Origin of the sequence: Chitiniphilus shinanonensis DSM 23277, assembly GCF_000374805.1 — a bacterium.
Taxonomy (GTDB): domain Bacteria; phylum Pseudomonadota; class Gammaproteobacteria; order Burkholderiales; family Chitinibacteraceae; genus Chitiniphilus; species Chitiniphilus shinanonensis.
This window is the reverse complement of record NZ_KB895346.1, coordinates 43,092-100,762: the sequence shown is the minus strand read 5'-3', so window position 1 is coordinate 100,762 and position 57,671 is coordinate 43,092. Positions and strand designations below refer to the sequence as shown.

The window sequence follows — 57,671 nt, the reverse complement described above, 5'->3', positions numbered from 1 at the left end:
CCATGGCTATACGGTCAGCCACACCACGGCGCTGTCGCCGACGGTGGAGTTGGTCCACCTGGAAAAACAGCGAGGGTGAAGGCGGCGCTCAGCGCTGGCGCGGTCGGCTGTTGAATTCGTCGTTCAGCTTCTGTTCCTGCTTGGCCTCGCGCGCCAGCTCGGCCGCGTGGTGGCGCGATTCCAGCGCCTCGTAGGCCTTCACCTTCTTCTCGCACTCGTGCCAGGCATCGCGACATTGCTGGTAGACCCGGTCCAGCCGCTCCACCTCGCCGCGCTGCGTGGTGGCGGCGTGGTCCAGCTTGGCGAGGAACTGCTGGAAATCGCGCCACTGCACCACGGTGATGCCGCCCTGCCCGCTGGCCATCAGGCGGCCGCGATACTCGGCGCGGAAGGTTTCCACCTGTTCCAGCTTCTGCTTGCCATTGAGCAGCGCCACCTGGGCGGCCTGCATGGTCCGCGCCGCCTCTTCGCGGTCGTCGCGGGCCATATCCAGCAGGAAGGCAAAGCGAAACTTGGCCAAATCGTGCTCCCTTGTCGAGCCGCCGCGTCGCCAGCCAGGCATCGCGACGCGTCCCCTCAGTCGGCGAACAGCTCCGCCAGCTTCATTCTAGCGCCCTGGTAGGTCTCGCGTTCGTGGATGCCCTGTTGCAGGAACCGTTCGAACGCCGGATGGCGCCGGATGGCATCGTCGAGCACCGGGTCGGAGCCGGGTGCGTAGGCGCCAACCGCGATCAGGTCGCGGCTGCGCTGGTAGCGCGACCACAGGTACTTGAACTTGCGCACCAGCTCCAGTTCCTCGTGGGTGATGATGTCGTGCATCACCCGCGAGATCGACGCTTCGATGTCGATGGCCGGGTAATGGCCGGATTCGCCCAGTTGCCGCGACAGCACGAAGTGGCCGTCGAGAATGGCGCGGGCGTTGTCGGCGATCGGGTCCTGTTGATCGTCGCCCTCGGACAGCACGGTGTAGAAGGCGGTGATCGAGCCGCCGCCCTCGCGCCCGTTGCCGGCGCGCTCCACCAGTTGCGGCAGCCGCGCGAACACCGACGGCGGATAGCCCTTGGTGGCCGGCGGCTCGCCCACCGCCAGCGCGATCTCGCGCTGCGCCATGGCGTAGCGGGTGAGCGAATCCATGATCAGCAGCACGTGCTTGCCTTCGTTGCGGAAGAACTCGGCGATGGCGGTGGCGTAGGCAGCGCCGTACAGCCGCTGCAACGGCGGCGTGTCGGCGGGGGCGGCGACCACCACCGAGCGCGCGCGGCCCTCGTCGCCCAGGATGTTCTCGATGAAGTCCTTCACCTCGCGCCCGCGTTCGCCGATCAGGCCCACCACCACCACGTCGGCGGTGGTGAAGCGCGCCATCATGCCCAGCAACACCGACTTGCCGACGCCGGAGCCGGCGAACAGCCCCAGCCGCTGTCCCCGGCCCACGGTCAGCATGGCGTTGATGGCGCGCACGCCGACGTCCATCACGTAGCGCACCGGCTCGCGTTCCATCGGGTTGAACGGGCGCGCGTACAGCGGCATGTAGCCTTCCTGGTCGAGCCGCCCCTTGCCGTCGAGCGGGCGTCCCAGGCCGTCGAGGATGCGGCCGAGCAGGCCCCAGCCGACCGGCACCTGGCGGCCGTGGTCCTCCAGCCGACGCTGCGGCGGGCGCGGCTTGCCGTATTCCGGCACCCAGGCGGCGACGTCCTCGTGCGGCATCACCTCGGCGCCCGGCTCGACGCCGTACAGCTCGGCGATCGGCATCAGGAACAGCTTGTCCTCCTGGAAACCCACCACCACCGCCTCGACCGGATGACCGCCGGGCGTCATCACGTCGCACGACGCGCCGATCGGCAGGCGCAGGCCCACGGCCTCCAGCACCAGCCCGGACACGCGCGTCAGCCGCCCGCGGGGCAACCAGGGGCGCACCCATTTCACGGCCTGGGCACATTCGTCGAGGAAATGGCTGTGGCGTTCGGCGCTATCGGTCATCGTCGGCCCTCGGTGGCGGCGCGGTCCCGGCGAGCGGGTCGATGGCGCCGGTATCGAACGGCGGCAGGAAGGAATCGGACTCCCCCGGGGAATCCACCGGGCCCGGCGGCGGCGCGCGCTCGTCGCGGGACGGTTCGGCCTCCCACCCCAGATCCTTGCGCTGCTGCCGCCCCAGCACCCGGACCAGGTTGGCCCAGCGCGCGGACAGCGTCAGGTCGGCGCTGGAAGTCGCGGATTCGATGCGGCAGCCGCCGGCTTCGACCTGCGGATCGGGCACCAGCCGCCAGATGTCGGCGGGCAGTTCTCCACCCAACAGGCCCTCGACGGCATCGTGATCGGCGGGATTGAGCGCGATGCGCGCCGGCACGCGCAACGGGGGCAGCGCGGCGACGGCTTCGCGCACCACCGGCAGCAGCCGCTCGCGATCGGCCTGGATTTCCTTGCGCGCCTGCTGGCGCGCGATCACCAGCGCCAGATCGAGCACCTTGTCGGCCAGCTCGGCATCGAGCTGCGTGGCCATGTGTTGCAGATCCTCCAGCACGGCCTTGAGCCGCGACACTTCGACTTCGGCGGCGAGGCGCCCGGCTTCCAGCCCGGCTTCGAACCCTTCGCGCTGCGCCTGCTGCTGGATGGCTTCGATTTCCTCGGCGGTGGGCCACTGCACTTCGGGCTCGGGCGGCGCGGGCGGTTCGGGTTCCGGCGCGGGTGGCGTCGGCTCGGGTTCGGGGGCCGGCGGGGCAACCGGTTCCGGTTCGGGCGAAGGGGCCGGCGGCACCTGGGCGGCGCGGGCGCGCTCCTCGGCCTCTTCGTTGAGTGCGCCGAGTTCCCAGCGTTCCCAGGCGGTCAGTTCTTCTCGGGGAATCACGCGGCGCGGCGGCGTCGGCATGGCGGAATCTCTTGGCTAGGAATGACGAATGCAACAGGGCCGCGGAACGCGGCCCTGTTGGAAGAATAAAGGCTGGGACGATGCTTGGCGAGCACCGGCGCGGGCTTGGAGCGGCTGATGAAAACCAGCGCCGCGGTTCTGGCAAGAAGCGCGATACGCAGACAGTACAGGGCGTGAACGCAATGCAGCCAGAGGGGCTCTTGCCGCTCTTATTCGACCAGGCCCTCCTCGCCCTTGCCGGACAGCACGATCTGCCCTTCGTCCGCCAGCCGGCGCACGATCTTGAGGATTTCCTTCTGCTCGGATTCCACCTCGGACAGCTTGACCGGGCCCTTGGCCTCCAGGTCGTCGCGCAGCATTTCGGCGGCACGCTGCGACATGTTCTTGAAGATCTTGTCCTTGAGCGCCTGGCTGGTGCCCTTGAGGGCGATGACCAGCGAATCGGACTGGATCTCGCGCAGCAGCAACTGGATGCCGCGGTCGTCCACGTCCATCAGGTTGTCGAAGGTGAACATCTTGTCCTGGATGCGCTGCGCCAGCTCGGGGTCGTATTCGCGCACGCTGGAGATCGCGCTGGCCTCGACCACGCCGCCCATGAAGTTGAGGATCTCGGCGGCCATCTGCACGCCGCCCATCGCACTCTTCTTGAGCTTGTCGGTGCCGGACAACAATTGGGTCAGCACGTCGTTCAGTTCCTTGAGCGCCGCCGGCTGCACGCCTTCCAGCGTGGCGATGCGCAGCAGCACGTCGTTGCGCAGGCGCTCGGTGAACTGGCTCATGATCTCGGCCGACTGGTCGGGCTCCAGGTGCACCAGGATGGTGGCGATGATCTGCGGGTGCTCGTTCTTGATCAGCTCGGCCACGGCGGCCGAATCCATCCACTTGAGCGATTCGATGCCGTTGTTGTCGTTGCCTTGCAGGATGCGGTCCAGCAGGTTGGCCGCCTTGTCGGAACCCAGCGCCTTGGTCAGCACCGACCGGATGTATTCGTCGGCCACGCCCAGGTTGGCGCGGTTCTGGGTGGAGGCGATGAAGTCGCCGAGCACCACGTCCACTTCCTCGCGCTTGACGTTGTTCATGTTGGCCATGGCGAAACCCAGCCGCTGTACCTCCTTGGGGCCGAGGTACTTGAACACGTCCACGGCGGCTTCCTCGCCCAGCGTCATCAGCAGGATGGCGCTCTTGCGCACCCCTTCCTCGTTCATGTTGGCAGCCATGCCGTGCCTCCTGCGCGACGCTCAACCCAGCTTGTTGGGATTGGCGTTTTCTTCCTCGTTCGACATCCATTCGCGCAGGATGGTGGCCACCATGCGCGGATCGTTCTTGGCGATTTCCTTGCTCTGCTGCAACAGGTCGGCGAAGGCGGCGGAACGCTGCACTTCCTCCTCGCTGCCGGCAACCGCGCCTTCGTCGTCCAGCTCCGCTTCGCCCAGGTCCAGGTCGTAGGTACCGGGCACGTCGCGCGGCCGCGCCAGATCCTTCATCAACGGGCGCACCACGAAGAACAGCAGGTACAGCACCACCAGACCGATCAGGCCCAGCTTGATCAGTTCGGCGTAGTTCTGCTTGACGTAGTCCATCGCCTTGTCCTGCAACGGACGGTCTTCCAGCGGCATGGAATCGGCAAAGGCCGCGTTCACCAGATTGACCGAGTCGCCACGCTGCTGGTTGTAGCCGATGGCCTCGCGCACCAGGTTGTTGAGCTGGGTGATCTCCTCGGGCGAATACGGCACGTAGCTGACCTTGCCCGCTTTGTCCGCGCCTGGCTTGTAGTTGACCACCACCGCGGCGGAAAGACGCTTGACCGAGCCGACCGGCTGCTTGACGTGCTGCACCGTCTTGTCGACTTCGTAGTTGGTGGTCGATTCCTTGCGCGAATTGACGCTGCCCGCGGCGGCCGCGGCGATGCCCGACGCCACCGGCGCGGTGATCGGCGCCGCCGCCGCGCCCGGCGGCTGGTTGGACAACGCGCCCGGCACGCCCGCCGGATTCTGCTCGGTGTTGCGCCCCTGGATGTCCATGGTCTGGCGGCTGCGGATCGCCGCCTCTGAGGCGTTGTTGGGGCGGAAGGTTTCGGAGGTCTGCTCGACCTCGGCGAAGTCGATCTGCGCCGTCACTTCGGCACGGGCATTGCCCTTGCCGACGATGGGTTCGAGGATGGCCTGCACCCGCTCGACGTAGTTCTTCTCGATCTGCTGCACATAAAGCAACTGCCGCGCGTCGAGGTTGGAGGGATTCATGTCCGGCGAACGCGACAGCAGGTTGCCGTCCTGGTCGACCACGGTGACGTTCTTGACCGGCAATGCCGGCACGCTGGACGACACCAGATGGACGATGCCGGCCACCTGGGCGTCGTCGAGCACCCGGCCGGGGCGCAGCGTCAGCATCACCGAGGCGGTGGGCTTCTGCTGGTCGCGCAGGAACACGGTCTGCTTGGGCATCGCCAGATGCACGCGGGCGCTATCGACGGCGGCGATGGTCTGGATGGAACGCGCCAGCTCGCCTTCGACCGCGCGCTGGTAGTTCACCTGCTCGGCAAACTGCGAGATGCCGAATTTCTGGTTGTCCATCAGTTCGAAGCCGACGTTGCCTGACTTCGGCAGGCCCTGCGCCGCCAGGCGCAGCCGCATGTCGTAGACCTGGGTGGCCGGCACGGAGATGGTGCCGCCCGCTTCGAGCTTGTAGGGGACGTTGGCCTGTTGCAGCGCCTGGACGATGGCGCCACCTTCGGTGTCGGGGATATTGGTGAAGAGGATGCGATACGGCGGTTCGCGGGACCACAGCGAGTAACCCACGATCAGGGCGATCACGGCGGCGATGCCGACCATGATCGCGATCCGGCGGGTGCCGGAAAGCGCAGCAAAGCGCTGCCGCAGCGCCTGCGGGCCACTTGCGGTTATGAGATTGCCGTCAGCCGCTACGCCCGCCTCTGCCATAAATTACCGTGATACGCCCCGAGCAGAACCCGCAGTCAGACCTGCATGTTCATGATTTCTTGATAGGCGGTGACGAGCTTGTTGCGCACCTGCACCATGGTCTGGAAGGAAAGACTGGCCTTTTGCAGCGACACCATCACGTCCTGCAGGTCGGCCTGTGGCTCGCCCGCCTGGAACGCGGCCTGCTGGGCCTGGGCGTCCTGCTGCATCTGGTTCACCTGATCGAGCGAACTCTTCAGCAGATCGGCGAAATCCGGGCCTTCATTCGCGGCGGGCGCCTGTGCCGGGGCCTGTCCCGCTGCCAGCGAGGACATGGCCTTCAATTCACCCAGCAGTTGGTCGATACCTTGCACGCTCATGACTCGCCTTCCTTGAAGCGAAATTGTAGGGGTCGTATCCGCACCGGAGCAAGCAAATCCTGCGCCAGCCCTGACCCTGCCACTTCCGCGCTACACCACGTCGGTGCCGCCTTCTTCACGGTATTGCTGCAGCTTATAGCGCAACGTGCGTTCGCTCATGCCCAACCGCTCGGCGGCCAGCTTGCGCACACCGCCGCAGGCCTTCAGGGTTTCCAGGATATGGTGCTTCTCCAGACCTTTGATATCGGTCGGCGCCGCGGTTTCCCCAGTCTCGACCGACGGTCGGACGGCCGGCGCGGCGGCAGCTTTTGCCGGCGCCGTCGGCAAATACAGGTGCTCCGGCAGGATATCGTCGCCGGGCGCCAGGATCAGCGCGCGCTGGATGACGTTGTCCAGTTCGCGGATATTGCCCTCCCAACCGTTGGCCTCCAGCAAGTGCTCAGCGCCCTGGCTCAGCACCGGGGGCCTGCGCCCGATCCGCGCCGCGTGGCGGGCCAACATGGCCCGCGCCAGTGGCAGGATGTCGGACGGACGCTCGCGCAGGGCGGGCAGGTGCAGCGGAAATACATTCAGACGGTAAAAAAGGTCTTCGCGGAACTGCCCGGCCGCCACGGCTTCGGCGATGTCGCGGTTACTGGTGGCGATCACGCGGACGTCCACCCGCAGCGGCCGCGCGCCGCCGACGCGCTCCACTTCGCGTTCCTGCAATACCCGCAGCAGCTTGGCCTGCAACGGCAATGGCATCTCGGTCACTTCGTCCAGCAACAGGGTGCCGCCATTGGCCTGCTCGAACTTGCCGATATGCTGCGCCGCCGCGCCGGTGAACGCGCCGCGCTCGTGGCCGAAAAAGGTGGATTCGAGCAATTGCTCCGGCACCGCGGCGCAGTTCACCGCCACGAACGGATGCTCGGCGCGGGTACTGGTGCGATGGATGAAACGGGCCAGCACTTCCTTGCCGGTGCCCGATTCGCCGGAAATCAGCACCGATGCGTCCGACGCGGCAACGCGACGCGCCATGTCGAGCAGGCCGCGCATCGCCGGGTCCTCGGCGATGACGGTGTCGTCCTCGCTGCCGGGCAACATGTACTTGGCCACCTCTTGCAAGAGGCGGTCCGGTTCGAACGGCTTGGGCAGGTAATGGCAGGCACCGGCATGCAGCGCGGCCACCGCTTTCTCGACCACGCCGTAGGCGGTCATCAGCATGACCGGCAGCCAGGGATAACGGTGCTTGACCTCGTAAAGCAGCGTCTCGCCATCCATCGGCTGCATCTGCACATCGGACAGCACCAGCGCCACGCGCTCATGCTCCAGTCGCTTGAGCGCGGCGGCGCCATCGCTGGCGCTCAGCACCGAGTACCCGCCCAGTTCGAGCGTATCGGTCAGCGCATCGCGCAGGTCATCGTCGTCCTCGACGATCAGGATCGGCAGCGGCATGAACGACTCTCCATCTTCATATCAGCCCGCGGGGAACGTGACACGGGCTAACCCCCGAACTTGGTGACCAGCACCATCAGGCGGGCGGCGATTTCCCGCAACGGCAGGATCTCGTCGACACCGCCCATGGCGATCGCTTCCTTCGGCATGCCGAAGACCACGCAACTGTCGGCGTCCTGGGCGATGTTGTAGGCGCCGGCATCGTGCATCTCGCGCATGCCCTGCGCGCCGTCTCGGCCCATGCCGGTGAGGATCACCCCGAATATGTTGCGCCCTCCGACGTTGGCCGCGGAGCGGAACAACACATCCACCGAAGGACGGTGCCGGTTCACCGGCGGCGCCTGGGATAACTCGCAGACATGGCTGCCGGGGGAACCGGACAGCAACAGGTGGGAATGGCCAGGCGCGATATAGGCGTGCCCGGGCCTGATGCGCTCGCCCTGCTCCGCTTCCTTCACCGTGATCCTGCATATGCTGTTCAGCCGTTCGGCAAAGGAACGGGTGAATAGCTCCGGCATATGCTGCGCGATAAGGATCGGCGGCGCATGCGCGGGAATCGGTGTCAGCAAATCCTTCAGCGCCTCGGTCCCCCCGGTGGAGGCCCCGACCACGATCACCCGCTCCAGGCGCGACGGCACTTTGGGATGCAACGGCAGCACGACATCCGCGCTATGGCTCGGCGGTACCGAGATATTGGGCAGCTCGAGGATGGACGGAGGAGTACCGCGCGGCCCGCGTTGCTGGTCTTTGTCTGCTGCCATGTGTAGTGCCGCCGCGACGGTTAAGGGGCGAAGTCGAAAGGCGACATGGTGAACACGCTCCTGTCGAGGTGCAAGTGTCGCAAATGATCGCGCACGCTAATCCGGCCGCGCGCCCTTGATCCGGTAGTAGGCATGGACCTCGTTGCCCGCGCCGCGATATTGCAACGATGCGCACAGGGCACGCACCAGGGCGATGCCCCGTCCGCTCAGCCCGCCGGCATAGGCCAGATCCTGGGCCAGCCAATGGCGCCAGTCGAAGCCGTCACCGCTGTCCTTCACGATGATGCGCAGGTAATCCTGGTGGTCGATGCGCAGGCCCGCCAGATCCAGCTCCAGCATGCCGTGCGCCAACGCGGCCAGCCGCTTGGCCCGTTCGTTCAAGTAGAACTCGATGCCCTCGGGCTCGCGCTTGAGCGCTGAATCCATGCCCAGCACCCCGTGATCCAGGGCGTTGACGAACAATTCGGTCAGGATCAGGAACACGTCCGACTGGCTTTCGTTCGGCGCCACCACCTTGTTGATGAAATTCATCATGAACGGCACGGTGTTGATGTGCCGCAGTTCGTGGGCACCGAGCGTCAGGCTGTAGCGCCAGCTGGGTTCGCCCGGCTCGAACAGCGCCGCGAAATCCGGTGTCCCGCCGGCGGGGAGCACATCGGGGAACACGCGTTGCGGCAGACCGCAATGCGCCATGATCAGCGAGATATCGTCGTGGTGCGGCGCGCCGTCGAGATGCAACGTCAACAGCCGCTTGACCTCGGCCATGCGCTCGGCGGGCGGAGCCTTGACCAGGGCATCCATCAGGCGCGCGGCTCCGAACGGCTCGCCCAGTGGATTGCGGGCTTCGATCAAGCCGTCCGAATAGGCCACCACACTGCCGGGCCCGTCGAAGTAATGCCGCTCTGGGATCACGTCCATGGCCTCGGTCGGCACGATGCCCAGCGGCAGATGCGACGATTTCCAGACATGCCGGCTGCCGCCGTCGAGCCCGATCAGTTGAACGCCCGGCATGCCGCCGTTCCAGACGTCGACCCAGCCATTGGCCTCGTCGATGGCGATCAGGACCACCGCGACGAACCGCCCCACCGGCAGCACCTGGCGGACCTTGTTGTTCATCTCGGTGAGGATGTCGGAGATCGAATAGCCCTTCTCCGTCATGCTGTAGAAGGGCTGCGTGAGCGGCAGCACGTTCAGCGCCGCGGTCAGGCCATGGCCGATGCCGTCGGCAAGCAATACGTACAACGATTGCCCCGGCGTGCGCGCCGCCGCGATCAAGTCGCCGGACAGGCTTTCGGCGGGGGTGAGCCAATATTCGAGCAGCGGGTCGTACAGGCGCTCGGCGTTGACCATCTGCTCCATCAGATGGCGCACCACGCGCTTTTCCTCTTCGGCACGGTCGTAGTAGTCGGCGAGCTTGGCGGATTGCTCGCGCACCTTGCGATTGAGTTCCAGCGTGCGGTCGAAGGCCTTGAGCTTGGCCTCCAGTACCCGGAAGTTGACCGGCTTGTTGATGTAGTCGTCGCCGCCGCGCTCGATGGCTTCCGCGAGGCGGTTCTCTTCGCCGATGCCGGTGACGAAGACCACCGGCACCCAGCTGGCACCGGCTTCCTGCTTGATGGCGATGGCGGCTTCCGGGCCGCTCATCACGGGCATCATCATGTCCATCAGGACCATGTCCGGCCGTTCGGCACGCCAGACCTCGACGGCCTGCCCGCCATCGCGGGCAACGATGGCCGTATGTCCCAGGGCCTCGACGAACCGGGAAATCAGCAGCAGGACTGCTTCGGTATCATCGACGACCAGAATCTTCATGCGCGAAAACGATCAGCGGATCGTGAAGATCTTGCCGAAGCAGGCGATCTCGAGCACTTGTTTGACGGTGTCCCGGCAGTTGACGAGGGCAAGGCTCTTGTTCGCCACGCCGATCTTTTCCTTCAGCAGCAACAGCATGCCCAGGGCGGAACTGTCGAGGTAGTTCACGTTCTGGAAATCGACCAGCACTTCCTTCACCGACGGGTCGGCGATCAGCGTTTCGCAGACCTGGCGAAATTCCCGGTGAGCACTGAAATCGAACTGCCCGGAGAGGATGACGCGGCCGACGTCCCCTTCGATCTCAACGGTTGGAGTCATACGAAATCAACCTCATAAGTACGGTTTCAAATCCAAGCTTTTAAACACGCTGACATTGAGCTTAAGCAACGTCGGCGCTCATCATACATTAGATGGCGGTACCCACAGAGGCAACCGTAGCACGAACTCGCTACCCTGCCCCGCCGATGACGAAACCGCAACACTACCACCAAACTGTGACATCAGATTTTGCACGATGGCCAGCCCCAGCCCGGTCCCTTCCTTCCGCGTGGTGAAGAAGGGTTCGAACAGGCGCTCCTGGACTTCCGGGCTCATGCCACGTCCGGTATCGCTCACGACGATCACCACCTCGCGCCCCTCGCGCGCCAGCTTGACCGAGATTGTGCCACCGGCAGCCGTCGCGTGCATGCCATTGTCAAGCAGATTGAGGATCACACCTTGCAATTCCTTGCGGTTGGCCACCACCTCGGCGGGGCCTTCCGGCAAGGCGGCGACCAGCGAAATGCCCGCCGCGTCGAGCTGTGGCTGCATGGTCTGCAACGCCTCGTGGACGCAGCCCACGATGTCGAAGCGCTCCAGCGTCAACGACTGCCCCCGGACAAAACGCAGCATGTTCTGGATCAGCGATTCCAGATGGCGCAGCCGGGCGAGGCTCTTCTCGGCAAACCGCACGCGTTCGTTCTCGGACAGCGCCGGCTTGGTGAGGTTGGCACTATAGAGCAGTGCGGTGGCCAGCGGCGTACGCAGCTGATGCGCGAGACCGGCGGCCATCTCCCCCATTGCCGCCAGGCGCTTGTGGCGCACCAGATCCTGCTGCAATGTCCAGCTTTCGGTGAGATCCTGCACCAGCACAATTCGGCTATCCTCTTCCGGCATCGCGCCTTGACTTAAATTCAATCGCAGTGTCACGTCAGGCTGGGAATAACTCCACAGATCGGTAGTGGAATCCATTTCCAAGTGCGATTCGAAGAATTCCTTCCAATCCATTCCTTCTTCGAGCGGATATAGAAGGCGATGCGCGGCCGGATTCATCGCGATCACTTTGCCGGTGCCATCCACCTCCAGCACGCCGGCAGGCAGATGCTCCAGCAGCAGGGAAAGGCGGCGGGAAAGCGCAGCCTTTTCCTCCAATTCACGCACGAGATTCCCATTGGCTATCTCTAATTGTCGAGTCAGCGATTCGACCTGTTGCTGTAGCTCCGAGTAAGCCTCGGTGAGCTGCGCCGATGCCACCGTGAATAATGAAAACGCGTTTTCAAGCTCTTTTGGATCAAGACCGGGCGGTTGTTCGGCCAATTGGTGGCTCCTTGTCCCTTAACTTCTTTTGCATTATAAAGAACTGAAATTGTGGGCAGGCATTAGATTATTAGGGGTTTCAGACAATTGACCCCGCTTGATGCTCGTCATACCCTGCCCTGTGCTTCGTGTTCAAATCAAGCAACAAACCCGACTGTAAGTTTTCCTATGACCGCCCATCGGCCCAAGCCCGGAGTCGCATCGTGTCCGATCTTCTGAAAACCATTGACGCCCGAACCAAGCTTGCAGGCACCAACAAACTGGAAATCCTGCTGTTCACGCTGGGCGTGGACCAGCGTTCCGGGCGCCGAGAGAACTTTGGCATCAACGTATTCAAGGTGCGCGAAGTCATGCGCACGCCGGAGATCACCCAGGCGCCGGAGATGTCCGCCGCCGTCGAAGGGATGGTCAGCCTGCGTGGCGTACTGGTTCCCGTGGTCGACCTCGCCAAATATGCCGGCATCGTGACCAACACCCGCCCGGAAATCATGATCGTGACCGAGTACAACGGCCACACCCAGGGTTTCCTGGTCGAGGCGGTGGACACCATCCTGCGCCTGGACTGGTCTTCGATGCGCGTGCCGCCCGACATGCTGATCACCCAGATGGGCGGCCTGGTGACGGCGGTGACCGAACTCGACAACGGCAAGCTCGTGATGATGCTGGACGTCGAGAAGGTTCTGGCCGAAACCACCCAGACCGACGAGAACATCGACACCAGCCTGGTGGTCAAGGACCACAAGTTCGCCGACAAGATGGTGTACTTCGCCGACGACTCCATCGTCGCCCGGCGCCAGATCGAAGTCACACTGAACGCCATGGGCGTCCGCCACCAGCATTCGATCAACGGCAAGCGCGCGTGGGACGAACTGCAACGCATCGCGCAAGCGGCAGCCATCCAGGACAAACCGGTGAAGGACATCCTTCATCTGGTGCTGACCGACGTCGAGATGCCGGAAATGGACGGCTACATGCTCACCCGCCTGATCAAGAGCGACCCCCGCTTCGCCGGCATCCCCGTCCTGATGCACTCCTCCCTGTCGGGCGCCTCCAACCAAAAGCTCGGCCACTCGGTCGGGGTGGACGGTTACGTGTCCAAGTTCGAGCCGCATAAATTGTCCGAAAGTATCGCAGCATTCTTATTGAAAAGCTGATCCCCCTTCGTAATCCTATTAGCGCCGAAGCATAGTCATCCGGGAGCCGACATGAGCCTGAGCACCGTCCAAGCCAATCTGCTTGAGAGTGTGGATGCCCGCACCAAGCTGGCGGGCTCCAACAAAATGGAAATCCTGCTGTTTTCGCTGGGTACCCGCGAAATCTTCGGGATCAACGTATTCAAGGTACGGGAAGTATCCCAGACACCGAAGATCACCAAGACTCCCAACATGCCGCTCGGTGTCGAGGGTGTGATCTCGTTGCGCGGGAACATCATTCCCGTCATCTCGCTGTCCAAGTTCGTGGCAACGCACGACAAGCCGCCGGCGGATGCGAACAGCACCATGATCGTCACCGAGTTCTCCAAGCACACCCAGGCATTCCTGGTGCATGACGTGGACCGCATCATCCGTGTCGACTGGGACAAGGTGCGGGCTCCCGAATCCATGCTGTCGGGCACCCAGCAATTGATCACCGCGTTGACCGAACTTCCCGACGGCAAGCTGGTGTCGATCCTGGACGTGGAACAGATTCTCGCCAGCGTGATCGGCGAACCGCTGATCCCAGATCTGCCGAAAGGCCAGGTCAACCCGGAGTCGTACATGTTCTTCGCGGACGACTCGATGGTGGCACGCAAGGAGATCGTCAGCGTGCTCGACAAGATCGGTATCAAGTACTACCAGGCGAACAACGGCAAGGAGGCCTGGGAAAAGCTGCAGAACCTCGCCAACCGTTCGGGGCACGACAACGAGCCGTTGCGGCAGAAGCTGAAAATGATCCTGGTGGACGCCGAAATGCCGGAAATGGACGGCTACGTGCTGACCAAGCACATCAAGTCCGATCACCGCTTCGCGGGGATTCCGGTGGTGATGCATTCGTCGCTTTCTTCCAACGCCAACCGCGCCATGGGCGCCAGCGTCGGCGTTGATGCGTATGTGGCAAAATTCGACCCTGTCGTGCTGGCCGATACCGTCACACCTTTCGTTGTCGGCTAAGCTTGAGTCCCGATTCAAATCACACGCGGTTAGACGTGTGAATGGAGCTAGATAAATGCCTGACAACAATATGCGCTTCCTCGTGGTGGATGACTTTTCCACCATGCGCCGCATCGTGCGGAACCTGCTCAAGGAACTGGGCTTCTCCAACGTGGAAGAAGCCGAGGATGGGCAGGTGGCCCTGCACAAGCTGAAAAACACGACCTACGACTTCGTGGTCACCGACTGGAACATGCCGGTGATGACCGGTATCGAGCTGCTCAAGGCCATTCGCGCCGATGCGCAACTCAAGCACCTGCCAGTATTGATGGTCACGGCGGAAGCCAAGAAGGAGAACATCATCGAGGCAGCGACAGCCGGGGCCTCGGGATACGTCGTCAAGCCGTTTACGGCAGCTACGCTCGACGAAAAGCTGAAGAAAATCTTCGCCACCATGAATAAGTAAGAAGGCTCAAGGAGGCCGATCGTGAGCGACCAAGCCCTCAACAGCGGAGATTCCGCGGAGTTGGAAGCCCTGTTCGACAGTATCGTGCAGGCACAGCAACAAGATGAAACGCCCGTGGCCGCGACACCCGCCGCCACCCCGGTGGCGCACGACACCCCCGCGGCGATTGCGAAGTCCATGGAGGAACTGAGCGAACCCGCGCGCTCGATGTTCTCGCACATCGGCCAGTTGACCCGGAAGCTGCACGACACCCTGCGCGAGCTGGGGCTGGACAAATCGCTGGAACGCGCCGCGTCGCAGATCCCGGATGCCCGCGATCGCCTGTCCTATGTCGCCACCATGACCGAGCAGGCGGCGGATCGCACGCTCAACGCGCTGGATGCCGCCCGCCCCTTGCAGGACGGGATCGCCAACAACGCCCGTTCTCTGGCTTCGGATTGGGACAAGCTGTTCGCCAGCCAGTTGTCGGTCGACGAGTTCAAGGCACTCGTCGAAAAGACCCGCACCCACCTGAACACCACGGCAGTGCATTCCGACCAGATCAATGCCCAGATGCTGGAAATCATGATGGCTCAGGATTTCCAGGATCTGACCGGTCAGGTCATCAAGAAAGTTTTGACCATGTCCAAGGAAATGGAGGCGCAGTTGCTGGAATTCCTGCTCGCCTTCTCGCCGCAGGGGCTCAAGCACGACGACAGCCTGCTGAACGGACCGGTCGTGAACACCGAAGGTCGCACCGACATTGTGACCAACCAGCAGCAGGTCGACGACCTGCTGGAAAGCCTGGGCTTCTAACCCCGCCCAGGGGCAACGAACAGCATCGCATCGGAGGCCGAGATGAGCGACTTTGCCGGCATGGAAGACTTACTGCAGGACTTTTTGACCGAATCCTCGGATTTGCTGTCGGAAGTCGATAACAAGCTCGTGGAGCTCGAGAAGCGGCCGGACGACAAGCACCTGTTGAACGACATCTTCCGCGGCTTCCATACCATCAAGGGCGGCGCTGGCTTCCTCAACGTCGACGTGATGGTCGGCCTGTGCCACCGTACCGAGAACCTGTTCGACAAACTGCGCAACGGCGAACTTGCACTGACGCCGGAGCTGATGGATACCATCCTGGCCGCCACCGGCGTGGTCCGCGACATGTTCACCTCGCTGACCCAGGGTCGCACACCGCAAGCCGCATCGCCCGAGCTGCTCGCCAACCTGGATGCGCACCTGCAAGGCAAGGCGCCGCAGCAAGCCGCCGCACCGCAGCCCGCAGCGGCTCCAGCCGCCGCCGCACCAGCGCCGCAAGCCGCAACGGGCAGCGGGCCGGACTGGAACGGCCTCTACAACGCCCTGCTGGACATCGAGGAAGAAGAGGACGAGCCGGAGGTGCATGCCACCGCCGTGGTCCAGAGTCATCCGGCCCAGCCGCCGGTCGCCATCGCCGAGCCGATGCAATCGCTGGCGCCCGCCCAGACAGCCAAGGCACCGCAGCCCGCCACGCAACAACTGGCTTCCTCCACGCAGGAAACCACCATCCGGATCGACACCAACCGTCTGGATCAGGTGCTGAACCTGTCCGGCGAGATCGGCCTGACCAAGAACCGGCTGACCACGCTGCGCGCCGACGTGATGTCCGGCAAGATGGACACCCCCACGCTCAAGGCGCTCGACGAAGCCATCAGCCAGCTCGACCTCCTGGTCAGCGATCTGCAGAACGCGGTGATGAAGACGCGCATGCAGCCCATCGGCCGGCTGTTCCAAAAGTATCCGCGCCTGGCGCGCGACCTGGCGCGACAACTGGGCAAGGATGTCGAACTCGTCATCACCGGCGAGGAAACCGAGCTCGACAAGACCATGATCGAGGATCTGAACGATCCGCTGGTCCACTTGGTGCGCAATGCCGTCGATCATGGCGTCGAAACCCCGGCCGAGCGGATCGCCGCCGGCAAGCCCGCCAAGGCGGTGGTCGAGCTGTCCGCCACCCAGGTGGGCGATCACATCCTGATCGAGATCACCGACGACGGTCGTGGCATGCGTCCCGATGTGTTGCGCAAGAAGGCCATCGAGAAGGGCGTGATCGATATCGAGACCGCCAACAGCATGGACGACAAGCAAAGCCTGCACCTCGTCTTCCTGCCCGGCTTCTCGACCAAGGACCAGATTTCCAACGTTTCCGGCCGCGGCGTCGGCATGGATGTGGTCAAGACCAACATCCAGAAGCTCAACGGCAGGATCGACATCCAATCGCAGGCCGGTGAAGGCTCCCGCTTCTCGATCTCGCTGCCGCTGACACTGGCCATCCTGCCGGTGCTGGTGGTCAAGACCTGCGACCAGCCGTTCGCCGTGCCGCTGGCGATGGTGCGCGAGATCATCCCCATCCGCACCGATCAGGTCCAGGAAGTCTCCGGCCGCGCCACCATCGTGGTGCGCGACGAGATCCTGCCGGTGAAATCGCTCGCTGCACTGATAGGCTGGGAAGAAACCCAGATCCCGCAGTTCGGCGTGCTGATGCAGTCGGCCGAGCATTCCTTCATCCTGGCCGTGGACAGCTTCGTCGGCCGCGACGACGTGGTGATCAAGCCGTTGCAGAACATCCGTCCGCGCGGCGTCGCCGGCGCCACGCTGTCCGGTGATGGCTCGGTGGTGCTGGTGCTGGACATGGAGGATCTGCTTTCGTCGTCCAATGCCGATACTTCGGCGGTGAAGACCTCGCGCCTTGTCGAAAATGCGGCTTGAATGGCGAACTAGCTAGGCTGACGCTAGAATCAGCCGATACTGTTTTCAGCCCATCGCGCCGCCGCTCAGGATTCGACAATGACGCAAGAACACGCATACATCGGCCGCCAACCCATCCTCAACCGGCAACAGCAGATCATCGGTTACGAACTGCTGTTCCGGTTGAACAAAGACGCCACGTCCGCCGAGTTTTCCAGTGACATGCAGGCCGGCACCAATGTGCTGGTCAACACCATTTCCAACATGGGTACCGACTGGCTGGTGGGCAGCAAGCTCGCCTTCATCAACGTCGCGGAATCCATGCTCGAAAGCAACTTCCTTGAGCTGCTGCATCCGCAGCGCGTCGTCCTGGAAGTGGTCGAGACCACCACCGCCACGCCCGAACTGATCGGCCGGATCAAGGAACTGCGCAACCAGGGCTTCGGCATCGCCCTCGACGACTTCGTGCTGACGCCGCAGACGCTGCCGTTCATGGAATACGCCAACTACATCAAGTTGGATATCCAGCAACTGGGCCTGCCGCAGATCCCCGCGCTGTCCAAGGAACTACGCAAGTACCCGGTACTCCAGGTTGCCGAGAAGGTCGAAACCAAGGACGAGTTCAAGCAGTGCATGGACATCGGCCTGGACTGCTTCCAGGGCTATTATTTCGCCCACCCGGAAACGCTGTCGGCCAAGGTGATCAACCCGAGCTACGCCAACATCCTCAACCTGCTGAACATGTTGCGTAACAACGCGGAAATCCGGGATATCGAAAACGCGCTCAAGCGCGACGTGGCGCTGTCGTTCAAGCTGCTGCGCTACATCAACTCGGTGGGCTTCGGCCTGTCGTGCGAGATCCAGTCGTTCCGCCACGCAGTCACCATCCTGGGCTACCAGAAACTGTACCGCTGGCTGACCCTGCTGCTGGTCACCGCCGGCGCGGAAACCGGCTCGGCCCCTGCCCTGCTCAAGACTGCCGTCACCCGCGGTCGCCTGGTCGAACTGCTGGGCAGCCATCTGCTCGACGGCCAGGATCGCGACAACCTCTTCATCGTCGGCATGTTCTCGCTGCTGGACGTGCTGCTCGACATGCCGATGGATCGCGTGCTGGAAACGCTGATCCTGCCGGAGTCGATCAGCGACGCGCTGCTGTCGCGCAGCAACATCTACGGCCCGTTCCTGGAACTGGCCGAGGCGTGCGAAGACCCGGACATGAGCGAGGTGCCGCGCCTGTGCGATCAGCTCCAGATCACCCCGGAGATGCTCAACCGCGCGCATGTCCAGGCGCTGGCATGGGTGGAGGAACTCGGCGTGTAACGCCGCTCCGCTTGGTTCAGCTCCAAACAACAAACCCCGCATCATGCGGGGTTTGTTGTTGGATGCGCCTGCTGCGGATCAGTTGGCGAACTCGGTCTGCTCGACCACGTTCCAGCCACGACCACGGCTTTCCACCTCGGTGGTCATCTTGGCAGTGCCCGCGCCATTCACCACTTCGGCGAACTTGGGGTATTGCGCCAGGATGTCGGCCTGGGTCTGCCAGGCGGCGGCATTGGCCACCTTGTAAGTGTACGTCAGCGCGTGACGGCGGTAATCGCCCTTCTCCTCGGCCACCTTGTCCTCGGCCACCTTGTCCACTTCCAGCGTGCCGCTGCAGAAGCCGGGGCCGGCCGGCTCGGTCAGGCCGGTATAGTAGTTGGTGCCTTCCTCGGTCACGGTGAACTGCACCTTGCCGGCTTCGCCTTCCACCGGGCCGACCTGGACCAGGCCCGCCTTGACCAGCGCCGACAATTGCGCGCCATTCGGCTCGGTCAGCGCTTCGTACTTCTCGTCGACCGGCTCACCGAACCGGACCGGAACCGGAATGCAGGTCTTTTCCGCGGTGCTGAGGTAGCTGTTCACGGAATTGATCAGTTCTTGCTGGTTCACTGGGGCCTTTTCGCCGTCGGTCGCCTTGCCACACCCTACCAGGCCAATCGCAGCGACGGCGGCCACCAGGGCCAGTTTGCTCATATTCTTCTGCATTGCACGTTTCCTCTCATCAAGAAGGCGCCTCATGGAAAACATGGGGCCTGGGCCAGCGTGCTGGCATCAGCACAAAGTTGAAAGTCGTAAGCTTACACCATGAAGCCGCTCAATCGATTGATTTAAAATCAATTGCTACCGAATTGATGCAATACCGCTCGCCGGTCGGCTCCGGTCCGTCAGGAAAAACGTGGCCCAGGTGCGCCTCGCAACGGGCGCAACGCACCTCCGTGCGCACCATGCCGTGGCTGTAGTCGGCAATACGGACGATCGCCCCCGGCACCGCCTCCTCCCAGAAGCTGGGCCAGCCGCAGCCGGCGTCGAACTTGGTGTCGGAATGGAACAACAAGGCACCGCAGCCGATGCAGGTGTAGTCGCCTTGTTCGGTACGCAGGTAATGGGCCCCGCTGAACGGCCGCTCTGTTCCGCCCTGCCGCGTCACCCGATACTGCTCCGGGGTCAGGCTGGTGCGCCATTCCGCATCGCTTTTCACGATCTTGTCGCTCATCGTCGGTGATCTCCAGGTCAGTCCGCCCGGCAGTCTAAGACAAATGCGCCAGCCGATACACGGTTCAGTGCGCCAGACGACGCAACGCGTCGGCGACGCCGTCGAGCGCGCCCTGCCAGTTGCCCGGCGACGGTTGCCGCCAGATGCGCATCGACGGATACCAGGGACTGTCCTCGCGCGCCAGCAACCAACGCCAGTCGGCATCGTAGCGGCTGACCAGCCATACCGGCACGCCCAGCCCCCCTGCAAGATGCGCGACCGAGGTACAGGCAGTGATCACCAAATCCAAATTGCCCAGATAGGCGGCCGTATCGGCGAAGTCGCGCCAATCGCCGCTGGCATCGCGTAACGCGAAGCCGGCGGCGCGCGCCTGCTCGCCCTTGCCCTGTTGCAGGTTGTGCCAGGTGATGCCGGGGATCTGCTGCAACGATCGCAACAATCCCAGCGGCACGCTGCGCCACAGGTTGTCGCGCTGCGCCGGGTTGCCGGTCCAGCACAAGCCCACGTTCAGCCCGGGACCACGCCCGCCGTCCGTCCAGGCTCCGCCATGTGCCGGCGCGCGCAGATAAGGCGCGGCAGTGTCGCGCAGCCTGGCTTCGTCGATACGCAGCACCCGCGCCAGCGACATCAGCGCCACGGCATGGGTGAAATCCGCCGGCGGCGGCAGGTGGTCGAGCACCGTCACGCCTTCCAGGCTGTGCGCCAACAGGCGGGACACCGCCGGTGGGCACGCCAGCGTCACCGCCGCGAATCGCGCACGCAACGGCGCCAGGAAGCGCGCGAATTGCAGCAGGTCGCCATAGCCTTGCTCCGCGTAGACCAGCAGGCGCGCACTGGCTGGAACCGCCTCGCCCTGCCACGCCGGCAGCGGCAGCGACGGCGGCGTCAGCCCGCAGGCGGCCCAGCGCGCCTCGTAACCTTCCCAACCATCGGCCCAGCGCCCCTGCAACAGGTCCAGCGTACCGAGCGCGTAGCGCGCCAGCACCGGCTCGCCCAGCGCCAACGCGCGCTGGTAGCCCGCGCGTGCGCCGTCCCAATCGCCGAGCGCGCGCCGGCATCCCGCCAGGTTGTGCCAGGCGTCGGCGTGGTCCGGCTGCAAGGCCAGGACTTCGTCGAAGCAGGTCATGGCGAAGGTGATTTCACCGCGCCGCCGGGCGATGCAGCCCAGGTTGTAGCGACTGCCGACATGCCGGGGCGCATTGACCAGGACTGCGCGATACGCCGCTTCGGCGCCAGCCTCGTCGCCTTCGTCCAGCAGCAGGTTGCCCAGGTTGTAGCGCGCGGCGACGTCGTCCGGCGCCAGACGTAGCGCCACGTCGAGTTCGGCGCGCGCCGCGGCGATGTCGCCCAGCTCGCGCAAAACGCTGGCGTGGTTCGCCCGCAGCGCCACCGAGTCGGGATCGAGCCGGATCGCATGGCGCAGCGCCTGATGCGCCGCCGCGGGGTCGCCGCTGCGCGCGCAGGCCTGCGCCAGCGCGGCCCACCCCGCCACCGCGCCCGGCTGCGCGCGCAAGGCGAGGTCCAGCGAGAGGCGGGCCGCGGCGAAATCGCCGGCCCGGCAGGCCGCCAGGCCGTGCGCCAGCCGTAGCGCCGGTGCCTGCGGCCAACGCGCCAGCGCTTCGGCATAGGCGGCCTGGGCCGCGGGCCAGGCATTGCGCGCCTCGGCCTGACGGCCGCGCACCACCGCCTGATCGGCCTGCCAGCTCATCGCGCGCCACCGAAGCCGACCGCCAGCCAGTTGGCCAGCCGTTGCGCCACCTGCTCCCAGCCGCTGTCGACCATCAGCGCGTGGCCGATGTCCACGAATTCGGCATCCACCCGCCACGCCCGTGCCGTCGCCAGCACGTCCGCGCGCGGGATGATGCGGTCGCGCTCGGCGCCCAGCACCAGGCACGGCACATCGTGCGGCATGCCCATCAGCAGCCACGGCTGGGGCATCAACAACTCGGTCAGCGCCAGCGTGGATTCGGGCTGCGCCCGCGCCGCGAACGCGCCCAGCCGCTCGCGCGTCATTGCCGGGGAAAACAGCAGCTCGCGCAACAGCGCGTAGTCCAGGCCATCCGGACCGAGGTGCCACTGAAAGCGGTTGAGCGCCCCCAGCAGGTGTGGCGCGCTCAGGCCCATGTAGGCGAGCGAGCCACCCAACCCGTAGGGCGGCACGCTGGCCAGCAGCGCCACCCCGGCCACCGGCTGCTTGCGCGCGTGGCGCTGCACCAGATAGCCGCCCAGCGAATGACCGATCACCACCGGCGGTGCGGCCAGCTTCTCGGCGACGTCGGCCAGATCGCGCAGGTAATCGCCGATCGAGCACAGGTCCAGCCGTTCGCGTCCCGCGCTGCCGGCGTGGCCGACCAGACTGAGCGCGTGGCAGTCGTAGCCCAGCCCGGCGAAATACGGCAGGAAGGTATCCTCCCAGCACCAGGCGCCGACGTAGGCGCCGTGCACGAACAGCAGCGGCGGCGCGTTGCGCGCCGCGCCGGGCGCCGGGGCGCGGTGCAGGATTTCGAGTTGGTGGTGTTTGCTCATCGCACGAATCCTATGCCGACGCGGATGCTGTTGGTGCGCTGGTCGTAGCTGCGCAGGCTTTCGCCATAGCCGTCCCAGTATTGCAGGTAGCCGTAGAAATCGATGCCCAGCCACTGCCGCAGCGGATAGGACAGGTCGAGCTGGAACGAGCCCTTGTCCTTGTTGCCGTAGCGGATCAGCGACGACATCGTCAGCCCCTGGCCGTTGCCGCCCTTGAAGCGCCAGTCGACGTAACCGCGATAGCCGGCGATGTCGGGGTTCTCCTCCATCTCGGTGAGGTAGGCGCCAAACAGCGGCGAGAACACGAAATGCCAGTGCTCGACATCGCCCCAGGTGAAGGTCGGATTGACGAAAAGCTGGTTGAGATCGCGCGACTCGTCGCCGCCCTTGCCGTTCGATTCATGGCGAAAACCGTAGGCCAGGTCGAAGCGCCCCACGTGGGGCAGTTGCGCCGCATTGGCATGCTCGTAGTACAGCGCCGGCTTGTAGCTGGTGTCGTAGAACGGCGTCGATTCCTCGCTCAGCTTCCACAACGAGGTCTGGGTGTAGGCGAAGCGCAGCCCGGCCAGCCACGGATAGCGCTTGGCCAGGTTGCTGTCGGGATCGAACAACTGGTAGCGGAAGCTGAACTGGAAGCGCGCGTCGTCGCCATCGGGCGCGACCACGAAATACATCGGATCCTGCGGGGCGAAGCGCGCCGCGCTGTAATTGAGCACCGAGGTGTTCTGGATCTGCGATTCCACCGGCGTGGCCACCTTGGCCTGCGGCAGGTCCGTCTGCGGCGGCACCGCCGGGGTCTCGGTCTTGACGTAGGCGTAGCGCAGCATGCGCGCGCTTTCCGGCGCCAGTTCGAACGGCTGCGCGCCGCCGACCAGTTCGCAGGCGCGCGACCCCGGGCAGGTCAGCGTCGCGGCCGGCGTCACCTGCTCGGCCGTGGCGGAACGGTTCACGTACAGCACGTCCACCGTCGCCGACGTGACGCCGCCGGGCAGGAAGACCGTTTCCGCCGACCAGGCCGTTCCCGCCTGGCCTACCAGCAATAAACCCGCCGCGATCCGGGCATAGCGCATGGGTTCCCCCCGTTTGCCGACGTCGGTGCGTCGGACGAAATCCAAAGGCAAGCCCGCGATTATCCGGACAAAGCCGTCCGCCCGCGATACGGCACATCCCGGCGCCGGCCTTCGGCTGATCGCCGTCAAGCCGACGCCAGCAACCACAGCATCTGCCTGGCGCGGCTCATCGCCACGTATTGTTCGCGCAGCGTCGGCAGATCGGCCTGCGCCAACTGTGCCGCCGACGGCGCGCCGGGCAGGATCACGTGCGGCCACTCGTTGCCCTTGCAATGCAGGATGGACGTCAGCACCACCTTGCTGGCGAAGCCGACGTTGCCGCGCTGGAACTGCGCCGCCAGCGCGTCCAGCAGCGCCAGGAACGCGGTCGGTCCTTCCTGCGCCAGCAAGGCCACCAGTTCGTCCAGCGCCTGGCTCGACGCCCTGGCCGCCACCACGGTCGGCGCCATGCTGGCCAGCCATTCGCGGATGCCGTGACGCGCCAGCCAGCCGTGCAGCGCGGCCACGCCGCAGCCGATGGGCGACTGGCGCTCGCCCAGCATGCGCAACGCCAGCGGCACCTGGCCCGGGATATAGCGCGGCAGCCGCTCGCCCGCCACCCGCTCGGCCAGCAGCGTGCTCAGCGCCTCGCGCTCGTCCTCGTCCAGCCCGGCGCGCGGGCCGGCCGCGAATTGCAGCAGCGCCTTGCAGTCGAGGGCGTTGTGCTCGACATCAACCCAGCCCTGGAGCAGCACGCAGGCGCGCAGCAATCGCGCCTCGCGCGACTCGTGCAGCGGCGCGATGCGATCGCAGCGATAGGCGATCCCCGCGCGGAACAGCGCCAGCATCACCGGGAACGCCTGCGGTCCCTGCGGCACGATCACCGCGAACGTCTCGCCCGCCGCGCCGGCCTGCATGCCATCGCCGATCAGGCGGGCAATCGCCGCCGGCTGGGCGTCGCCGGCCACGGTCAGCCGCTTGACTCCCGTATGCAGCCCGGCACGGCAGCGCAACGCCGCGCACGCCGGATTGACCCGCTGCAACAGGCCGGCAATGGCCTTGCCCAGCGGATTGCCGAAGCGGTGGGTCAGCGACAACGGCAGGCGCTGCGCGTCCGGCCAGTGGCGCAGGAATTCGTCGAACGCGGAAAACGGCGCGATGCCGCGCCACTGGAAGATGTCCTGCCCGCGATCGCCCACCGCGGCGACGGCGCAGCCGGCGGCGGCCAGCGCGCGCACGATCTCGAAATGCACCGCCTTGGTGTCGTGGAACTCGTCGAGCAGCACCACATCCACCCCGCGTGCGCGCAGGCCCTGCGCCACCGCCTCCGGCTCGTGCGCCAGATCGAAGGCGGCGTCGCCATGGCACAGGAAGTCTATCGACTCGCGGCATTTTTCGTATTCGTTGAACAGGCTGAACGCCCACGGCGGCAACCCCAGCCGCTCCAGCGCGAACTGGAGGTTCTCCAGGTCGTAGTCGTCCGCCAGATCGCTGTCGAAGCCGGCGAACGGCGGCTGGGCGAACACCAGCCCGGCCTTGAGGTGATCGACCAGTTCCAGCCATTGCAGCAGCGATTCCTCGTCGCCGCGCAACGGCTCCACCCCGCGTTCGGGCAGGTAGGCGTTCACCCGCGCCACCGCCTGCCGCATCGCCAGCAGCGGGCGGTCGTCGTCGACGATGGCCCGCCCCAGCGACCCGGCCTGCCAGCGCTTGTCGCGCGCGTGGTCGCGCAGGCAGCGCACGGCGAACTCGTCCAGCGTGTTGCACAGCTGCTGCGCGGCCTGTGGCGTCAGGTCGCGACACACCTCGCGGCGGTACAGCTCCAGCCAGCGCGCCTGGCCCTTCTGCGAATAGGTCAGCGTCAGCACCGTGCGGCCCCGGCGTTCCAGCGCCTGGTGCAGCAACACCAGCGCCGTGGTCTTGCCAGTGCCTGCCGAGGCTTCGATCAGCAGCGGCTGGCCGCGATCGGCGGATTGCGCCCACGCCAGGATGGCGGACAACTCGGGGTTCATCTCCAGCGGTTCGCCGTCTTGCATGCCCTTTCCCATTGATGCGGTTGCGAGGCCGGCGAAAACGAAAACCCGGAGCATCGCTCCGGGTTCGCGCATCGTTGGCCGGTATCGCCGGTGTATACCATCTACCGGCGGTACCGCGCCACGCCGGACCGGCTTCAGTCCTTGAGCGACGCCATGTCGATCACGAAGCGGTACTTCACATCGCTCTTGAGCATGCGCTCGTAGGCATCGTTGATCTCCTGCATGCGGATCAACTCGATATCCGAGGTGATGCCGTGCTGGCCGCAGAAATCCAGCATTTCCTGGGTTTCCGGAATGCCGCCGATCAGCGAGCCCGCCACCGCCTTGCGCCCCATGATCAGTGGCACGCTGTTGACCAGGGGATCGAGGTCGCCCAGGTAGCCGACCAGCACCAGGGTGCCGTCGATGGCCAGCGTGGGCAGGTACGGGTTGAGGTCGTGGGCATAGGGCACGGTGTCGATGATCAGATCGAAGCGTCCGCCCACCGCCGCCATCTGCACCGCATCGGTGGACAACACCACCTGGTGCGCGCCCAGACGCAGCGCATCGGCCTCCTTGCCCGGCGAACGGGTGAACAGCGTGACGTCGGCGCCCAGCGCGCGGGCGAGCTTCAGCGCCATGTGGCCCAGGCCGCCCAGCCCCACCACCGCCACCTTGCGCCCCGGCCCCGCGCCCCAGTGGCGCAACGGCGACCAGGTGGTGATGCCCGCGCACAGCAGCGGCGCCGCGCCGGCCAGATCCAGCCCGTCCGGCACCTTCAGCACGAAGCGGTCGGACACCACCACCCGTTGCGAATAGCCGCCCTGCGTCGGCGTGTGGTCATGGCGATCCACCGCGTTGTAAGTGAAGGTGGCGCCTTCCGCGCAGTATTGCTCCAGCCCGCGCTCGCACGGATTGCAATGCCGACAGGAATCGACCATGCAACCGACGCCGACGCGATCCCCCGCCTTGAAACGGGTGACGCCAGGGCCGACCTCGGTCACCCGGCCGATGATCTCGTGCCCCGGCACCACCGGATACTGTGTGCCGCCCCAATCGTTGCGCGCGGTATGCAGGTCGGAGTGACACACCCCGCAGTACAACACCTCGATCGCCACATCGTCCGACCGCAGCCCCCGCCGCTGGAAGCGGTACGGCGCCAGCGCTGAGGTGGGGGAACTCGCGGCATAACCCAGAACATTCGTCGTCATATTGGCCTCGCTTGGAAAAAACTGCCTTCAATGTAGGCGGCAAATGCCGCGGGCCAAAGTCGGGGCGACAATCCGCCAAGCCATGAAAAAAGCCCGCGGCATCGGCTGCGGGCTTGAGCAGGAAGCGTGCTGCCTCGGGTGCCTCAGAACGGAATATCATCCTCGAAATCATCAAAGTTCTTCGGCGCGGCAGGTCGCTGGGCCGGGGCGGATTGCTGGGGGCGGGCCTGTTGCGGGCGGGCCTGGGCCGCCGGGGCCGGGCTGTATTCCTGGTTGAAGTCGTCGCCGCCTTGCTGGAAGCCGCCGCCGGCGCCACCCCCACCGCCGCCACGGCCGGACAGCATCTGCATCTGGTCGGCGACGATTTCGGTGGTGTAGCGGTCGGCGCCGGTCTGCTTGTCCTGCCACTTGCGGGTCTGGATGCGGCCTTCCACGTAGACCGAGCTGCCCTTCTTCAGGTATTCGCCGGCGATTTCCGCCAGGCGGTTATACATCACGATGTTGTGCCACTCGGTCTTTTCCTGCTGCTGACCCTGTTTGTCCTTGAAGCGCTCGGTGGTGGCGATGCTGAAATTGCAGACCGCACCGCCGCTGGGCAGGTAGCGCACCTCGGGGTCGCGCCCCAGGTTGCCGATGAGTAGGACCTTGTTCAGCGATGCCATCTTTAATTCGTCTCCGCAATCAGTTGTTGCGCGGCGGCTTCGTCCCAGCCGGTTTGCAGGACCTTGAGCAATGCCACGCGTTCGTCCATCAAGACGACGGCCTCTTTCACGCCGTCGATCCGCCCGAGTTTAGCAGAGAGGTCGACCGCGTCGCCCCCCCAGTTTTCGCCGATCGGAAACATCCAGGTGCGTACCGGCAGCGGCGGGCGCATGCCGGCGGCCACCGCCAGCCAGATCGCCATCAGCAGCGCGCCGGCGACGAACACCGGCGTCGCGCCGGCGTGCTGGTACAGCCAGCCGGCCATCGCCGAGCCGATGAACATCGCCGCCGACTGGCAGGTGTTGTACACGCCCATGGCGGTGCCGCGCGCCTCGACCGGCGCCACCTTGGAGATCAGGCTGGGCTGGGTGGCCTCCAGGATGTTGAACGCCACGAAGTACACGCCCAGCCACAGCACGATAGCCGGCAGGCTGGGCAGCCACAGCGCCATGCCCAGCTGCGCGATGAACATCAGCGCGATGGCGAACAGGAACACCTGCTTCAGCTTGTGGCGCTTCTCGCCGATGATCACCGCCGGCACCATCAGCACGAAGCTGACCAGCACCACCGGCAGGTAGACCCACCAGTGATGCGCCACCGGCAGACCGCCCACCTGGGACAACAGCAGCGGCATCACCGTGAACATCGCCATCTGCCCGGCATGCAGCGCGAACACCCCGTAGTTCAGCCGCAGCAACTGGCCGTGCCGCAGCACCTGCGGCAGCCGGCCGGTATCGGCCTCGGCGTCCGAATGGTGGCGCGACAGCGCCGGGTTGGGAATCACCTTGGCCACGCCGACGATGGCGGCCAACGTCAACACGGCAGTCAGGATGAAGATGCCCTGCAAGCCCACCCATTCGGCCAGCTTGGGCGCCGCCACCAGCGAGACGGCGAAAGTGCCGGCGATGCTGGCGCCGATCATCGCCATCGCCTTGGTGCGGTGTTCCTCGCGCGTCAGGTCGGCCAGCAGCGCCGTCACCGCCGCCGAGATCGCTCCGGCGCCCTGCACCGCGCGGCCGACGATCATCCACGCGATATGGTCGGCGAAGGCGCAGATCAGGCTGCCCACCGCGAACAGCGCCAGGCCGATATAGATCACCCGCTTGCGTCCCACGCGGTCGCTCCACATGCCGAACGGCAGTTGCAACAACGCCTGGGTCAAGCCATAGGCGCCGAAGGCCAGCCCCACCAGCACGTGGTTGTCGCCGCCGGGCAGGCGGCCGGCGTAGACGGCGAACACGGGCAGGACCAGGAACATGCCGAGCATGCGCAGGGCGTACAGCCCCGCCAGGCTCAGCGAGGCGCGCATTTCGACCTCGCTCAGGCGGATGGTGGAGGACATCGGGGGACAGGATTTCGGGCGGAAAGACGAGATGGTAGGGCGAATCGCCCTGCGAGCGAAAGCCATTCGCTTTCGTCGACGGCGCGCGCAAGCCCCGCCCGCCCTCGCACACCGCCCAGCGACGTTGCCTTCGTTCAGCCGGCGCCCTGCCGGGCTTGCAGCGCGGTGTTCGCGTGCGCAAAGCGACCCGCGCCGGCCGGCGCCCCATGGCTTTGCCCGGCGTGCCGCCGATGTCAGGAGGGACGACGACGCCGGCCGCGTCCGGCAAGGGTTGCCGCCCCCCGTGGCCCGCCAGGGTGTCAGGAGGCATGCCCGCCTGCGTGTCGGGATGGCGAACTACGGTATATTCAGGGGTTTACTTTCGCCGGATCGGCACCATCTCGCCAGCCATGAGCTATCGCCCCGCCTTCTCCGACCAGCCGCTGATCCGCATCCGTGGCGCGCGTACCCACAACCTCAAGAACGTCAGCCTGGACCTGCCCCGCGGCAAACTGGTGGTGATCACCGGGCTGTCCGGCTCCGGCAAGTCGTCGCTGGCGTTCGACACCCTGTACGCCGAAGGCCAGCGCCGCTATGTCGAAAGCCTGTCGGCCTACGCGCGGCAGTTCCTGCAACTGATGGAAAAGCCCGACGTCGACCTGATCGAGGGCCTGTCGCCAGCGATCTCCATCGAGCAGAAGGCCACCAGCCACAACCCGCGCTCCACCGTCGGCACCGTCACCGAGATCCACGACTACCTGCGGCTGCTGTTCGCCCGTGTCGGCCAGCCCTACTGCCCCGACCACGACCTGCCGCTGGAGACGCAGACCGTCAGCCAGATGGTCGATCACGTGCTGGCGCTGCCCGAGGAAACCCGGTTGATGGTGCTGGCGCCGGTGATCGTCGGCAAGAAGGGCGAGAACCTCGACCTGTTCGACGAACTGCGCGCGCAGGGCTTCGTGCGGGTGCGGGTGGACGGCGAGGTGTACGAGATGGACGCCCTGCCCAAGCTCGACAAGAACAAGAAGCACACCATCGAAGTGGTGATCGACCGCCTGCGCACCCGCGCCGACCTCAAGCAGCGCCTGGCCGAATCGTTCGAGACCGCCCTGCGCCATGCCGACGGCCGCGCCATCGCGGTGGAAATGGATAGCGGCAAGGAGCACTGGTTCTCCGCCAAGTTCGCCTGCCCGGTGTGCAGCTACAGCCTGCCCGAGCTGGAACCGCGCCTGTTCTCGTTCAACAACCCGATGGGCGCCTGCCCCAGCTGCGACGGCCTGGGCCAGATCACCTTCTTCGACCCCAAGCGCGTGGTCGCCCATCCCGAACTGAGCCTGGCTGCCGGCGCGATCAAGGGCTGGGACAAGCGCAACCAGTTCTACTTCCAGATGCTGGTCAGCCTGGCCGACCACTACGACTTCGACGTCAACACCGCCTGGGAAGACCTGTCGGAAAAGGTACAGAAGGTGGTGCTGTACGGCTCCGGCCGCGACGAAGTGCGCTTCAACTACATGAACGAGCGCGGCACCCGCTTCGAGCGCTCGCACGCCTTCGAGGGCATCATCCCCAACCTGGAACGGCGCTACCGCGAAACCGACTCGGCCACGGTGCGCGAGGAACTGGCCAAGTACCAGAACAACCGCGCCTGCCCCACCTGCGACGGCTCGCGCCTACGCCGCGAGGCGCGCCACGTGCGCGTCGGCAGCCAGACCCTGCACCGCATCAGCCAGATGGCGCTGCGCGACAGCGCCGCCTACTTCGACAGCCTGGCGCTGGAAGGCAACCGCGCGCAGATCGCCGAGAAGATCGTCAAGGAAATCCGCGAGCGGCTGGGCTTCCTGGTCAACGTCGGCCTGGACTACCTCAGCCTGGAGCGCAGCGCCGACACGCTGTCCGGCGGCGAGGCGCAGCGCATCCGCCTGGCCAGCCAGATCGGCTCCGGCCTCACCGGCGTGATGTACGTGCTGGACGAGCCCAGCATCGGCCTGCACCAGCGCGACAACGACCGCCTGATCGGCACCCTGATGCGCCTGCGCGACCTGGACAACACCGTGATCGTGGTCGAGCACGACGAGGACGCCATCCGCGCCGCCGACTGGCTGGTGGACATGGGCCCCGGCGCCGGCGAGCACGGCGGCGAGGTCATCGCCTGCGGCACGCCGCAGGAAGTGTTCGATCATCCCGATTCGGTCACCGGGCAGTTCATGTCCGGCAAGCGCCGCATCGAGATCCCGGCCCAGCGCCGCCGCCCCGACCCGGAAAAATGGTTCACCCTGAAGGGCGCGCACGGTAACAACCTCAAGTTCGTCGACCTGGCGCTGCCGGCCGGGCTGTTCGTCTGCGTCACCGGCGTGTCCGGCTCGGGCAAATCCACCCTGATCAACGACACCCTGTACGCCGTCGCCGCGCGCGACCTGAACGGCGCCTCGTCCGAACCCGCGCCGTACCACGAGATGCACGGCCTCGACTTGTTCGACAAGGTGATCAACGTCGACCAAAGCCCCATTGGCCGCACCCCGCGTTCCAACCCCGCCACCTACACCGGCCTGTTCACGCCGATCCGCGAACTGTTCGCCGGCGTGCCCACCGCGCGCGAACGCGGCTACGGCCCCGGCCGCTTCTCGTTCAACGTCAAGGGCGGCCGCTGCGAAGCCTGCCAGGGCGACGGTGTGATCAAGGTGGAGATGCACTTCCTGCCCGATGTCTACGTGCCGTGCGACGTCTGCCACGGCCTGCGCTACAACCGCGAAACGCTGGAAGTGCAGTACAAGGGCAGGAACATTACCGAAGTGCTGGAGATGACGGTGGAGAACGCGCTGGAATTCTTCAGCGCCGTGCCCACCGTGGCGCGCAAGCTGCAAACGTTGATGGACGTCGGCCTGGGCTACATCCGCCTCGGCCAGAGCGCGACCACGCTGTCCGGCGGCGAAGCGCAGCGGGTGAAGCTGGCGCTGGAGCTATCCAAGCGCGACACCGGCCGCACGCTCTACATCCTGGACGAGCCGACCACCGGCCTGCACTTCCACGACATCGACCTGCTGCTCAGCGTGCTCAAGCGCCTGTCCGAGCACGGCAACACCGTGGTGGTGATCGAACACAACCTGGACGTGATCAAGACCGCCGACTGGATCGTCGACCTGGGCCCGGAAGGCGGCGCCGGCGGCGGCCAGATCATCGCCACCGGCACCCCCGAACAGGTGGCCGCCAACCCCGCCAGCCACACCGGCCACTATTTGGCGCGGATGCTGGATGTGGTTCGCTGAGGGCGGAGAGAAACCCAAACCCTAAACCTTGAAACACAGAGGGCACAGAGAACACGGAGTTACACAGAGAAAAACCAAGGGCAGGAAAGACCAAGTCGATCCGCTCCTGCCTTTGAATTTCTCTGTGATCCTCTGTGTTCTCTGTGCCCTCTGTGCGATTTTCCGACGTGGATGTGGGCCGGATGGCTGCGCAGCACAGCGGAGCGTCTTCCTCCGTACCAGCCTTGTGACGACGGGGATGCCAGCCCAGTAGGTTCTCTCCCGGCAACTTGCAGGAGCGGACGCGAGTGGCGATGATCATGGCAACGACATGACCTGCAACCCCGCAGGCCACAGGGTATCGATATGACCAACCCCTATGCCCCATACCCCCTTCGTCAGCACTTCCCCGCAGGCACGCGTGTCGTGGTCTCTGGCGTGGGTGCCGGTTGGCGCAACAACCCTGTCGGGACTGTTTGTGGCGATCCCGAACCCGTTCAAACCGTAAGGGGTGAAGATTATTACTACTGGGTGAGGTTCGACACGCCCCAGCATGCCCTGAGCGATGACGGCCCGTACTGCCTGGCCCAGGTACTCAGTTGCTGTATCACTGGCCAGGCCCGAGCTGATTCACCTTGAGGCTTCGCGGCCTCTGCACGTGAGATTTATTAACCCGGCAATCAAATAGAAGCGCTATTCAGCATACCGAACGGCTGCATGCTTGAAATACGCCATCACCCGTTCCGGCGTCCTGGCCAGGCGCTCCATGAATGCGGTGGCCTTTTGCAGCAAGGCCCTTTTGTTGGCAGCACGGTCGGACGAGCGCAGTTCGGTCTTGAAATCACGATTGAGGTATTCGTCCGGATTGATCTCCGGCGAATAAGGCGGCAGATAGAAGACTTCAATCAAATCCTGGCGTTCGGCCAGCCAGGTGGTCACCAGTTTGGCATGGTGCACTTTCAGATTGCCGAGAATCAGGAATACCTTCTGCTCGCTGTCGGCCATCAATCGCGCCATGAAGCCAATGAATAAATCGGTATTCATCGCGGTGTCGATGAATTCGAAACGCACCAAGCCTTGGTTGCTGATGGCCGAGATCATCGACAAGCCATGACGTTTGCTGGGTGCCGCCAGCACCGGCGTCTGCCCTGCGGGGGCGTAGCCGCGTAGCCAGTGCCCGTCTTCGGCGACGGCCGTTTCGTCACCCCAGTAGATGACGGCGCCTTCCGCTTTGGCCCGCGCGACGATCGCGGGATAGGTGTCGTGGAGCCAGCGTGCAACCTGGGCCGGGTTTTGTTCCTGGGCCCGTTTGATCGGTCGCTGCGGGGTGTAGCCCCAGCGCAGCAGATATTCGCCCACCGTGCAGATCGGCATCTCGATATCGAACAGTATCTTGATCAATTGCATCACGGCGCGGCGATTCCATAAGGCAAATGGCAAGCTCAACTGTTTGGGCGACTCGCCGACGATGATCGAGCGTAAATGCCATTCCTGGGCCAGGCTCAGCGTGCGCCCCGACCAATAGCGCCGACCCCGGGTTTTGGATTCCAGCCCCGATTCACCTTCTTTGGCATAGCGTCTCGCCCAGGCCATGACGGTGCTCAGGTGCACGCCAATCACGGTGGCAATGGTTTTCCAAGGCAAGTTCAATTCTTCGCGCATCCGCATGGCTTGCCGACGCATTTGATCTTGCGCTTCGCGGGGGAGTTTACGGACATCAAGTTTTTTCATGCAGGCAAGTTTAGCATGTATTTTTATTTGATTGCCGGGTTAATAAATCGCAAAATATAATTTACACATCAAAAGAAGCTGTCCCACATATACACCCCCCTTTTCATTGTTCCAATTTTTCAAATGAGGGGCGCTCAAAAACCCCTCCCTCTGTCAATTCCAGAACCCGATCCGCCGATGCAATTGTCTCCGGTCGATGAGCGATCAACAAAATGGGTAACCCCAATTTCCTTAGCGTCTGACTGATCATGGTCTCGTTCATAACATCCAAGTGGCTTGTTGCTTCATCTAATAACAGAAATCGAGGTTGTTTATAGAGTGCTCGCGCTATTAAGATGCGCTGCTTTTGCCCGCCAGACAATGTATTTCCCATTTCGCCTACTAGCGTCTGATAACCCATTGCAAGCGCATTAATTTCATCATGCACGCCGGCAAGTTTGGCACAGTACTCCACACGCTCGTGATCAATCGCTTCCGCAGTAAAACAGGTGATATTATCCAGAATGGCACCACTAAACAGTTGGTCCTCCTGCAACACTACACCGATCATGCTACGTAATTCACTCGTCCTGTCGATCTGATAAGGCATCCCCATTACCCGAACTTGTCCGGCCACAGGTGTATACAAACCCAGTATCAGCTTTGCCAGCGTCGACTTCCCGCCGCCAGAACGACCGACCAAGGCAACCACCTCACTGGGCTGAACATTGAAAGAAACGTTATTCAAAATCAATGGTCCATCGTTGCCATATCGGAATGTAAGATTGCACACCTCTAGTGGCAACGCATTTTCGGCAATTTTAAGCGCACTCAAGCAAGCTATTTTTTCCTTCTGCTGCCGCACACTATCGAAATCATTAGCCGCGCGATCCTTCTCTCCTTCTTTCGAGGTCAATACAATGTCAGCGAGTCGTTCGTTGTATACATCTAGCATGCGGTACTCGAAGAGCTTGTCAATCAGCGCGGAAACACTGCCGGAGAAACGCCCCTGAAACGACATGTAAGCGACCAGCATTCCAATCGTGAACTGGCCGGAAATCACCGCCTTTGCCCCAAACCAGATCACACCGGCAGCGGTCGCGCTACCAATGGCGGTGTTGGTCAAACCATATAGCATGCCCAGTCGCGACTCTTTCAGCTGCATGTTGCGCCGCTCAATATTTAGGTTGCGCCATGCGGACTCACGCTGCGCCAGCGAATTGTTGGCACGCAAACTAAGTACACCCCGCAATGACTCCAGAAAGTGGCTGTTTTCCTGAGTGCTGGCCGACCAGCTATCCTCCGATGCTTTGCGCATCGTGCCGAACCAAAGCCAGCGCAGCACGCCATAGAACACCGCGGCGATGATGGCGACCGTTGAAAGTACCGGGCTATACAGCAGCATCATAGTCAATGTGCCGACAATCAGGATCACATCCAAAACAGCCTGAAGAATACTGCTGGTAAGCGTATGCTGAATGGTATTGATGGCATCGAATTTGGCACTGATATCGCCAATATGACGCTTTTCAAACCAATCCAGCGGCAAACGCACCAGATGATGGAACACATTGGCCGTCCACTGCATATTGAAATTGACCGACATCGAAATGGTCGCCCACTCCCTTACCACCCCGATCAGCGACTGGGCACCAATCAACATCAACATAGCGATGATGACAATGGCCAATAAGCTCTCATCCCTAGCCACCAATACTTCATCAATCACCAGTTGATTAATCAGCGGCATAGCAAGGGCCAGTGCTTCCAGCACGATGGCAAAGCAAAAAATACGTATCAACGCGGCCTTCAGGCCAATAGTTTTCCCAACTAGTTCAGTCAAGCGTATTTTGCGACGTACGTCCCGTCGCTGAAAGGCATGGGTCGGAGTCAACTCCAGCGCCACACCGGTAAAATGCCGGTCCACTTCAACTGGCATCAACGCCAATGCACCGCGTGCCGGATCGTGAACTTCGATACGCTGTCCTTTAACCCGCTTCAATACCACAAAATGGTTCAAGTCCCAGTGAAGAATGCACGGCATAGGCAATTGCGCCAAATCGCCCAACTCTAGGCGCACCGCCCGCGCTGTCAGATGCAATGCCTGCGCGCAATCCATCAACCGACGCAAGGTCATGCCATGTTGTGAAACACCGAATTGTCCCCGCAGCGCAGGCAAATCAATCCGATAGCCATGCCAACCCGCAACCATAGCCAAACACGCCACACCACACTCTGCTGCTTCAGTTTGCCGCACCAATGGCAATTGTTTGCGCCAGCTCCAACTCAAAGACTGCATTAATTCCATATCAAAGCTTTCCGTGCAGGCTCCACAACGGCTCTAACAACCATTCGTAAATATGCCGACGATCCAGCTCCACATCCGCGGCAACCAGCATACCCACTTTTAGTGCTTCCCGTTTGCCATAAGCCAGCACATAATTTTTATCTAGGGCTACGATCACCCGGTAATGCGCTTCGCCGTCTTTCCACGTGATCGGACTGCGCATCGTTACCTCTGCTGACGCGAGCGCGGTGCGGGAGACTTCACGGGTTGTCCCATATTGCACGCCGAATTTTTCATGAGGAAAAGCTGCAAAACGTAACCCCACGCGCTGTCCCGGCTTGACAAAGCCTACGGAGCGGCTGGGTGCATAAAGCTCAACCTGCAATGCCGTTCCATCCGGAACTAGCATCAACAACAATTCGCCGGCCTGCGCCGCCTGCCCTGGCTTGACCAGCACGGCTGCGATAGTGCCCGCCATTGGTGCAGTCAATGTCGCCCCACCACGGCCAGCCAACTCGATTTGCTGTTGCCGCGCATCCTGCAACTGGCGATCCAGCTCAGAAAGACGAGCATCTCCTTCCAATTGCAGACGCTGCAGTTCGTTTTGCAGAGTCGCCTGTTCGGCCAATAGGCGTGAGCGCGATTGTCGCTGCACCTCGATCTGAGCTTGTATCGCAGCTAGTGAAATCTGCTTTTCATCTAGCGCGGCCGAAGAAATGAACCCCTGCTCGGACAATCGCTGGAATCGAGCTACGGATATACGGGACAATTGCTCTTGCTTTCGCACCAGAGCCAAGGCTTGCTGCGCGCTTCCCAGTTCCATGCCCAACTGGCTCAAATTGCGTAATACGCCATCCCGCTGAGTAGCGTTGATATCTATTTGTCGCTCGCGCTGCCGTTGTAAATTGATGATCTGCTTGCCCACGGAATCGCTCAGGCTGGCGAGCAAACCCAAGCCTTGATGGTCATATCGTTCATCCCGCAGCCGGTATAACACCTGCCCGGCTTGAACCCGTTGGCCCTCTTTCACCAACAACTGCTCGACCCGCCCCTGCATTTGTGCCACCACCTGGATCACCCCGGCCGATGGCATGATGAGACCTTCCAAACGCGCCTTGCGGGTGTACTCACCCATCACTATAAATGCAATTAGCAAGGTAAGCAGAGTAATGCTAGCCCACGCAAACCAAGTCAAACCAAACTCGACAGGAATCAGAATCGCGCCAGCATGATGCGACCGTTGCGCGTCGAAAAAACCCTGCCGATATATCTTTCTATTTTTCATATGAGCTTGGCAGCATCCCTGCCCACGACATCAAACAACCTTCTCCAGTTTCAAATCCGAGCCCCTTTAGAAATAACCGCCTGACGTGCTTTAGTAGAACAAATATCGATCCCACATTGACAGATTGTGGTGCGGCAGCGAGTAGGCTCGGCTGGCAACGTCAGTATGTCATCAAAGATGCTGCCTATCGGGCCATCCTGCATGCACCAGGCGCGGTAAATCTCCCCCTGAAAAGTCACAATGATGTTCTCGATCCCAGCATGACAATCCCAGCCTTGGAAATTGGTCTCGCCAGCAACCAGCAAATCAAATGCTGTCTTGCGTACCACGCTGCCATCCTGGTGGGTCACTAGCATCACCCCACGCGGCTGCGGAATCGCCTTGGTCGGCTCGTTCCCGGTAAAGGATTGCATGACCGCTTCCTGCTCGACCGTATAGGCAAACCTTCCGGAAATTCCACCACTACCAAAACCATGGAACAAGGGCTGCAAAGCAATCGAACACTGCACCTCATCACGCATTTGCTGCGCCAACGACAGACACTCGTCAAACCGTTCTGGCAACATCATTACGTTGATATGCAGATTGGCCGTAGAGCAGGCCGCAGCGATCTGAGCCACGTTAATAAAATGAGTCTTATCTCGAATCTCCTCGACATGGAAACTCAAGCTAGCGCCATGCAGACAGGATACATATCGCTCCCACCATGCCAGCGAGGACGAGGCATTAGAAATAATATGAACCAAGCCGCCCCGTTCGTAGATTAGCTGCAGAAAGTCACCAAACCATTTTAGATATGTGACCTCGCCGCCGCCAAATTCAAAAAAAGGAAGCTGACCTCGTGCTTCACAATAAGCAAACACCTTGTCCACAAAAGCAACAGCCGCCTCAAAACTGAGCGTTTTTATTTTGCCATTGTGTAGATCGGGATGACAATAAGTGCAACGGTAATTACATTTAGTCGTCAATGCCCAATTGACACCAAAATAGAAGCAACCATCCGGTTGTTGCGTAACCCTCGCCATGCTCATACTTTAGCACTCACTAAAAAATTAGCAAAACATACCCGCATGTCGCAGTCTGCGACATATCCGAAAAAGCACTACTTAATTCACTTTGAAATTTTTACGGAAAAATTCGTATTCATTCATCGAATACTTGAAATAGAATCAAAAACCATACCAGAAACTTTATTCATCTTTATTTCCCAATAGAACGTATGAGCATGGCGCATCGGCCACACAGCGTGTCCAATATAATTTTACTGCACTCGACTCGCCGGACCACTCTTTCACCGAATAAATACTCCTCGACCCATGCCCCATCTTTATCAGAGCAAGCATCTGCATGCGGCACCACTCCTCCAATGTTTCCTAAGGCAAACCTTTTCATCGCGGATTTTTAGCCAAAATCCAGAATCGAACTTAATTTTTGACAAATTAATTGAATATGATTTTCCGAATTCCGCCAATCTTCGCACTGTCTCTTTATCACACCTTCCGGCACCACCACTTATTGTTCCCTTTATAAGGTTGAGACACGGCCCTCTATCAACTTGGAAAATCCCCCCAATGCGAAGTAATGACGAGGCTGTTTTTTTTCTGGGGGGGGGGGAACGACCATAAGCAGCTGCCCCCACCTCCACGAGCTGTAAAGTAGTCCTTGGTAACCCACCAGCCATTTCGATACTGTGCGCTATTTGCATCCGAGCGCAATCGCGTGGTTTCGGCAATCCATTGCTTCCATTGCTTAGGAACAATTTGTTCGCCTTTCCATTCTCCAGAATGACGGTAAAGCTCCCCCCAACTTGAGGAGATCAACCCGGCGCAACGATAACCCTCTTGCGCCATTCACAGGCAGGCCAGGCAAGCTTTCCCATGAAAAATCGCTAATTCCCCAAGGAGAAAACAACTTTTTTGCAAATTCAGCCCCCCCTACGGAATAAAATCGTTGAAAGCCTTACTTAACACTCAATAATCACCTGACGAGTAGCGAGTTTTTTTGCACCGACGGACCGAGAAAAATAAAACTCAAGGGGAGTAGGTTGTTTTTTAAGCTCCCCAGCTGCTCAAGGTTGAGATATTTATTCCATGAAAATCCTGGCACACCATTAAGAAAATCAATTAACTCATTCGCTTTAAAGCCGGCAGAAATATCATTTCAAATAACGCACCAAAAGGTGCTTTCGGATCTAGGCCTCTCTCTTCCGCTGCGATACCTACCAAAGCCGCAAGAACGCTTTTCGTTACCGAATTCAACTGGCGCAGCTCATCCCTTCCCATCGGCTCCACATAGGCTTCCACTACCAATTTTCCATCGACACTAATCAATACAGCGTCAACCATTGGGTAAGAAGAAATCATCCAATCAACGTGTTAGCGCGGGGATTTCCCCGAAGCGGCAAACCCGGGTTTCATATAAAAGCCCCCCCAAAAAAATGACAAGCACTTTTAGACACAAAACACCCATAAATAAAAATCCCATGCGGGAGTAGCCAGCCAACTGAGGATATCCTTATTGCCTTTTTTAGCCATCACCGAATTTCAGGCATAAATTTTAACCACTTCTCTCCAATTAGCCATTTTTAAGCCCGCGCCTTCCACACTTATACCTTTTCAAATAAAGTGTACATCAACCTATATTTTCATCAAACCCATCATTCTTTCCAATCGTCACCAAGCGATCCAAAAAAGGCGAGATCCTCAATCAACTCATTTCTTAACTGAAGCCATGGCATCCGTTACCAATTCAATTCGCCTATCCACCCAGCCTTCACATATATCTTTACTAGTTTTTGACCAATTATCGAAGTAAAATTTCCTTCCCCATCTAATTCGCATTTTTTCCATCCAAGAATACATCTCTCTCCCACCTGTTAAAGAAGTGATCGCATAACCACAAGAAGCAAGCGCTTGCTTGTCGAGGAAAACTCCAGCATTTTCATCTCTCCCCCGCTCTCCGAAAAACGAAGAAGCAAACGCCAATTTCAGCGCCGTAGGATAATTTTTATAGAATTCAATTTCAGCTTTAACTGAATCATACAACCCATTAAAATCACATGCATCATACTGAGCTTGAGATAGTTTGCATTGATAATAGTACCCCATCATGTTTCCATGAAAAATAACAAGCCCATTAACCTTTAGCTCTGCCGCTGCAACCGCCATATAATTAGCACAACTCGAAATGCAAACACCATCAACACTCAATTTAACTTTCTTTTCTCTCATCCATTCCGCTATTTTTATTGCATAAACAACATCGCCACCACCGGAATTTATAACAATCTCAGTTACATCATTTTTACCAACTAAATTTTGCATCAAATCATAATCCAATATACCTTCCACCTTCAATATACCCGGACTTAAACTAGTTAATTTTCCTTTTAAGGAAGCCGCTCTCAGCTGACGCCCGTATACTGAGTTCAGGAGGTTCTTTTCATATGAATTTTTATCAACCATCGAACAACTGCAAGTTAAGAAAAAAAGCATCAAAAGGATAATTTTCATTGTGCTTTTTGGCCGCAATTTAAAAATGGCGGCCAAATCCAATCAATTAATTAGCTAATTAGAAGTTAATTGAACACCCCCCCCTTCCACCTGGACCCTGATCACCGCCACATGACCAACCGCCGCCCCCACCATTGTTTTCTCCATTACCTGAGCCACTCTCTGCCGAGGAACCCGCGCGCGTATCACCATCGCCGATGCCACCACAAACCATAAGAACTTCTTCTTCATTTAATTGAAACATTTCAAACTCCCATTGGTCGCACTAAACCGGTGCGCTCGGCTTTGCCAAATGGCAATTTCAAAAAAAAGCATTGGGCGAGCATTTATTTCAGAGCAAATCCAACGCCCGAATATTTAAATCATGAAGCATTCCAAAACAATACCAGTATTGTATTACTGCAAAGCAAGCAACACTAACCATACAGGTTATCTTGTCAGCCAATTTTTTCTTTTTCCCAATATCTCATCGCCATAACCAAGAATATTCGGGACCCAAGTCAAAATTTCCAACATCATTGTAAACAAGGGAATTTTTTTTAATTTACCGCCCGCCACACCTAAATTTTTTCCATGCCGCCGCGCAAAAATCACTGAAAAGCTTAAGTAAAGAAGCAAGATCAACGCATTTAGCACCAATGGAGGCCAAATTTTGAACCCAATAAGCAAGGGCACCATTAATAAAGTGGGCGGAAATAAAAATTGTAATGCTGCAAAAAGAAACCAGGGGGTAAACAGCAAACCTTTGACCCAGGACATTTTCCATGCAGTAGTAAAAGCTTCTACTCGCCCTCTAGCCCAGCGTCGGCGTTGCCGGAATAACGCTCCGTACGTTCTGGGGCATTGAGTAGTGGCGACAGCATTTGGGGCATAACCGGTACGATAATGTGCTGCTAGCGCCTTCCAACACCAGGATATGTCTTCCACCAACCAATCCCCCCAACCACCTATTTGGCGTACAACCGAGGCACGATGCGCCACAAACGCCCCCGCCAGAACAGGAACCACACCTAATTGGTCTTGTGCTGCGCGAATCGCTCCGTAAAACCCAATATGCTCATAGTGCTGGAGTGTAGCAATCAGCGACCCATGATGATTTTCCGGAGCAATGAAGCCACATACGGCAGCATAGCGAGAATCGCTCCAGAGCTTTTTTACCAGCTGATGAACTCCATCTTCCGCTATGTAGGTATCGCTATCGACAACGACATAGACTTCACCATCCAGCACACCTGAGGCAAGGGCATAATCCAAAGCGTATCCTTTCCTGCCTCCATTCAATTCACGGGTAAGCAGCTGAAAGCGTTGTCTGTGTGGCTGCATTAACCACGATTTAACCTGCTGAGGTGTATCGTTGGTAGACCCGTCATCAATCAAAACAACCTGCAATGGAAGGCAATAACACTGAGCATCCAGCAAGCTCAAAGCCTTGAGAAACACGTTGGCATCTTCGTTGTAGAACGGCACGAGTACCGACACTGTTGGCGACTCATCATTTTGCTGGTTTTTTGCCGGACGCCTCAAATAGACCAGCAGCAGGCATAATGTTACGGTGCATGTTATCGCTGCAGGGATAGTTAACAGTAGAGTAATGATCTCACGCATAGCTGCCATTTCCTAATATCAATTCGCCCCCCTGAAAACAACAATTCGATTCTTGATCAAAAAAACTTGATCGTATACAAGGAAGACCATAGCACCTCATATCTTGCCATCTCAAAATATGATCAGAAAATAAAATTCAAATCCACTCGTTGAAAAAAAACGAACAGAGGAGGCATCCATTCTATGTTAGCGCCAATACCTTCCATAACCAACCGATATGCCCCACCAAGAGTGCTGGCGTAAAGATCATTGATAAAATATTATTTTGGTGATAGGGTCCATCCTATTTCTCAGGACACGTCACGGACTTTTAGCAGGGTTGGCCCATAAAACATCATTCAAAGTGACCACTTCCACTGAATGCCCTTTTCTTTTTAACAAAGAAATAACGCCTTCCTCCCCGGAAAGATGTGGAATACCCACCATCACAAGCATGTTAGCCTTTTGTACCATTTATAAACTTCTCGATGTTATCTGCTATAACATGATTTCGCTTTATATGGTGGGTTTCGCGTCATTGAGCTGCAACCGCCACATTGGCCATTGCTACCATCTATGCCTCCAGCCGGAGTAGTCCCCAGGCCATTGCCATATCCTCCATGCGGCCCCCATTGCCCATTGCAGCCAAACTATCATTCGACTGACCACTCTTGCTGCCATAGGTGCTAACCAACACGCAACTACCAGCCCGAGCCCTCCCATTGCTTGGCGTTGGTTGCTTGGCCCCGCCGATAGTGGTGCCGTCCCCGCCACCATCTACCATCAAGATTTCATCTTCATTCAGTTGAAACATACGATCACTTCATTTAAAAAAACACGCCACAGACGGGGTGCTCGCTTTGCCTTTTTGGCAACTTTTCATCCATCGTTTTCTAGCGAGGCTTCGAAAAAAACTTAACTCATAAATTGAGCACTATCGCTTGGATCTAGATACTGGCCAATCAACGCCGTCAACGCTTCACGCGATCCATCATTTTCGGTCACGCACGCAGCAGTCTTGCTGGCAATCGTGTATTGAGAATATTTTTCCTGACGTAAAGGAAAATCGGCTGATAATTTTTGCAGGCCCAGTTGCAGTGCTACCTGTTGCAATCGCAGTGAAAAATCAGAATTTCTGAATCCAGAAAATGCACGAGGCGTTAATGCACTTTTGCGCAACAATTGCTTGATCGATGCGCCAACCCTTTTCTTCTCCTCTACACTGCCGGCAACTCCTAAACAACAAGCAGTTTGAAGATCTTCTGTTTCAGCAATCTTGTGTGTGAAATTGGCGATAATTTCTTCCTGACTCTCTTTGCCTATTTTTTCCGTACTGTATTTATTAATGAAGAAGCATAAATGCCTGATCCATTCTGAAATAAGGTAGTGATCGTCCCAAATTGCTCCCTGCCCGGCGGCCAGGATGTAGTTAGCAAAATCCGGCACCGCTGAAATGGTGCCAAAATCAAGAAAACGGCCATCAATGGCGATATTGGAGCTGGTCAGTGAGCCGTGTGGTATGCCTATAACTCGCGACATGCCAATCTGTCGGGCGATTTTCTCAACGAATGTGATGAGTGCACTGTAGGGAAGCGAACCGCCGATACGTTGGCGATCTTCTTCGGTCACTTCAAACGCGGCCCCTAGGCAAGCAATGCTTTCCTGTACTCGGAGATAATCATCGTCGCGTAATGCCATGTACGCTGGTTGGGGCCAGAAGAAGGTCGCACGTTCAAAATGCGCTGGACGAATAGCGAGTTGTCGGATGGCCAGTGCGGCTCTCTGGGGGTGTCGGTGTCCCAGTCCGTAATCGGTATCGATGGTCTCGCCGGTCTTGATAATGGCCAGTGTACGAACCGCGCCATACGGCAGATGGCGGTGGCAAATCTCGCCCCAGATCGCTTCGTTCACGGCCTCGGCAAGACATAACTTTCCATGGGCATGGTTGTGATCGATATTGGCCGATACCAGAGGATTGGCTCCAATCCCCTTGATCTGAAAGCTGCCATTGATGCCGCAACGCGCACTGCCTCCATTACAGGCTTGGTAGCGCGAACCATAGCGATCAGCGAGGAAAACCTTGCGATCCCCCAAGTTCAGATTGGCATACTCACCATAGTCAGGCGTCACATAGGCATAGTGTTTCAGGATGTCCTGCTCTGCTTGCTCTTGCGTCACCTCCAATGTGCCAAGCAAGTCCTCGTTGAGCCACACGAGTTGTGCATGCTTGATTTTGTAAACATCGAAGCCAACAAAGCTTCGTACGGGAAGCTGCTGACCAATCAGACCGGTATCCGCTGGGCCAGGATGGGCAAATGTGGCAAAGGGGCTAGTCATGCTGGGGATGGATTGAATGACAGCGAATGGGCAATCCGCAAGCGTCTCGAATGCAGACATTGATGGAGGCGGCCCCTCGCCGGGCCAGATGACGAGTACAGCGCAGTAACCGCCGCATGAAGCGTGTCGGGTCGCCCAAAACGCAAAAATCCATGACAACCAGATGCAGGCCTTCGTGCCATTCGGAAGGATGGAGTACAAAGCGCGGGGCATTTTGGTAACGCAGCGCAGTCGCGTCATCGACCCAAGCCCAGGTGACGTAGCCACTGGGTACGACCTCCCCTTCATCCTGTAACAACAGGAATTGGGAATGCAGGACGGCTGGCTTGAGCCAATGAACAAAGGTGCGCAGATCAAGACTGCTGCGCTGGGGATCTTGTACGCAGATATCCAGCAGCGCACCCATCGCTTGGTGTATCTCGCTTTTGTCACGACTAGTGTCGCGAGTAAGGAAATAATTTAATTCACTTATTAACATCGGGACGATCAAGTAAGTAGTTTTGCATAAATATTTTCAAACTGAGTGGCACAGCCTAGGGATCTAGCCTTCTATCGTCAACACCACAAATTTGTAAGAATTTAAATCAAAACTGCATAACGCCGCTGTACACTGATGCCCCTCCACCACCCTCTAGTGAAAGCTTTTTTTGCTTGAAATTGGGAAGTTTTATTTGAAAAATGCCAATATTTTTCTCATCACTCCCTTCATTAGGAGCATTTTCATGGAAAAAAAATCTTACAAATAATAAAGAATTCTTAAAAAAAACATTCTTTATTAGAAAGAATATATAGTGCAAATATAGGCACAAGTCATGACAATACAAAGTAAAGGCCCCCTCATTAGAGGGGGCCTTTACTTTGTATATCGACAACTATTTCTTACCACCCTCGTGAGACCCAAAGTGGCGTGTCATGGATTGACTGAGCTTCCCTACCGCCGCAACCCCGCCAGCACCGCCGGCCGCAGCAGGCCGTAGTTGTAGAACGAGAACTCACTGATCCCCAGTGCTTCCAGACCGCGCCACGCGGCGTGCAGTTCGGCGCCGTCGCCCAGGTCGGGCGGGCCGGGGCGCAGGATGGCGCGCACGCGGCTGGCGTCGCCCACCCGACGCAGGGTGTCCACCGCGTCGGCCAGTACCCGGCCGGCATTCGGTTCGTAGAACGGCACTTCGATGCCGTCGGTGGCGTGCGCCAGCGCGGCGAGGTCGCTGCCTTCCAGCCAGGTCTGTGCGGTGGGACGCTGTACGGTCGGGATCACATAAAGCTTGGTCGCGGCCGGCAGTTCGCCGCGCACGGTGGCGACGAACTCGGTGACGCGGCGCTGGCGCAAGCGCAGGAAGGCGGCGAGGTCAGCGTCCTCGTAGAGATCCGCCGCCAGCCAGGCGCCAGCCTGGTCCGGCGCCGCGTCCACCGGCGCGGCCAGATAGCCGTCCACCCGGCTGCGCACGCGGCCGGCCAGTGCGGCGGCATCCAGCCCCTCGGCGCGCGCGGCGGCGGTACAGGCGTCACAGAAGCACAGGCCCAGCATGGTATCCAGCCACACGTTGCCGCGCAGTTGGGCGAATTCGTGGTGGTAACCGTGGCCGTAGGGCGCCCAGCCGGGGCTTTCCAGTGTCAGGCTGTGCCACGGCAGGGTGCCGGCCAAGTCGCCGCACAGCGCCACGCCGTAGTCGAACACTGCCGGCTGCATCGGGCACAGGCTGTACACATAGCCGTCGCCCCACGCGTTGCGCGCCTGGAGTTCCGGGTGAGCGGCGCCCAGGCGCGAGTTGTGGAACAGCACGGTCCACGCCGACAGCGCCAGCCGGCCGTCCTCGGCCAGCTGGTACGGCACGCGGCGCAGCGCCGGATCGCTGTGCGCCAGCGCCGGCAGCGTCGGGTAGCGCTCGGGGCGCGGCTCGAAATACAGCGCGCCGTCCTCCGGGAACACCACGCGCGGGCCGGCGACGCCGGGGCGCGGCGGCACCAGGAATTTGCCGGCGTGATAGGCGGCGGCCAGCTTCAGGCTGTCCAGCCCCAGTGCCTGCACTTCCTCGACGAAGGCGCCGATCTCGCGGCCGGCGAGATCCCAGGGGTAGACATACAGTGAGCGGTTGGCGGTCATGGTTGGGACTCTCTTTGTTTGAACGGGCTGCGTGGATCACGCGGCCCGGGGTCGGGTAATACACGGCTGGATGGCGGGCTTCATGCGGCCCCCAGCATCGCACTACGGGGAATGATGGCGCCGGGATAGCCGATCACCGTGCCGGCCAGCGCGTGCCCGGCCGCCAGCGCGGCGGCGAGCCCGTGCCCGGCCAGCCGCGCCATCAGGTAGGCGGCGCCGAACGAATCGCCGGCGGCGCAGGTATCGACCACCGGCCGGACGGGCGCTGGCGCCACCTCGGCCGTTTCGGCGGCGGTGGCGGCCAGCGCCGGCTGTGCGCCGCGCTTGAGCACCACCTCCCCGCAGCCAGCGGCCAGCGTGCGCGCCACGATCCGCTCCGGCGTGGCGTCGCCGAAGACGGCGTGTTCGTCGTCCTCGGTCAGCAGCGCGATGTCGGTATGCGGAAGCAGCGCGCGGTAAGCGTCGGCGGCTTCGGCCGCCGACCACAGCGCCGGGCGGAAATTGTTGTCGAACCAGACGCGGGTGCCCTGCGCGCGCGCCTGCCGCAGCGCGTCGAGCAGGCGATCCCGCTCGGCCGGCGGGAACAACGCCAACGTGATGCCGCTGAGATAGATCGCGTCCAGCCCGGCAAAAGTGGCGGCGAAGTCCAGCCCGCCGGCAAAGTGGTGCCGCGCCGCGCTGTCGCTGCGCCAGTAATGGAAGCGCCGTTCGCCGTGCGCGTCGGTCTCGACCAGATACAGCCCCGGCATGCGCCCGGCCAGCCGCGCCACGCGCGTGGTGTCGATGCCTTCGTCGGCCCAGTCGGCCAACAGCGCGTCGGACAGGCTGTCGCCGCCCAGCGCGCTCAGGTAATGCACGCGATGCACGGCGCCGGCCAGCCGCGCCAGGTAGACGGCGGTGTTGAGCGTATCTCCCCCCCACGCCCGCCGCAGCGGCGCGCCGCCGATCTCGATCATGCCTTCGCCCAGGCAGCCGATATTCATGGTTGGTCGATCCTGTTCAGGTTGGGAAATGAAAATCTGTAGACACAGAGTGCGGGGAGCGCACAGAGCACACAGAGAAAGGCAGAGAAAAACACCAGGGTTTTCCCAAGATGGTGTTTGTCTTTCTCTGTGTGCTCTGTGTTCTCAATGTTTTTCTCTGTGTCTACAGATTTTCTCGGACGTTTACAGAAGTGCTCTATTCCTTCCGATAAGCCACGCAGTCGATCTCCACCTTGCAATCGACCACCATGCTCGACACCACGCAGGCGCGGGCCGGGGGGTTGGCGCCGAAGTATTCCTGGAACACGCGGTTGAACGACATGAAGTCGCGCGCGTCGTCCAGCCATACCCCGCAGCGCACCACGTGCTCGGGCCCGTAGCCGGCCTCGGTCAGGATCGCCAGCAGGTTGCGGATCGCCTGGTGCGTCTGGGCGACGATGCCGCCGTCGATGACCTCGCCGTTCACCATCGGCACCTGGCCGGACACGTACAGCCAGCCATCGGCCTGCACCGCGCGGGCAAACGGCAGGTGCTGCCCGCCGGTGCCCGTGCCGCCGGCCACGCCGTAACGCTGGATTTCTGGATTGTTGCTGCTCATTGTCTGCCTCCTTTAATGAATGAGAAGAGGGAAGGGAGAAGGGGGAAGGGTGAAACCCAAAACCAACGGCAAGAGCGGGGTTGCTTTTGACTTTACCCTTCCCCCTTCCCTCTTCCCCCTTCCCAGCTTTCCGAATGCGAAGCGCCCAAAAACCGCCCCGCCCGCTCGCCGCTCGCCTGGCCGTCGCGATAGCTTTCCACGCCGTTGACCCATACCCCGGCGATGCCGGCGGCGGCCTGGGCCGGTTGCGCGAAGCTGGCCACGTCGCGCACGGCGGCGGGGTCGAATAGCGTCAGGTCGGCCCAGTGGCCCTCGCGCAACAGGCCGCGCTGCGCCAGGCCGAAGCGTTGCGCCGACAGGCCGGTCATCTTGTGCACAGCGGTTTCCAGCGGGAACAGCCCGACGTCGCGGCTGTAGTGCCCCAGCACGCGGGGGAACGCGCCCCATAGCCGGGGATGCGGCAACGGGTCCGCGGGCAGGCCGTCGGAGCCGACCATGCTCAGCGGATGCGCCAGGATGCGGCGCACGTCGTCCTCGTCCATGCCGTGATACACCGCGCCGGCCGGTTGCAGGCGGCGCGCGGTGTCCAGCAGGCCCATGCTCCACAGCCCGGCGATCTCGGCCAGGGTGCGGCCGGCCATTTCGGGGTGCGGGGTGGACCAGGTGATCACGATGTCGAAATCGCTGGTCACCTGCTTCAGATCCAGGGTCGACGAGCTGGCGGCATACGGGTAGCAATCGCAGCCCACGTGTTGCTGCGTCGCCGCGCGCGCCAGGTGTGCCAGCACCTCGCCGCTGCGCCCCCAGTTGCCGGCGCCGGCGCATTTCAGGTGGGACACGATCACCGGCACGCCCGCGTGGCGGCCAGTGGCGAACGCTTCGTCCAGCGCGCCGACGATGCCGTCGAACTCGGTGCGCAGATGGGTGGTGTACAGCGCGCCATACGCATGCAGTTCTTCCGCCAGCGCCATCACCTCGGCGGCGTCGGCCGCGAAGGCCGAGGCGTAGGCCAGCCCGCTGGACAGCCCCAGCGCGCCGTGCGCCAGCGCGTCGCGCAGTTCGGCGCGCATCGCCGCGATCTCGGCGGCGTCGGCGGGGCGATCCAGCCGGTCCAGATGGTTGTTGCGCAGCGCGGTGTGGCCGACCAGCGCCGCCACGTTCACCGCCGGCCGCGCCGCGTCCACCGCCGCGCGGTAGTCGGCGAAGCGCGGATAGCGGAACGCGTCGGCGTCGCCCAGCAGGTTCATCGGGTCGGGCGGATCGCCCTTCAGCCGCACCGGGCTGGCGCTGATGCCGCAGTTGCCGACGATCACCGTGGTCACGCCCTGCGACAGTTTGGGCAGCATCTGCGGCGCGCGGATCACCTGGGTGTCGTCATGGGTATGCACATCGATGAAGCCCGGCGCCAGCGCCAGACCGCGCCCGTCCAGCTCGCGCGCGGCGCGGGCGACGGGCGGCGCATCGAGCGTGGCGATGCGCCCGTCGCGCACCCCCAGCGTGCCGGTGCGCGACGGGCCGCCGCTGCCATCGATCAACCGCGCGTCGCGGATCAACAGGTCGTAGTCCACAGCGTGCTCCGATAGCTCAAAAACAAATCTGTAGACACAGAGGGCGGGGAGAACACAGAGCACACGGAGAAAACCCGAAGGGATGCCATGGGATGGCCGTTTTCTCGTTGTGGTTTTTCTCCGTGTTCTCTGTGCGCTCCGTGTCCTCTGTGTTCCAAGATTTGGACTTGGCCTTTGTCTCCATGTGCTCTGTATCTACAGATGTGTCTTTCCTGTATTCGACATCGGCAAGCATGCATCTCAATCCCCCAGCGGCAGGCGGTCGTGCCCTTCGCGGTGGGCGTCGAGGGCAAGCTTGGCGCGGCGCAGCAGCTCCTGGCTGCGCGCCTTGTCGATCAACGCCAGCTCGGTGGCGAGGATGTCCAGCGCCATCAGCATGGCGTAGCGGGCGGCGGACGGCTTGTAGATGAACTCGGTCTCGTCGGTCTTGATCGGCAGCACCAGATCGGCCAGCGTCGCCAGCGGCGCGTCGGGGTCGGTGACCGCCACCAGCGTGGCGCCGTACTGCCGCACCAGCGCCGCCACACCCAGCATCTCCGGCGTGGCGCCCGACAGCGACAGCATCACCACCACGTCGCGCGCGTCGAGCGTGGCCGCCACCAGCTGCATCAGCACCACGTCGTGGTAGGCGGTGACCGGGTAACCCAGGCGCACCACGCGGAACTGCAGTTCCTGCGCCAGCATGGTGGACGCGCCGCCCATGCCGAACACGTAGTTCATGCGCGCACCGGCCAGTTGCCCGGCCGCCTGCTGGAACTGCGCTTCGCTCAGCAGCGACAGGTTGCGCCGCAACGTGGCCTCGATCTCGCCGCAGATGCGCGTGTAGAACGAGCTTTCCTGCGGCGGCGCCGCGGCCAGGAAGCGCGCGCCCACCGCGCTGGCCTGCGCCAGCTTCAGCTTCAGGTCGCGCACGTCGGCGCACTGCACCGCGCGGGCGAAGCGCGAAATGCTGGCGATGCTCACCCCGGCCTTGGTGGCCAGCTGGTCGATCGACGCCGACGCCGCGTAGGCGAGGTCGTCCAGAATGGCGTCGGCCACCTTGCGCTCGGTGACGGACAGCCGCTCCCGACAGGCGCGGATGTGATAGACGATGTCGACGTGATTGGGCATGGGGCTTCGGTGAGTTGGGGATGACAAAGGCGAAGGCGAAATTCAAACCTTGAACCACAGAGGACACAGAGAGCACGGAGTTACACAGAGAAAACCGTGAACGCTTCGTTTCTCTTTCTGCCTTTCTCTGTGACCCCTCTGTGGTCTCACTGTCCTCTGTGGTTCAAGATTTGAATTCCGCCTTCAACGCCGCCTGCTAGAAAAACGTCTCCACCAGTTCGACCACGCGGTAGTCGTCGTCGAGCACGGCCAGTTGCCGCCATTTGTCGAAGGTCAGGCAGGGGTGGGAGATGTCGAAGGCGATCATGTCGCCGACGGCCAGGTCGTCGGCGGGGTCGATCCGCAGGAAGGCGTGCTGGTCCATCATCGTGCTCACCTGCCAGGCGCCGGCCGGGCGCGGCAAGGTGTCGTGCCCCGGGCGGAAGTGGCTGGCGGGTTGCGGCAGGCCGGCGTCGAACGCGGCGTCGCGCTTGCCCAGGCCGACGATGGCCAGCCCCGGCTCAGGCAGCGACTGCACGTAGGCCCACACCTGCAACGCCGGCAGCAGGCTGGTCTGCATCGCGCGCGCCACCGGGTTCTCGGCGTGGATGCGCGTTTCGGCGGCGCGGTAGATGCCCACGTCGTGGCTGAGATAACAACCGGGGCGCAGCACCACCTCCAGCGGGCGGTCGAGGTCGATGCCGCAGAACTCCTCCGCCACCACGTCGAACCACGCCGAGCCGGCGCCGGACAGCAGCACCGGGCCGGGCGCGAACGCCTCCACCCGCGCCAGCGCCTTCAGCCGGCCGACCGCGCGGCGCAGGAAGGCGCGGATCCCGGTCGCTTCCTTCAGCACGCCCTCGTAGACCTCGATGCCGCGCAGCGCCAGCGATTGCGGCCAGCGGTGCAGCGCCTGCAACACGGCCTCTTCCTGCGACAGATCGCGCACCCCGGTGCGCCCGCCGGCCACGCCCAGCTCGATCAGCACGTTCAGCCGCTGGCCCTGCGCGGCGAAGAACTCGCCCAGCTGGTCCACGTTGGCCGCCGAATCGACCACGCAATAGAACGTGAACCCGGTATCGCGCAGCAGCCGCGACACGATGGCCATATTGCCGCGCCCGACCAGCTGGTTCGCCATCAGCACCCGGCGCACGCCGTGCCGATACGCCGCCTGCACCTGCGGCGCGGTGGCCAGGGTGATACCCCAGGCGCCGGCCGCCAGCTGCCGCTGGAACAGCGCCGGGCTCATGGTGGTCTTGCCGTGCGGCGCCAGCTTCACGCCGTAGCGGTCGATGAAATCCTGCATCCAGCGCAGGTTGTGCTCGATGCGCGCGCCGTCCAGCACCGCCACCGGCAGGCTCAGATCCTCGTCCAGCAGGCGCCAGCCCAGCGCCGGCACCTCGCCCAGCGTGGCGCCGTCATCGCTTGGACCCAGACCCTTGCCACAAGTCGGGATCGGTCGTTCCTGGAAAATATTTTCTTCGATCATCACTCAAACGGGCTTTCATGGCGGTTGATCGCCGTATCCTAGCGCGCAATCGACATACTTGTGAAAATTTCTTCCATATCGAGACGCAAGCGAAATGAAAAAATCTGTAGACACAGAGCGCGGGGAGAACACAGAGCACACAGAGAAACCCCACCCGGTTTTCCCTAAGGTTTTCTCTGTGCCCTCTGTGTTCTCGGCGTGCTCTGTGTCTACAGATTTTGGCCCTTCATCCCCCACTCCTCGGGCGCGGATTTCCTCGTTTTCTCCCGGTCGCGCTTCGCGCTTATAATTGCGCCCGCCTAGGCCTGTCAGGCCCTCACGAACGTCATTGAAGGACGCCCTCCATGGACATCAGCAAGATCCCGGCCGGCAAGGACCTGCCGAACGACTTCAACGTCATCATCGAAATCCCCGCCAACGCGCCCCCGGTCAAGTACGAATTCGACAAGGAAGCCGGCGCCATCGTCGTCGACCGCTTCGTCGGCACCTCGATGTCCTACCCGATGAACTACGGCTTCGTGCCGCACACCCTGTCGCTGGATGGCGATCCGGTGGACGTGCTGGTGCACACCCCGTTCCCGCTGGCCCCCGGCATGATCATCAAGTGTCGCGCTATCGGCGTGCTGGGCATGGAAGACGAAGCCGGCCAGGATGCCAAGGTCATCGCCGTGCCGACCGAGAAGATCTGCCCGATGTACAAGCACATCCAGAAACTGGAAGACCTGCCGGAGCTGCTGCTGGCCCAGGTCAAGCATTACTTCGAGCACTACAAGGATCTGGAAAAGGGCAAGTGGGTGAAGGTCACCGGCTGGGGCGACAAGGCCGCCGCCGAAGCCGAGATCGTCGCCAGCTACGAGCGCGCCCAGAAGGCCTGATCGGCCAGGCGCACGCCCACCCGATCCGACAGCGCCCTGTCCCCTGGATGGGGCGTTTCTTTTGCGTGGCTGGTAACCCTACACCTTGAACCACAGAGGACAGCGAGAACACGGAGTTCCACAGAGAAAACCTCAAGGCAATGTTCCAATGGGGAGGCCTGATGCAGCGATCAAAACTCGCCTTGGCCTTTCTCGGTGAAACCTCTGTGTTCTCACTGTCCTCTGTGGTTCAAGGTGTAGGGTTACTGCAAACCACCATCATCATCAACCGCCGCCGCAGCGTCCGGGCAGGTGGTGGCGACGTCGCCACGGCTGAGCGACAGCACGCCGGTGCCGAATTCGCCGCGATAGTCGCCGCTCAATTGCCGGGGATCGCCCACCACGCTGACCGTCACCTTGGCGCCGGGCTTGAACTCCAGCCGCCAGCCGGTGGCTTCGCGTTTGCCGTCGATGGTCACCGGCTGGAAGCCGGCGCAGGCGATGCCGAAGCGACCGCGCGCGGTGAAGCGGTTGGCGTCGGCGCTGTTCAGCGCGTCGATCCACAGTGCGCGGGTACGGCGGTCGCCGTGCAGGTTGGCCCAGTATTCGCCGACGAAATCGGCCGGTTGCGCCGGCGCGGGCGCCTCGGCCAGCGCCACGCCGCAGGCCAGGCCGAGCAGGCCCAGGTATCGCATCAACATCGTTTCATCCTCCTTGCCCCTGTTCCGCGGGGCTGGCCCCGATGATAAAAAATGCCCTTGGACGTGTCATCGATTGTTTCGCGGCAGCGCCGGGCCGCGCTGTCGCCCACCAGCGCATCGTCGCGCCTTGACACCACGCCGCCCCCATCCGCGACGCGGCTCGCTATACTTGCCAGCTTTTGTCCCGCCCATGAAACGGAGATGTCGATGCTGTCCCGCCTTCGCCACCTGATGCGCCCGCTGTTCGCCGGGCTGTGCACCGCGGCCCTGCTGGCCCCCGCCGTCACGCACGCCGCCGGCGACGACCTGAAGGATTTCCCGCGCTCGCACCTGTGGCGCATCGAGAAGAAAAACGAGCCGGTCTCGTACCTGTTCGGCACCGTCCACGTGTCCGATCCCAAGGTGACCCGGCTGTCGCCCGAAGCACAGGCGGCGTTCGATTCGTCCGAGCGCGTCGCCACCGAAGTGCGGCTGGATTTCGGCGCCTTCATGGAGCAGGCCAACACCGTGCTGCTGCCCGAAGGCGAAAGCCTGAAAGACAAGCTGGGCGCTGCCTACTACGCCAAGCTGGTGCCCGAGCTGGAAGCGCGCCACTACCCCGAGGCCGCTGTGCGCCGCCTGAAGCCGTGGGCCGCCGCGATGTACCTGATGACGCCGAAGAAGCCCGACGGCGAACTGCCGCTGGACCTGCTGCTGACCAAGAACGCGGTCGATGCCGGCAAGGGCTACGACGGCATCGAAACGGTGCAGGAACAGCTGGCGGTGTTTTCCGACATGCCGGCCGACAAGCAGCTGACGTTGCTCAAGGCGCTGATCGACCACCAGGACGACGTGGAATCCGGCCTGAAGGCCATCATCGCCCGCTACGTGGCACGCGACTACGCCGGCATGGTCAAGCTGGCCCAACCGGAAAACGATCCGCTGATGCGCGAATTCTCCGCCGCCGACCGCGCGTACTTCGCCGATTGGTCCAAGCGCGTGCTGCTGGCCGAGCGCAACCAGCGCCTGGGCGAGCGCATCGTCAAGGTACTGCCCAAGGCGCATGCCTTCTTCGCCATCGGCGCGCTGCACCTGCCGGGCAAGGACGGCCTGATCGCCCGCCTGCGCGCCGCCGGCTACACCGTCACCCCGGCCGAAGCGCCGCCGGCCAAGGCCAAGAAGAAAAACAAATAGGCACAAAAAAAGCCGCTGCGACCCAGCGGCTTTTTTGTCGCCCCCGAAAAGCGCGGCCACTGTCTCTTCCATCGCCCCGGCGGTTTGCGGTACACCTTCATCCCACCGCGCGAAGACGACCCACCCTCCCCTGGAGAACCCCATGCGTTACCGACTGCTGCCCGCATCCGACCTCAACGTATCCGTGCTGTGCCTGGGCACCATGACCTTCGGCGAGCAGAACAGCGAGGCCGAGGGCCACGCCCAGCTGGATCGCGCCGTCGCCGCCGGGATTAACTTCATCGACACCGCCGAGATGTACCCGGTGCCGGCCAAGGCCGACACCCAGGGCGCCACCGAGCGCATCGTCGGCAGCTGGCTGGCGCGCCAGCCGCGCGACCGCATCGTGCTGGCGACCAAGGTGGCCGGCCCGCAGCGCGGCATGGCCTGGATGCGTGGCGGCCCGCAATTCACCGCCGCCCAGATCGTCGCCGCCTGCGAGGATTCGCTGCGCCGGCTGCAGACCGACTACATCGACCTGTACCAGCTGCACTGGCCCGCCCGCCACGTGCCGATGTTCGGCGACACCTACTTCGACCCCGCGCGCGAGCCGGAGGTGGTGCCGAGCGTGTACGAGCAACTGGAAGGACTGGATCGGCTGGTGCGCGCCGGCAAGGTGCGCCATGTGGGGCTGTCCAACGAAACGCCCTGGGGCGTGATGGAGTTCCTGCGCGTGGCGCGCGAGAACGACCTGCCGCGTCCGGTGAGCATCCAGAACGTCTGCAACCTGCTGCACCGCGGCTTCGAGCATGGCCTGACCGAAGTCTGCCACCGCGAGCAGGTGGCGCTGCTGGCCTACAGCCCGCTGGCGTTCGGCCTGCTGAGCGCCAAGTACCAGGACGACCCGGCCAGCGACGGCCGCATGACGCGCTTCCCCGGCTTCGGCGCCCGCTACGCCAAGCCCTACGTGCAGGCCGCCATCGCCGACTACGCCGCCCTGGCCCGCGAACACGGCCTGACCCCGACCCAGCTGGCGCTGGCCTGGCTGAACAGCCGCTGGTACGTCGGCAGCGTGATCCTCGGCGCCACCAGCATGGCGCAGCTCGACGAAAACCTGGCCAGCCTGGACGTGACACTCACCCCGGAACTGGAAACGGCCATCGAAGCGATCCACGCCCGCAGCCCGAATCCGGCGTTGTAGGGCGGGGAGTTGGGTCGGGGAGTTGTTGCTGGCTGGTTTGGGGGAGGCGAAATGAAGGACGTAGGGCTGCGAGTGGGCTGAAGGGCGAATCTGCTATTGCGGGGGAAACGGCCAGCAGGTGAGCCGGCATAGCGATCCTCTTGGTTTTAGCCCCGCTTTCGCAGGGAACACTTCTCGGGTGCGTCGATCTCCGCGAGGCGCACCGGTTCATCCCCGCTCTCGCAGGGAACACGCGGGGCGAAATCCAGTTGTTCAACAACAGGTACGGTTCATCCCCGCTCTCGCGGGGAACACGCCGCCGTGGACGTGGCCGGCATGCTGGGGGGCGGTTCATCCCCGCTCTCGCGGGGAACACGATGTAGGGCATGTAGTTAAGGGCAATGCCCTCGGTTCATCCCCGCTCTCGCGGGGAACACAAGGATATGTTTCAGCGGTATGCGAAGTGAGACGGTTCATCCCCGCTCTGGCGGGGAACACTTTTCGAGCTGGAGGACGGGTTCAAGAAGCTGCGGTTCATCCCCGCTCTCGCGGGGAACACCCGCTGCGGCACATGAAAGTGATCTTTCCGTGCGGTTCATCCCCGCTCTCGCGGGGAACACATGCGGACGGTGAACTGGACCGCGTCGAGACCCGGTTCATCCCCGCTCTCGCGGGGAACACACGGTGCCAATCACGACGACCAACAGCTGCACCGGTTCATCCCCGCTCTCGCGGGGAACACTGCAATAAAAAAAGTAGATTTTTCGTATTTTTCGGTTCATCCCCGCTCTCGCGGGGAACACTGGATCGGCCTGGGCGTGCTATTTGCCCACTTCGGTTCATCCCCGCTCTCGCGGGGAACACTGCAATAAAAAAAGTAGATTTTTCGTATTTTTCGGTTCATCCCCGCTCTCGCGGGGAACACTGGATCGGCCTGGGCGTGCTATTTGCCCACTTCGGTTCATCCCCGCTCTCGCGGGGAACACCAGATCGGACGGAATGCCGAATTGCTCGATGACGGTTCATCCCCGCTCTCGCGGGGAACACCTCGGCGTCGTCGATCAGGTCTCGGACGGTGATGGTTCATCCCCGCTCTCGCGGGGAACACACCATTTGGTAGTACAGCTGGCGTACTGTGAGCGGTTCATCCCCGCTCTCGCGGGGAACACGGTCACCAGTTCGCGTAGGTGCATGGCGGCCCCGGTTCATCCCCGCTCTCGCGGGGAACACCGACGCACCGTCCGGCGCCGTGGCCACGGCCACGGTTCATCCCCGCTCTCGCGGGGGAACACCGTAATTCACCATCCGGACTGATTTGCATGAGCGGTTCATCCCCGCTCTCGCGGGGAACACGATCAACTGGCGCGCGACGGCGGGGCCTCGCTGCGGTTCATCCCCGCTCTCGCGGGGAACACTGGTCCACGTGCTGGCGCGTCTTGCCCACCGCCGGTTCATCCCCGCTCTCGCGGGGAACACTCCTCGGCGTTGTAGCCGCCGCTGATCTTGACCGGTTCATCCCCGCTCTCGCGGGGAACACGGCCAGACGCACCTTGCCTTTGAGGCGCTGGTCGGTTCATCCCCGCTCTCGCGGGGAACAC

Annotated in this window: 48 protein-coding genes and 1 CRISPR repeat array (1 of these 49 only partly in view); of the genes, 11 read left to right on the top strand and 37 right to left on the bottom strand. The window is 61.9% G+C overall.

What is annotated here, in order from left to right:
• Window positions 1-79, top strand: the 3' end of a protein-coding gene (locus C556_RS0112960) for a GNAT family N-acetyltransferase (RefSeq protein ID WP_211214726.1). 395 nt of this gene lie to the left of the window's left edge; only the last 79 of its 474 coding nucleotides appear in the window; the start codon falls outside the window, past its left edge; its stop codon occupies window positions 77-79.
• Between the two features lie 9 nt (window positions 80-88).
• Here C556_RS0112960 and fliJ read toward each other — a convergent pair whose 3' ends face one another.
• The 11 genes from fliJ to C556_RS0112905 all read right to left on the bottom strand — a co-directional run bounded on the left by fliJ (window position 89) and on the right by C556_RS0112905 (window position 11,740).
• Entirely contained in the window at window positions 89-520 is a 432-nt protein-coding gene (fliJ, locus tag C556_RS0112955; protein ID WP_018748684.1) for a flagellar export protein FliJ, read from the bottom strand.
• A 56-nt stretch (window positions 521-576) separates the two neighbouring features.
• Window positions 577-1,977, bottom strand: a complete 1,401-nt coding sequence (gene fliI, locus C556_RS0112950) for a flagellar protein export ATPase FliI (RefSeq protein ID WP_018748683.1) — start codon at window positions 1,975-1,977, stop codon at window positions 577-579.
• Complete coding sequence (locus C556_RS23060) at window positions 1,967-2,863, bottom strand: flagellar assembly protein FliH (protein ID WP_018748682.1); 897 nt, start codon at window positions 2,861-2,863, stop codon at window positions 1,967-1,969. Before C556_RS23060 ends, fliI begins: the two co-directional genes overlap by 11 nt.
• 209 nt (window positions 2,864-3,072) lie before the next feature.
• Window positions 3,073-4,068 (bottom strand): flagellar motor switch protein FliG, encoded by a 996-nt coding sequence (fliG, locus tag C556_RS0112940; RefSeq protein ID WP_026263072.1) that lies wholly within the window; start codon window positions 4,066-4,068, stop codon window positions 3,073-3,075.
• Between the two features lie 33 nt (window positions 4,069-4,101).
• Window positions 4,102-5,799, bottom strand: coding sequence for a flagellar basal-body MS-ring/collar protein FliF (fliF, locus tag C556_RS0112935; protein WP_051083238.1), 1,698 nt, complete (start codon window positions 5,797-5,799; stop codon window positions 4,102-4,104).
• Between the two features lie 35 nt (window positions 5,800-5,834).
• A complete protein-coding gene (gene fliE / locus C556_RS0112930) occupies window positions 5,835-6,158 on the bottom strand; it encodes a flagellar hook-basal body complex protein FliE (protein WP_018748679.1) in 324 nt (107 codons plus the stop codon).
• Between the two features lie 90 nt (window positions 6,159-6,248).
• Window positions 6,249-7,592: a sigma-54-dependent transcriptional regulator gene (locus C556_RS0112925; protein WP_018748678.1), complete on the bottom strand. Its 1,344-nt coding sequence runs from the start codon at window positions 7,590-7,592 to the stop codon at window positions 6,249-6,251.
• Window positions 7,593-7,639: 47 nt separating this feature from the next.
• Window positions 7,640-8,353, bottom strand: a complete 714-nt coding sequence (locus C556_RS0112920) for a chemotaxis protein CheB (RefSeq protein WP_083930582.1) — start codon at window positions 8,351-8,353, stop codon at window positions 7,640-7,642.
• Between the two features lie 96 nt (window positions 8,354-8,449).
• Complete coding sequence (locus tag C556_RS20330; RefSeq protein ID WP_018748676.1) at window positions 8,450-10,165, bottom strand: ATP-binding SpoIIE family protein phosphatase; 1,716 nt, start codon at window positions 10,163-10,165, stop codon at window positions 8,450-8,452.
• A 12-nt stretch (window positions 10,166-10,177) separates the two neighbouring features.
• Window positions 10,178-10,483, bottom strand: a complete 306-nt coding sequence (locus tag C556_RS0112910; protein ID WP_018748675.1) for an STAS domain-containing protein — start codon at window positions 10,481-10,483, stop codon at window positions 10,178-10,180.
• A gap of 81 nt (window positions 10,484-10,564) precedes the next feature.
• Window positions 10,565-11,740 carry a sensor histidine kinase gene (locus C556_RS0112905; RefSeq protein ID WP_018748674.1) on the bottom strand — a complete coding sequence of 392 codons (1,176 nt, stop codon included), beginning with the start codon at window positions 11,738-11,740 and terminating at the stop codon, window positions 10,565-10,567.
• A 203-nt stretch (window positions 11,741-11,943) separates the two neighbouring features.
• On the opposite strand from C556_RS0112905, the gene C556_RS0112900 reads away from it, so the two are divergent.
• From C556_RS0112900 to C556_RS0112875, 6 genes are all read left to right on the top strand, one after another.
• On the top strand, window positions 11,944-12,894 hold the full coding sequence (locus C556_RS0112900) for a chemotaxis protein (RefSeq protein ID WP_018748673.1): 951 nt from the start codon (window positions 11,944-11,946) through the stop codon (window positions 12,892-12,894).
• Between the two features lie 51 nt (window positions 12,895-12,945).
• Window positions 12,946-13,890: a chemotaxis protein gene (locus tag C556_RS0112895; RefSeq protein WP_018748672.1), complete on the top strand. Its 945-nt coding sequence runs from the start codon at window positions 12,946-12,948 to the stop codon at window positions 13,888-13,890.
• A gap of 55 nt (window positions 13,891-13,945) precedes the next feature.
• Entirely contained in the window at window positions 13,946-14,335 is a 390-nt protein-coding gene (gene cheY, locus C556_RS0112890) for a chemotaxis response regulator CheY (protein ID WP_026263069.1), read from the top strand.
• A 21-nt stretch (window positions 14,336-14,356) separates the two neighbouring features.
• The gene (gene cheZ / locus C556_RS0112885) at window positions 14,357-15,130 is read left to right on the top strand and encodes a protein phosphatase CheZ (RefSeq protein WP_018748670.1); all 774 of its coding nucleotides are present in this window, start codon (window positions 14,357-14,359) and stop codon (window positions 15,128-15,130) included.
• 42 nt (window positions 15,131-15,172) lie between these two features.
• Window positions 15,173-17,062, top strand: a complete 1,890-nt coding sequence (locus C556_RS0112880; protein WP_018748669.1) for a chemotaxis protein CheA — start codon at window positions 15,173-15,175, stop codon at window positions 17,060-17,062.
• 78 nt (window positions 17,063-17,140) lie between these two features.
• A complete protein-coding gene (locus C556_RS0112875) occupies window positions 17,141-18,361 on the top strand; it encodes an EAL and HDOD domain-containing protein (RefSeq protein WP_018748668.1) in 1,221 nt (406 codons plus the stop codon).
• A 78-nt stretch (window positions 18,362-18,439) separates the two neighbouring features.
• On the opposite strand, the gene C556_RS0112870 is transcribed toward C556_RS0112875, so the two are convergent.
• The 9 genes from C556_RS0112870 to C556_RS0112830 form a co-directional block, all read right to left on the bottom strand.
• Window positions 18,440-19,054, bottom strand: coding sequence for an SEN1982 family lipoprotein (locus tag C556_RS0112870; RefSeq protein WP_169338621.1), 615 nt, complete (start codon window positions 19,052-19,054; stop codon window positions 18,440-18,442).
• A gap of 121 nt (window positions 19,055-19,175) precedes the next feature.
• Window positions 19,176-19,574 carry a peptide-methionine (R)-S-oxide reductase MsrB gene (gene msrB, locus C556_RS0112865; RefSeq protein WP_018748666.1) on the bottom strand — a complete coding sequence of 133 codons (399 nt, stop codon included), beginning with the start codon at window positions 19,572-19,574 and terminating at the stop codon, window positions 19,176-19,178.
• 64 nt (window positions 19,575-19,638) lie between these two features.
• Window positions 19,639-21,282: a tetratricopeptide repeat protein gene (locus C556_RS20325; protein ID WP_018748665.1), complete on the bottom strand. Its 1,644-nt coding sequence runs from the start codon at window positions 21,280-21,282 to the stop codon at window positions 19,639-19,641.
• A complete protein-coding gene (locus C556_RS20320; protein ID WP_018748664.1) occupies window positions 21,279-22,100 on the bottom strand; it encodes an alpha/beta hydrolase in 822 nt (273 codons plus the stop codon). Before C556_RS20320 ends, C556_RS20325 begins: the two co-directional genes overlap by 4 nt.
• A complete protein-coding gene (locus C556_RS20315) occupies window positions 22,097-23,170 on the bottom strand; it encodes a phospholipase A (RefSeq protein ID WP_018748663.1) in 1,074 nt (357 codons plus the stop codon). Before C556_RS20315 ends, C556_RS20320 begins: the two co-directional genes overlap by 4 nt.
• Before the next feature lie 125 nt (window positions 23,171-23,295).
• Window positions 23,296-25,185: a UvrD-helicase domain-containing protein gene (locus C556_RS0112845; protein ID WP_018748662.1), complete on the bottom strand. Its 1,890-nt coding sequence runs from the start codon at window positions 25,183-25,185 to the stop codon at window positions 23,296-23,298.
• A gap of 134 nt (window positions 25,186-25,319) precedes the next feature.
• A complete protein-coding gene (locus tag C556_RS0112840) occupies window positions 25,320-26,375 on the bottom strand; it encodes an NAD(P)-dependent alcohol dehydrogenase (RefSeq protein ID WP_026263068.1) in 1,056 nt (351 codons plus the stop codon).
• 143 nt (window positions 26,376-26,518) lie between these two features.
• Window positions 26,519-27,037, bottom strand: a complete 519-nt coding sequence (gene ssb / locus C556_RS0112835) for a single-stranded DNA-binding protein (RefSeq protein ID WP_018748660.1) — start codon at window positions 27,035-27,037, stop codon at window positions 26,519-26,521.
• Window positions 27,038-27,039: 2 nt separating this feature from the next.
• On the bottom strand, window positions 27,040-28,419 hold the full coding sequence (locus tag C556_RS0112830) for an MFS transporter (protein ID WP_018748659.1): 1,380 nt from the start codon (window positions 28,417-28,419) through the stop codon (window positions 27,040-27,042).
• 389 nt (window positions 28,420-28,808) lie between these two features.
• Between C556_RS0112830 and uvrA the strand changes: the two genes are divergently transcribed.
• On the top strand, window positions 28,809-31,661 hold the full coding sequence (gene uvrA, locus C556_RS0112825; protein ID WP_018748658.1) for an excinuclease ABC subunit UvrA: 2,853 nt from the start codon (window positions 28,809-28,811) through the stop codon (window positions 31,659-31,661).
• A gap of 672 nt (window positions 31,662-32,333) precedes the next feature.
• On the opposite strand, the gene C556_RS0112820 is transcribed toward uvrA, so the two are convergent.
• From C556_RS0112820 to C556_RS0112750, 16 genes are all read right to left on the bottom strand, one after another.
• Window positions 32,334-33,371: an IS630 family transposase gene (locus C556_RS0112820; RefSeq protein ID WP_026263065.1), complete on the bottom strand. Its 1,038-nt coding sequence runs from the start codon at window positions 33,369-33,371 to the stop codon at window positions 32,334-32,336.
• Between the two features lie 103 nt (window positions 33,372-33,474).
• A complete protein-coding gene (locus C556_RS0112815) occupies window positions 33,475-35,658 on the bottom strand; it encodes a peptidase domain-containing ABC transporter (RefSeq protein ID WP_026263064.1) in 2,184 nt (727 codons plus the stop codon).
• Between the two features lies 1 nt (window position 35,659).
• Window positions 35,660-36,922, bottom strand: coding sequence for an HlyD family secretion protein (locus C556_RS0112810; RefSeq protein ID WP_018748655.1), 1,263 nt, complete (start codon window positions 36,920-36,922; stop codon window positions 35,660-35,662).
• A 50-nt stretch (window positions 36,923-36,972) separates the two neighbouring features.
• Complete coding sequence (locus tag C556_RS23890; protein ID WP_245559250.1) at window positions 36,973-37,953, bottom strand: radical SAM protein; 981 nt, start codon at window positions 37,951-37,953, stop codon at window positions 36,973-36,975.
• A 1,092-nt stretch (window positions 37,954-39,045) separates the two neighbouring features.
• Complete coding sequence (locus tag C556_RS23050; RefSeq protein WP_157236163.1) at window positions 39,046-39,285, bottom strand: serine hydrolase; 240 nt, start codon at window positions 39,283-39,285, stop codon at window positions 39,046-39,048.
• A 348-nt stretch (window positions 39,286-39,633) separates the two neighbouring features.
• Entirely contained in the window at window positions 39,634-40,386 is a 753-nt protein-coding gene (locus tag C556_RS23045) for a Clp protease/crotonase-like domain-containing protein (RefSeq protein ID WP_169338620.1), read from the bottom strand.
• 477 nt (window positions 40,387-40,863) lie between these two features.
• Window positions 40,864-42,039, bottom strand: coding sequence for a glycosyltransferase family 2 protein (locus C556_RS20310; protein ID WP_040431150.1), 1,176 nt, complete (start codon window positions 42,037-42,039; stop codon window positions 40,864-40,866).
• 300 nt (window positions 42,040-42,339) lie between these two features.
• A complete protein-coding gene (locus tag C556_RS23430) occupies window positions 42,340-42,492 on the bottom strand; it encodes a hypothetical protein (protein WP_169338619.1) in 153 nt (50 codons plus the stop codon).
• A 441-nt stretch (window positions 42,493-42,933) separates the two neighbouring features.
• Window positions 42,934-44,355, bottom strand: a complete 1,422-nt coding sequence (locus C556_RS23035) for a protein adenylyltransferase SelO family protein (RefSeq protein ID WP_157236158.1) — start codon at window positions 44,353-44,355, stop codon at window positions 42,934-42,936.
• Entirely contained in the window at window positions 44,348-44,761 is a 414-nt protein-coding gene (locus C556_RS22320; RefSeq protein WP_157236156.1) for a toxin-activating lysine-acyltransferase, read from the bottom strand. The genes C556_RS23035 and C556_RS22320 overlap by 8 nt, the downstream gene beginning before the upstream one ends.
• Before the next feature lie 525 nt (window positions 44,762-45,286).
• A complete protein-coding gene (locus C556_RS0112775) occupies window positions 45,287-46,459 on the bottom strand; it encodes a hypothetical protein (protein WP_018748649.1) in 1,173 nt (390 codons plus the stop codon).
• 80 nt (window positions 46,460-46,539) lie between these two features.
• Window positions 46,540-47,442: a sugar kinase gene (locus C556_RS0112770; RefSeq protein ID WP_018748648.1), complete on the bottom strand. Its 903-nt coding sequence runs from the start codon at window positions 47,440-47,442 to the stop codon at window positions 46,540-46,542.
• A 196-nt stretch (window positions 47,443-47,638) separates the two neighbouring features.
• Entirely contained in the window at window positions 47,639-48,040 is a 402-nt protein-coding gene (locus tag C556_RS0112765) for a RidA family protein (RefSeq protein ID WP_018748647.1), read from the bottom strand.
• 92 nt (window positions 48,041-48,132) lie between these two features.
• A complete protein-coding gene (locus tag C556_RS0112760; protein WP_018748646.1) occupies window positions 48,133-49,608 on the bottom strand; it encodes an N-acyl-D-amino-acid deacylase family protein in 1,476 nt (491 codons plus the stop codon).
• 240 nt (window positions 49,609-49,848) lie between these two features.
• The gene (locus C556_RS0112755) at window positions 49,849-50,718 is read right to left on the bottom strand and encodes a MurR/RpiR family transcriptional regulator (protein ID WP_018748645.1); all 870 of its coding nucleotides are present in this window, start codon (window positions 50,716-50,718) and stop codon (window positions 49,849-49,851) included.
• 196 nt (window positions 50,719-50,914) lie between these two features.
• A complete protein-coding gene (locus tag C556_RS0112750) occupies window positions 50,915-52,186 on the bottom strand; it encodes an amino acid deaminase (RefSeq protein WP_018748644.1) in 1,272 nt (423 codons plus the stop codon).
• Between the two features lie 344 nt (window positions 52,187-52,530).
• Between C556_RS0112750 and ppa the strand changes: the two genes are divergently transcribed.
• Window positions 52,531-53,061 (top strand): inorganic diphosphatase, encoded by a 531-nt coding sequence (gene ppa / locus C556_RS0112745; RefSeq protein WP_018748643.1) that lies wholly within the window; start codon window positions 52,531-52,533, stop codon window positions 53,059-53,061.
• Window positions 53,062-53,303: 242 nt separating this feature from the next.
• Here the strand turns inward: ppa and C556_RS0112740 are convergent, their stop codons facing one another.
• Window positions 53,304-53,741 (bottom strand): hypothetical protein, encoded by a 438-nt coding sequence (locus tag C556_RS0112740; protein WP_018748642.1) that lies wholly within the window; start codon window positions 53,739-53,741, stop codon window positions 53,304-53,306.
• Between the two features lie 207 nt (window positions 53,742-53,948).
• Here C556_RS0112740 and C556_RS0112735 point away from each other — a divergent pair, with 207 nt between their 5' ends.
• Window positions 53,949-54,914, top strand: a complete 966-nt coding sequence (locus C556_RS0112735) for a TraB/GumN family protein (protein ID WP_040431149.1) — start codon at window positions 53,949-53,951, stop codon at window positions 54,912-54,914.
• Window positions 54,915-55,056: 142 nt separating this feature from the next.
• On the top strand, window positions 55,057-56,094 hold the full coding sequence (locus C556_RS0112730) for an aldo/keto reductase (RefSeq protein ID WP_018748640.1): 1,038 nt from the start codon (window positions 55,057-55,059) through the stop codon (window positions 56,092-56,094).
• Between the two features lie 203 nt (window positions 56,095-56,297).
• Window positions 56,298-57,671: direct repeats of the CRISPR family, unit length 29 nt; unit sequence CGGTTCATCCCCGCTCTCGCGGGGAACAC.

Coding starts and splice junctions, on each gene's coding strand:
- C556_RS0112925 (WP_018748678.1), bottom strand. CDS start 7,592: ATGCCGCTGCCGATCCTGATCGTCGAGGACGACGATGACCTGCGCGAT.
- ssb (WP_018748660.1), bottom strand. CDS start 27,037: ATGGCATCGCTGAACAAGGTCCTACTCATCGGCAACCTGGGGCGCGAC.
- C556_RS20325 (WP_018748665.1), bottom strand. CDS start 21,282: ATGAGCTGGCAGGCCGATCAGGCGGTGGTGCGCGGCCGTCAGGCCGAG.
- C556_RS0112880 (WP_018748669.1), top strand. CDS start 15,173: ATGAGCGACTTTGCCGGCATGGAAGACTTACTGCAGGACTTTTTGACC.
- fliI (WP_018748683.1), bottom strand. CDS start 1,977: ATGACCGATAGCGCCGAACGCCACAGCCATTTCCTCGACGAATGTGCC.
- fliG (WP_026263072.1), bottom strand. CDS start 4,068: ATGAACGAGGAAGGGGTGCGCAAGAGCGCCATCCTGCTGATGACGCTG.
- C556_RS20310 (WP_040431150.1), bottom strand. CDS start 42,039: ATGCGTGAGATCATTACTCTACTGTTAACTATCCCTGCAGCGATAACA.
- C556_RS0112775 (WP_018748649.1), bottom strand. CDS start 46,459: ATGACCGCCAACCGCTCACTGTATGTCTACCCCTGGGATCTCGCCGGC.
- C556_RS23050 (WP_157236163.1), bottom strand. CDS start 39,285: ATGATTTCTTCTTACCCAATGGTTGACGCTGTATTGATTAGTGTCGAT.
- uvrA (WP_018748658.1), top strand. CDS start 28,809: ATGAGCTATCGCCCCGCCTTCTCCGACCAGCCGCTGATCCGCATCCGT.
- C556_RS0112765 (WP_018748647.1), bottom strand. CDS start 48,040: ATGAGCAGCAACAATCCAGAAATCCAGCGTTACGGCGTGGCCGGCGGC.
- C556_RS0112840 (WP_026263068.1), bottom strand. CDS start 26,375: ATGACGACGAATGTTCTGGGTTATGCCGCGAGTTCCCCCACCTCAGCG.
- C556_RS0112830 (WP_018748659.1), bottom strand. CDS start 28,419: ATGTCCTCCACCATCCGCCTGAGCGAGGTCGAAATGCGCGCCTCGCTG.
- C556_RS0112730 (WP_018748640.1), top strand. CDS start 55,057: ATGCGTTACCGACTGCTGCCCGCATCCGACCTCAACGTATCCGTGCTG.
- C556_RS0112810 (WP_018748655.1), bottom strand. CDS start 36,922: ATGAAAAATAGAAAGATATATCGGCAGGGTTTTTTCGACGCGCAACGG.
- C556_RS0112740 (WP_018748642.1), bottom strand. CDS start 53,741: ATGTTGATGCGATACCTGGGCCTGCTCGGCCTGGCCTGCGGCGTGGCG.
- C556_RS22320 (WP_157236156.1), bottom strand. CDS start 44,761: ATGGGTGCGCTGCTGGATATCTGCGTACAAGATCCCCAGCGCAGCAGT.
- C556_RS23890 (WP_245559250.1), bottom strand. CDS start 37,953: ATGAGCATGGCGAGGGTTACGCAACAACCGGATGGTTGCTTCTATTTT.
- C556_RS23035 (WP_157236158.1), bottom strand. CDS start 44,355: ATGACTAGCCCCTTTGCCACATTTGCCCATCCTGGCCCAGCGGATACC.
- C556_RS20315 (WP_018748663.1), bottom strand. CDS start 23,170: ATGCGCTATGCCCGGATCGCGGCGGGTTTATTGCTGGTAGGCCAGGCG.
- ppa (WP_018748643.1), top strand. CDS start 52,531: ATGGACATCAGCAAGATCCCGGCCGGCAAGGACCTGCCGAACGACTTC.
- C556_RS23060 (WP_018748682.1), bottom strand. CDS start 2,863: ATGCCGACGCCGCCGCGCCGCGTGATTCCCCGAGAAGAACTGACCGCC.
- msrB (WP_018748666.1), bottom strand. CDS start 19,574: ATGAGCGACAAGATCGTGAAAAGCGATGCGGAATGGCGCACCAGCCTG.
- C556_RS0112815 (WP_026263064.1), bottom strand. CDS start 35,658: ATGGAATTAATGCAGTCTTTGAGTTGGAGCTGGCGCAAACAATTGCCA.
- C556_RS0112845 (WP_018748662.1), bottom strand. CDS start 25,185: ATGCAAGACGGCGAACCGCTGGAGATGAACCCCGAGTTGTCCGCCATC.
- C556_RS0112910 (WP_018748675.1), bottom strand. CDS start 10,483: ATGACTCCAACCGTTGAGATCGAAGGGGACGTCGGCCGCGTCATCCTC.
- C556_RS0112735 (WP_040431149.1), top strand. CDS start 53,949: ATGCTGTCCCGCCTTCGCCACCTGATGCGCCCGCTGTTCGCCGGGCTG.
- C556_RS23045 (WP_169338620.1), bottom strand. CDS start 40,386: ATGGTTGATAAAAATTCATATGAAAAGAACCTCCTGAACTCAGTATAC.
- C556_RS0112750 (WP_018748644.1), bottom strand. CDS start 52,186: ATGATCGAAGAAAATATTTTCCAGGAACGACCGATCCCGACTTGTGGC.
- C556_RS0112895 (WP_018748672.1), top strand. CDS start 12,946: ATGAGCCTGAGCACCGTCCAAGCCAATCTGCTTGAGAGTGTGGATGCC.
- C556_RS20330 (WP_018748676.1), bottom strand. CDS start 10,165: ATGAAGATTCTGGTCGTCGATGATACCGAAGCAGTCCTGCTGCTGATT.
- C556_RS0112820 (WP_026263065.1), bottom strand. CDS start 33,371: ATGAAAAAACTTGATGTCCGTAAACTCCCCCGCGAAGCGCAAGATCAA.
- fliF (WP_051083238.1), bottom strand. CDS start 5,799: ATGGCAGAGGCGGGCGTAGCGGCTGACGGCAATCTCATAACCGCAAGT.
- C556_RS0112920 (WP_083930582.1), bottom strand. CDS start 8,353: ATGGCAGCAGACAAAGACCAGCAACGCGGGCCGCGCGGTACTCCTCCG.
- C556_RS23430 (WP_169338619.1), bottom strand. CDS start 42,492: ATGGTACAAAAGGCTAACATGCTTGTGATGGTGGGTATTCCACATCTT.
- C556_RS0112755 (WP_018748645.1), bottom strand. CDS start 50,718: ATGCCCAATCACGTCGACATCGTCTATCACATCCGCGCCTGTCGGGAG.
- C556_RS0112870 (WP_169338621.1), bottom strand. CDS start 19,054: ATGAGCAAACTGGCCCTGGTGGCCGCCGTCGCTGCGATTGGCCTGGTA.
- C556_RS20320 (WP_018748664.1), bottom strand. CDS start 22,100: ATGAGCAAACACCACCAACTCGAAATCCTGCACCGCGCCCCGGCGCCC.
- fliE (WP_018748679.1), bottom strand. CDS start 6,158: ATGAGCGTGCAAGGTATCGACCAACTGCTGGGTGAATTGAAGGCCATG.
- C556_RS0112770 (WP_018748648.1), bottom strand. CDS start 47,442: ATGAATATCGGCTGCCTGGGCGAAGGCATGATCGAGATCGGCGGCGCG.
- C556_RS0112875 (WP_018748668.1), top strand. CDS start 17,141: ATGACGCAAGAACACGCATACATCGGCCGCCAACCCATCCTCAACCGG.
- cheY (WP_026263069.1), top strand. CDS start 13,946: ATGCCTGACAACAATATGCGCTTCCTCGTGGTGGATGACTTTTCCACC.